The sequence below is a fragment of the Cupriavidus sp. 05N38 genome (assembly GCF_056397345.1).
In genome coordinates, this window is the sequence record NZ_JBFTNF010000041.1 from 1 (window position 1) to 54787 (window position 54787).

57 protein-coding genes and 1 pseudogene are annotated in these 54787 nt (G+C 68.2%); 29 read left to right on the forward strand and 29 right to left on the reverse strand.

Features of this window, described 5'->3' with window-relative positions; translation table 11 throughout:
• From AC1DK4_RS26165 to AC1DK4_RS26195, 7 genes are all read left to right on the forward strand, one after another.
• Positions 1-309 (forward strand): iron-containing redox enzyme family protein (locus AC1DK4_RS26165; RefSeq protein ID WP_477131867.1); only part of this gene is annotated, 309 nt, incomplete at its 5' end.
• Positions 310-392: 83 nt separating this feature from the next.
• On the forward strand, positions 393-758 hold the full coding sequence (locus tag AC1DK4_RS26170) for a 2Fe-2S iron-sulfur cluster-binding protein (RefSeq protein ID WP_441616822.1): 366 nt from the start codon (positions 393-395) through the stop codon (positions 756-758).
• Positions 759-812: 54 nt separating this feature from the next.
• Positions 813-1121, forward strand: coding sequence for a ferredoxin (locus tag AC1DK4_RS26175; protein WP_441616820.1), 309 nt, complete (start codon positions 813-815; stop codon positions 1119-1121).
• A gap of 75 nt (positions 1122-1196) precedes the next feature.
• On the forward strand, positions 1197-1520 hold the full coding sequence (locus AC1DK4_RS26180) for a 2Fe-2S iron-sulfur cluster-binding protein (protein ID WP_441616818.1): 324 nt from the start codon (positions 1197-1199) through the stop codon (positions 1518-1520).
• A 179-nt stretch (positions 1521-1699) separates the two neighbouring features.
• Positions 1700-3238 (forward strand): hypothetical protein, encoded by a 1539-nt coding sequence (locus AC1DK4_RS26185; RefSeq protein ID WP_441616816.1) that lies wholly within the window; start codon positions 1700-1702, stop codon positions 3236-3238.
• Between the two features lie 42 nt (positions 3239-3280).
• Positions 3281-4756, forward strand: coding sequence for a gamma-glutamyltransferase family protein (locus tag AC1DK4_RS26190; RefSeq protein WP_441616814.1), 1476 nt, complete (start codon positions 3281-3283; stop codon positions 4754-4756).
• Positions 4757-4805: 49 nt separating this feature from the next.
• Positions 4806-5435, forward strand: coding sequence for a glutathione S-transferase family protein (locus AC1DK4_RS26195; RefSeq protein WP_477131868.1), 630 nt, complete (start codon positions 4806-4808; stop codon positions 5433-5435).
• A gap of 90 nt (positions 5436-5525) precedes the next feature.
• Here AC1DK4_RS26195 and AC1DK4_RS26200 read toward each other — a convergent pair whose 3' ends face one another.
• The 4 genes from AC1DK4_RS26200 to AC1DK4_RS26215 form a co-directional block, all read right to left on the reverse strand.
• Positions 5526-6764, reverse strand: coding sequence for an MFS transporter (locus tag AC1DK4_RS26200; protein ID WP_441616810.1), 1239 nt, complete (start codon positions 6762-6764; stop codon positions 5526-5528).
• A 31-nt stretch (positions 6765-6795) separates the two neighbouring features.
• Positions 6796-7302: a flavin reductase gene (locus AC1DK4_RS26205; RefSeq protein ID WP_441616809.1), complete on the reverse strand. Its 507-nt coding sequence runs from the start codon at positions 7300-7302 to the stop codon at positions 6796-6798.
• Between the two features lie 33 nt (positions 7303-7335).
• Positions 7336-8718: an LLM class flavin-dependent oxidoreductase gene (locus AC1DK4_RS26210; protein WP_441616807.1), complete on the reverse strand. Its 1383-nt coding sequence runs from the start codon at positions 8716-8718 to the stop codon at positions 7336-7338.
• Positions 8719-9014: 296 nt separating this feature from the next.
• Positions 9015-9908 carry an HpcH/HpaI aldolase/citrate lyase family protein gene (locus tag AC1DK4_RS26215; protein ID WP_441616805.1) on the reverse strand — a complete coding sequence of 298 codons (894 nt, stop codon included), beginning with the start codon at positions 9906-9908 and terminating at the stop codon, positions 9015-9017.
• Between the two features lie 410 nt (positions 9909-10318).
• On the opposite strand from AC1DK4_RS26215, the gene AC1DK4_RS26220 reads away from it, so the two are divergent.
• Positions 10319-10888, forward strand: coding sequence for a helix-turn-helix domain-containing protein (locus AC1DK4_RS26220; RefSeq protein ID WP_441616803.1), 570 nt, complete (start codon positions 10319-10321; stop codon positions 10886-10888).
• 64 nt (positions 10889-10952) lie between these two features.
• Here AC1DK4_RS26220 and AC1DK4_RS26225 read toward each other — a convergent pair whose 3' ends face one another.
• The 3 genes from AC1DK4_RS26225 to AC1DK4_RS26235 form a co-directional block, all read right to left on the reverse strand.
• The gene (locus AC1DK4_RS26225; RefSeq protein ID WP_441616801.1) at positions 10953-12089 is read right to left on the reverse strand and encodes an OpgC domain-containing protein; all 1137 of its coding nucleotides are present in this window, start codon (positions 12087-12089) and stop codon (positions 10953-10955) included.
• A 317-nt stretch (positions 12090-12406) separates the two neighbouring features.
• The gene (locus AC1DK4_RS26230; RefSeq protein ID WP_441616799.1) at positions 12407-13423 is read right to left on the reverse strand and encodes a Bug family tripartite tricarboxylate transporter substrate binding protein; all 1017 of its coding nucleotides are present in this window, start codon (positions 13421-13423) and stop codon (positions 12407-12409) included.
• 190 nt (positions 13424-13613) lie between these two features.
• Positions 13614-14537, reverse strand: a complete 924-nt coding sequence (locus AC1DK4_RS26235) for a LysR substrate-binding domain-containing protein (RefSeq protein WP_441650014.1) — start codon at positions 14535-14537, stop codon at positions 13614-13616.
• A 172-nt stretch (positions 14538-14709) separates the two neighbouring features.
• Between AC1DK4_RS26235 and AC1DK4_RS26240 the strand changes: the two genes are divergently transcribed.
• From AC1DK4_RS26240 to AC1DK4_RS26265, 6 genes are all read left to right on the forward strand, one after another.
• A complete protein-coding gene (locus AC1DK4_RS26240) occupies positions 14710-15003 on the forward strand; it encodes a DUF2917 domain-containing protein (protein ID WP_441616795.1) in 294 nt (97 codons plus the stop codon).
• A 40-nt stretch (positions 15004-15043) separates the two neighbouring features.
• Complete coding sequence (locus AC1DK4_RS26245) at positions 15044-15925, forward strand: crotonase/enoyl-CoA hydratase family protein (RefSeq protein WP_477131869.1); 882 nt, start codon at positions 15044-15046, stop codon at positions 15923-15925.
• A gap of 196 nt (positions 15926-16121) precedes the next feature.
• Positions 16122-17417 (forward strand): MFS transporter, encoded by a 1296-nt coding sequence (gene tcuC, locus AC1DK4_RS26250; RefSeq protein ID WP_441616791.1) that lies wholly within the window; start codon positions 16122-16124, stop codon positions 17415-17417.
• 240 nt (positions 17418-17657) lie between these two features.
• Entirely contained in the window at positions 17658-19205 is a 1548-nt protein-coding gene (locus AC1DK4_RS26255; RefSeq protein WP_441616789.1) for a class I adenylate-forming enzyme family protein, read from the forward strand.
• A gap of 196 nt (positions 19206-19401) precedes the next feature.
• Positions 19402-20568 carry a thiolase domain-containing protein gene (locus AC1DK4_RS26260; protein WP_441616787.1) on the forward strand — a complete coding sequence of 389 codons (1167 nt, stop codon included), beginning with the start codon at positions 19402-19404 and terminating at the stop codon, positions 20566-20568.
• A gap of 4 nt (positions 20569-20572) precedes the next feature.
• Positions 20573-20980: a Zn-ribbon domain-containing OB-fold protein gene (locus AC1DK4_RS26265; RefSeq protein ID WP_441616785.1), complete on the forward strand. Its 408-nt coding sequence runs from the start codon at positions 20573-20575 to the stop codon at positions 20978-20980.
• A gap of 131 nt (positions 20981-21111) precedes the next feature.
• Here AC1DK4_RS26265 and AC1DK4_RS26270 read toward each other — a convergent pair whose 3' ends face one another.
• The 9 genes from AC1DK4_RS26270 to AC1DK4_RS26310 form a co-directional block, all read right to left on the reverse strand.
• Complete coding sequence (locus AC1DK4_RS26270) at positions 21112-22125, reverse strand: D-2-hydroxyacid dehydrogenase (RefSeq protein WP_441616783.1); 1014 nt, start codon at positions 22123-22125, stop codon at positions 21112-21114.
• A gap of 17 nt (positions 22126-22142) precedes the next feature.
• Positions 22143-23156, reverse strand: coding sequence for a Bug family tripartite tricarboxylate transporter substrate binding protein (locus tag AC1DK4_RS26275; protein ID WP_441616781.1), 1014 nt, complete (start codon positions 23154-23156; stop codon positions 22143-22145).
• Between the two features lie 162 nt (positions 23157-23318).
• Positions 23319-24107 carry a class II aldolase/adducin family protein gene (locus AC1DK4_RS26280; RefSeq protein ID WP_441616779.1) on the reverse strand — a complete coding sequence of 263 codons (789 nt, stop codon included), beginning with the start codon at positions 24105-24107 and terminating at the stop codon, positions 23319-23321.
• 57 nt (positions 24108-24164) lie between these two features.
• Positions 24165-25337, reverse strand: coding sequence for a tricarballylate utilization 4Fe-4S protein TcuB (tcuB, locus tag AC1DK4_RS26285; protein ID WP_441616777.1), 1173 nt, complete (start codon positions 25335-25337; stop codon positions 24165-24167).
• The gene (gene tcuA, locus AC1DK4_RS26290) at positions 25324-26751 is read right to left on the reverse strand and encodes an FAD-dependent tricarballylate dehydrogenase TcuA (RefSeq protein ID WP_441616775.1); all 1428 of its coding nucleotides are present in this window, start codon (positions 26749-26751) and stop codon (positions 25324-25326) included. Before tcuA ends, tcuB begins: the two co-directional genes overlap by 14 nt.
• Positions 26752-26936: 185 nt before the next feature.
• Positions 26937-27881 carry a LysR family transcriptional regulator gene (locus AC1DK4_RS26295; RefSeq protein ID WP_441616774.1) on the reverse strand — a complete coding sequence of 315 codons (945 nt, stop codon included), beginning with the start codon at positions 27879-27881 and terminating at the stop codon, positions 26937-26939.
• A 107-nt stretch (positions 27882-27988) separates the two neighbouring features.
• On the reverse strand, positions 27989-28702 hold the full coding sequence (locus AC1DK4_RS26300; protein ID WP_441616772.1) for a 4-carboxy-4-hydroxy-2-oxoadipate aldolase/oxaloacetate decarboxylase: 714 nt from the start codon (positions 28700-28702) through the stop codon (positions 27989-27991).
• Entirely contained in the window at positions 28699-29460 is a 762-nt protein-coding gene (locus tag AC1DK4_RS26305; protein ID WP_441616770.1) for a PIG-L deacetylase family protein, read from the reverse strand. Before AC1DK4_RS26305 ends, AC1DK4_RS26300 begins: the two co-directional genes overlap by 4 nt.
• 75 nt (positions 29461-29535) lie before the next feature.
• On the reverse strand, positions 29536-30513 hold the full coding sequence (locus AC1DK4_RS26310) for a tripartite tricarboxylate transporter substrate binding protein (protein ID WP_441616768.1): 978 nt from the start codon (positions 30511-30513) through the stop codon (positions 29536-29538).
• A 149-nt stretch (positions 30514-30662) separates the two neighbouring features.
• Here AC1DK4_RS26310 and AC1DK4_RS26315 point away from each other — a divergent pair, with 149 nt between their 5' ends.
• Both AC1DK4_RS26315 and AC1DK4_RS26320 read left to right on the forward strand, forming a co-directional pair.
• Complete coding sequence (locus AC1DK4_RS26315; RefSeq protein ID WP_441616766.1) at positions 30663-31598, forward strand: LysR family transcriptional regulator; 936 nt, start codon at positions 30663-30665, stop codon at positions 31596-31598.
• Positions 31599-31743: 145 nt separating this feature from the next.
• Positions 31744-33000, forward strand: coding sequence for a cation:proton antiporter (locus AC1DK4_RS26320; protein ID WP_441616764.1), 1257 nt, complete (start codon positions 31744-31746; stop codon positions 32998-33000).
• 89 nt (positions 33001-33089) lie between these two features.
• On the opposite strand, the gene AC1DK4_RS26325 is transcribed toward AC1DK4_RS26320, so the two are convergent.
• On the reverse strand, positions 33090-33629 hold the full coding sequence (locus AC1DK4_RS26325) for a carboxymuconolactone decarboxylase family protein (protein WP_441616762.1): 540 nt from the start codon (positions 33627-33629) through the stop codon (positions 33090-33092).
• A 113-nt stretch (positions 33630-33742) separates the two neighbouring features.
• Here AC1DK4_RS26325 and AC1DK4_RS26330 point away from each other — a divergent pair, with 113 nt between their 5' ends.
• On the forward strand, positions 33743-34774 hold the full coding sequence (locus AC1DK4_RS26330; RefSeq protein ID WP_441616760.1) for a cupin domain-containing protein: 1032 nt from the start codon (positions 33743-33745) through the stop codon (positions 34772-34774).
• A gap of 7 nt (positions 34775-34781) precedes the next feature.
• Here AC1DK4_RS26330 and AC1DK4_RS26335 read toward each other — a convergent pair whose 3' ends face one another.
• The 6 genes from AC1DK4_RS26335 to AC1DK4_RS26360 form a co-directional block, all read right to left on the reverse strand.
• Positions 34782-35726 (reverse strand): 2-dehydropantoate 2-reductase, encoded by a 945-nt coding sequence (locus AC1DK4_RS26335; protein ID WP_441616758.1) that lies wholly within the window; start codon positions 35724-35726, stop codon positions 34782-34784.
• 84 nt (positions 35727-35810) lie between these two features.
• Positions 35811-36344, reverse strand: coding sequence for a winged helix-turn-helix transcriptional regulator (locus AC1DK4_RS26340; RefSeq protein WP_441616756.1), 534 nt, complete (start codon positions 36342-36344; stop codon positions 35811-35813).
• Positions 36345-36411: 67 nt separating this feature from the next.
• On the reverse strand, positions 36412-36612 hold the full coding sequence (locus AC1DK4_RS26345; RefSeq protein ID WP_441616754.1) for a hypothetical protein: 201 nt from the start codon (positions 36610-36612) through the stop codon (positions 36412-36414).
• 42 nt (positions 36613-36654) lie between these two features.
• On the reverse strand, positions 36655-38199 hold the full coding sequence (locus tag AC1DK4_RS26350; RefSeq protein ID WP_441616834.1) for a DHA2 family efflux MFS transporter permease subunit: 1545 nt from the start codon (positions 38197-38199) through the stop codon (positions 36655-36657).
• A gap of 98 nt (positions 38200-38297) precedes the next feature.
• Complete coding sequence (locus AC1DK4_RS26355; protein WP_441616752.1) at positions 38298-39407, reverse strand: HlyD family secretion protein; 1110 nt, start codon at positions 39405-39407, stop codon at positions 38298-38300.
• A gap of 23 nt (positions 39408-39430) precedes the next feature.
• Positions 39431-39994, reverse strand: coding sequence for a winged helix-turn-helix transcriptional regulator (locus tag AC1DK4_RS26360; protein ID WP_441616750.1), 564 nt, complete (start codon positions 39992-39994; stop codon positions 39431-39433).
• Between the two features lie 141 nt (positions 39995-40135).
• Between AC1DK4_RS26360 and AC1DK4_RS26365 the strand changes: the two genes are divergently transcribed.
• The 9 genes from AC1DK4_RS26365 (at position 40136) to AC1DK4_RS26405 (ending at position 48273) form a co-directional block, all read left to right on the forward strand.
• The gene (locus AC1DK4_RS26365) at positions 40136-41623 is read left to right on the forward strand and encodes an efflux transporter outer membrane subunit (protein WP_441616748.1); all 1488 of its coding nucleotides are present in this window, start codon (positions 40136-40138) and stop codon (positions 41621-41623) included.
• 174 nt (positions 41624-41797) lie between these two features.
• Positions 41798-42556 carry a GntR family transcriptional regulator gene (locus AC1DK4_RS26370; RefSeq protein WP_441616746.1) on the forward strand — a complete coding sequence of 253 codons (759 nt, stop codon included), beginning with the start codon at positions 41798-41800 and terminating at the stop codon, positions 42554-42556.
• A 71-nt stretch (positions 42557-42627) separates the two neighbouring features.
• The gene (locus AC1DK4_RS26375; protein WP_441616744.1) at positions 42628-43410 is read left to right on the forward strand and encodes a transporter substrate-binding domain-containing protein; all 783 of its coding nucleotides are present in this window, start codon (positions 42628-42630) and stop codon (positions 43408-43410) included.
• 115 nt (positions 43411-43525) lie between these two features.
• Entirely contained in the window at positions 43526-44191 is a 666-nt protein-coding gene (locus tag AC1DK4_RS26380; protein WP_441616742.1) for an amino acid ABC transporter permease, read from the forward strand.
• Positions 44188-44844, forward strand: a complete 657-nt coding sequence (locus AC1DK4_RS26385; RefSeq protein ID WP_441616740.1) for an amino acid ABC transporter permease — start codon at positions 44188-44190, stop codon at positions 44842-44844. The genes AC1DK4_RS26380 and AC1DK4_RS26385 overlap by 4 nt, the downstream gene beginning before the upstream one ends.
• On the forward strand, positions 44825-45553 hold the full coding sequence (locus AC1DK4_RS26390; RefSeq protein ID WP_441616738.1) for an amino acid ABC transporter ATP-binding protein: 729 nt from the start codon (positions 44825-44827) through the stop codon (positions 45551-45553). The genes AC1DK4_RS26385 and AC1DK4_RS26390 overlap by 20 nt, the downstream gene beginning before the upstream one ends.
• A 241-nt stretch (positions 45554-45794) precedes the next feature.
• A complete protein-coding gene (locus AC1DK4_RS26395) occupies positions 45795-46313 on the forward strand; it encodes a hypothetical protein (RefSeq protein ID WP_441616736.1) in 519 nt (172 codons plus the stop codon).
• A gap of 382 nt (positions 46314-46695) precedes the next feature.
• Positions 46696-47415, forward strand: a complete 720-nt coding sequence (locus AC1DK4_RS26400; RefSeq protein ID WP_441616734.1) for a Crp/Fnr family transcriptional regulator — start codon at positions 46696-46698, stop codon at positions 47413-47415.
• Positions 47416-47643: 228 nt separating this feature from the next.
• Positions 47644-48273, forward strand: coding sequence for a hypothetical protein (locus tag AC1DK4_RS26405; protein ID WP_441616732.1), 630 nt, complete (start codon positions 47644-47646; stop codon positions 48271-48273).
• A 172-nt stretch (positions 48274-48445) separates the two neighbouring features.
• On the opposite strand, the gene AC1DK4_RS26410 is transcribed toward AC1DK4_RS26405, so the two are convergent.
• Complete coding sequence (locus tag AC1DK4_RS26410; protein ID WP_441616730.1) at positions 48446-48607, reverse strand: hypothetical protein; 162 nt, start codon at positions 48605-48607, stop codon at positions 48446-48448.
• Between the two features lie 160 nt (positions 48608-48767).
• Between AC1DK4_RS26410 and AC1DK4_RS26415 the strand changes: the two genes are divergently transcribed.
• Positions 48768-49019 (forward strand): DUF1488 family protein, encoded by a 252-nt coding sequence (locus tag AC1DK4_RS26415; RefSeq protein WP_441616728.1) that lies wholly within the window; start codon positions 48768-48770, stop codon positions 49017-49019.
• A 20-nt stretch (positions 49020-49039) separates the two neighbouring features.
• Here AC1DK4_RS26415 and AC1DK4_RS26420 read toward each other — a convergent pair whose 3' ends face one another.
• The gene (locus tag AC1DK4_RS26420) at positions 49040-49363 is read right to left on the reverse strand and encodes a putative quinol monooxygenase (RefSeq protein WP_441616726.1); all 324 of its coding nucleotides are present in this window, start codon (positions 49361-49363) and stop codon (positions 49040-49042) included.
• Positions 49364-49434: 71 nt separating this feature from the next.
• The gene (locus tag AC1DK4_RS26425; protein WP_441616724.1) at positions 49435-50178 is read right to left on the reverse strand and encodes an SDR family oxidoreductase; all 744 of its coding nucleotides are present in this window, start codon (positions 50176-50178) and stop codon (positions 49435-49437) included.
• Positions 50179-50291: 113 nt separating this feature from the next.
• On the opposite strand from AC1DK4_RS26425, the pseudogene AC1DK4_RS26430 reads away from it, so the two are divergent.
• Positions 50292-50375 (forward strand): annotated as a pseudogene (locus AC1DK4_RS26430) (helix-turn-helix domain-containing protein); the annotation flags it as partial.
• Positions 50376-50583: 208 nt separating this feature from the next.
• Positions 50584-51492: a c-type cytochrome gene (locus AC1DK4_RS26435; RefSeq protein ID WP_441616722.1), complete on the forward strand. Its 909-nt coding sequence runs from the start codon at positions 50584-50586 to the stop codon at positions 51490-51492.
• Positions 51493-51591: 99 nt separating this feature from the next.
• On the opposite strand, the gene AC1DK4_RS26440 is transcribed toward AC1DK4_RS26435, so the two are convergent.
• From AC1DK4_RS26440 to AC1DK4_RS26450, 3 genes are all read right to left on the reverse strand, one after another.
• Complete coding sequence (locus tag AC1DK4_RS26440) at positions 51592-52296, reverse strand: glycoside hydrolase family 25 protein (RefSeq protein ID WP_441616720.1); 705 nt, start codon at positions 52294-52296, stop codon at positions 51592-51594.
• A gap of 391 nt (positions 52297-52687) precedes the next feature.
• Positions 52688-53437, reverse strand: coding sequence for a glutathione S-transferase family protein (locus tag AC1DK4_RS26445; RefSeq protein ID WP_441616718.1), 750 nt, complete (start codon positions 53435-53437; stop codon positions 52688-52690).
• 153 nt (positions 53438-53590) lie between these two features.
• Positions 53591-54418, reverse strand: coding sequence for a GntR family transcriptional regulator (locus tag AC1DK4_RS26450; RefSeq protein ID WP_441616716.1), 828 nt, complete (start codon positions 54416-54418; stop codon positions 53591-53593).
• Positions 54419-54787: the final 369 nt, after the last annotated feature.

Below are 54787 nucleotides of genomic sequence, written 5' to 3' on the forward strand. Positions count from 1 at the left end.
GTCCCCTCGATCTACCGCAAGCAGACCGTCCCCTCGATCTACCGCAAGCAGACCCCCACCCTGCGCGACAAGTACAACTTCACCGACGAAGAAGTCGAGTTCTTCGACCTGCATATCGTCTCCGACGAAATCCACGGCGAGCGCGGCTACCAGATCGTGCTCGAACACGCCGACACCCCCGAACTCCAGCAGCGCTGCCTGAAGATCTGCGAGATCGGCGCACAGATGCGCCTGCTCTATACCACCGCCCTCTATCACGACTACGTCGCGCAGGAAATCCCGCTGCCCGAACTCGAACTCGCCGCTTGAGAGGGCTGCGTCATCGCACGCGGCCGGCATTGCACGCCGGCCGTCCTTGACAGACCACCACGGACCGCTTGCGGAACAGTTGTATGCCGAAAGTCGTATTTCACAAGAATGGCCAGACCTTCGAAGACGAGGTCAAGCCCAGTACCAACCTGGTGGTCCGGGCGGGAATCAAGCAGTTTCCGTATCCGAACCTGCGCTACGAATGCGGCATGGGCAAGTGCTCGAAATGCGCCTGCCGCGTGATCTCGGGCGCCGAGCACCTGCCGCCGCCCAACTGGAAGGAAAAGAAGCAGCTCGGCGAGCGGCTCGAACAGGGCTACCGGCTGACCTGCCAGATCTGGCTGGAGCATGACATCGAGCTGGCCCAGGACGAACTGCCGCCAGAGAGCGTCGCGCCCAAGGCCATGCCAGCCGCAGCGCGGCCGGTGACGGCAACCAGCAATTCGTGAGCCATCGGCAATTCTCCGCACCTGTACCAGCGGCAACAAGCAAGCGGCAAAGTCATGTACGTGATTCTCAGCAGCAAGCCAGGGCAGTTCCATACCGAACTCGTCGAAGGACTGTCGGCCGTGGAGGCCTACGACTACCTCTTCTACGGCCGCATGACGGCGCAGTACGTGATCGCCGAGCTGGCGTATCCGGTCAAGGTGAAGGTGGTAGAGCAAGCCGATGGCGGCACGCAGCCCATCGTCAACTACGTGCCCTCCAAATTCCTGGAGAAGTTCGACACGCTCGAAGGCGCACGCGAGGAACTCAGGCGGCTGGCCAGCTTCGGCAGCATGGATATCGCGCTGGTGAAGCATCCCGACTGAACAACCCCATCCACGACAAACCGAGTATGACCGGCACGGCGCCGGGCAGCCCCCTCATGCAATCGGACTGTTTCCATGATTGAAATCACCTTTGTCACCAACGACAGCAAGGTCGTCACCGCCCCCGAGAACAGCAACCTGCTGCGCGTTTCCCTGCGCGAGAAAGGCGGCATCCCCTTCAAGTGCGGCGGCGGCCTGTGCGGCACCTGCAAGTGCAAGATCGAAAGCGGCCTCGAGTTCACCGACGCCATCAAGCCCAAGGAGCGCAAGCACCTGACCGAGGAGCAGTTCGGCCAGGGCTACCGCATGGCTTGCCAGACCTTTGTGAACGGCGACATCAGCGTGTCCTGGGAAGCGCAGACCAGCGCCGCGGCCAAGGCCGTATCCGTCGCCGGATAAGCGAGCGCCGCTTGTGATGCGGCGTGCTCCCGGCTTGCCGCAGGATAGCTGCGGCGCACCTGCATGCCGCCCCGCCGCGCCAAAGTTTGCCGCTTTGGCACAAGGCCGGCTACGATGCCGCCTCTGCACAGACCGGCGACACCGCCTTCGTCACGCCGGCACAGGAGACAACCCCCAAAATGGATTCACATATCGCCATCGGCGCGGCCCACTGGGTCTACCTCGCCGGCGTGTTCGCCATCGTGCTCACCATGGTGTTCCGCGCCAACGTGGTGGTGCCCTCGATCATCGCCACCTTCCTGGTGACCCTGGCCTGGACCCATAGCCCGGTCAGCGCGCTGGCCAGCATCTTCAACGCCAGCTTCGTGGCGGCGCGCGAACTGTTCAACATCTTCCTGGTGATCGCGCTGATGACAGCGCTGCTCAACGCGCTCAAGGCCCTGCGTTCCGACGTGCGCATGGTGGAGCCCTTCCGTTCGGTGATGAAGAACGGCCACACGGCTTACTTCATGCTGGCCGCCATCACCTATGCCATCTCGCTGTTCTTCTGGCCCACCCCGGCGATCCCGCTGGTGTCCGCCATCCTGCTGCCGGCCGCCATCGCCGCCGGGCTGCCGCCGCTGGCCGGCGCCATGGCCATTGCCATCGCAGGCCAGGGCACCGCGCTGTCGTCCGACTACGTGATCGGCGTGGCGCCGGGCATCAGCGCCAAGGCGGCCGGCGCCGCGGTCAGCGCCGCCATGGTGGCGGACCGCGCGCTGGTGCTGTCGCTGATCACCGGCGGCATCGCGCTGACGCTGGCCTATCTTTCCATCCGCGGCCATATCCGCCCCGCCAGCACCAGCCTGCTGGAGCGCTGGCAGGGCCGCGCGGAAACCGGGATGGACCCCGCCGGTGGCGCCGGCAGCTTCGACAAGAGCGAACTGGCGCGCGGCACCGCGCATGGCGAGCCGCTGGGCACCGACGCCAATATCGCGCGCAGCCTGTCGATGGTGGAGCAGCGCCGCATCAAGTGGTCCAAGGCATTTGCCGTGCTCACGCCGCTGGCCTTCGCGGCGGTGATCGCGCTGATGGTCTCGCCCAAGCTCGGCCTCGGCGTGGCCGAGCTCAAGGGGGGCGAAGCCGCGGCCATGGTGGGGGGCACCGCGGCGCTGCTGATGATCCTTTGCACGCTGGCTGCCGAAGGGCCGCGCAAGATGCTGGACATGAGCGCAGAGCACATCACCGACGGCTTCGTCTTTGCCTTCAAGGCCATGGGCTCCGTGCTGCCGATCGCGGGATTCTTCTTTATCGGCGCGAGCGACACGGCCGGCGCCATCCTGCACGTTGGCACCGGCCACGCGCCCAGCCTGCTGTTCGAGCTGATCCAGGGCGCCGAGCAATGGATTCCAAACAATCACGTACTGGTGGCCTTCGGCGTACTGCTGGTGGGCATGATCACCGGCATCGACGGCTCCGGCTTTGCCGGCCTGCCGCTGACCGGCACGCTGGCCGGCGCGCTGGGGCCCACGGTCGGGCTGGACGCGGCCACGCTGTGCGCGGTGGGCCAGATGGGCGCGGTATGGACCGGCGGCGGGACGCTGATCGCGTGGTCGTCGCTGGTGGCCATTACCGGCTTTGCGCGCGTGCCGGTGCTCGATGCCGTGCGCGCGCTGCTGGTGCCGGTGCTGGCGGGCCTGACCGTCTCGACGATGTGCGCCGTGGTCCTGTGGCGCTGAAACACCGAACCTCAAACCCCTGACAAGCAAGGAGCGACCCGCATGACAACCGCAACCCCGGCCGAAGGCGTGCGCGCCGCGCACTGCATGGTCGCCACCGGCCACCCGCTCGCCGCGCAGGCAGCGCTGCGGGTATTGCGCGAAGGCGGCAGCGCTGTCGACGCGGCGCTCGCGGCCGACGCTATCCTGGGCGTGGTGGAGCCGATGGCCACCGGCATCGGCGGCGACATGCTGGCCATGATCGTCGAGCCCGACGGGCATGCGGTCAGCTACAACGGCACCGGCCGCGCGCCTGCGGCCTTTCCGATGGCGGCACTGGCGGGCCTCCCCGGGCAGCGCATCCCCGAGCGCCACGCGCTTTCGCTGACCACGCCCGGCGCGGTGCGCGGCTGGGAGGATCTGCACCGCCGCTATGGCCGCATGGAGTGGAAGCAATTGTTCGCCCCGGCGATCGCGCTGGCGCGCGACGGCTTCCCGGTCGCACCGGTAGCCGCGCGCGAATGGGCCGTGTTCGATCGCGTGCTGCACCAGGACCCGGTCTGCGCCGCGCTCTATCGCGCCGGCCGCCCGCCGGTCGCCGGCGAGACCTTCAGCAATCCGGAACTGGCGAAGGTGCTGGGCGCCATCGCGGCGGAAGGCGCCGATGCCTATTACCTGGGCGCCCCCGCGCAGGCGGCCGCGACAGCCAGCCGCAATGCCGGCGGCGCGCTGGCGGCCGCGGATTTCGCCGCCCATCGCGGGAATTTCTGCACGCCGGTTTCCACGACCTTCCGCGGCCTGACCGTGCTCGAGTGCCCGCCCAATACGCATGGCGTGGCGATCCTGCACGCGCTGGACGAACTGGGCCGGCTCGACCCTGCCCTGCTGGCGCAGGACGATCCCGCCGCCGTGCTGCGCACCGTGCAAGCCATGGGCCGCGCCATGCAATACGCCAAGCAAACCGTGGCGGACCCGGCCGGCAACACAGTCTGCACCGTGGTGGTGGATCGCGACGGGCTGGCCGTCACGCTGATGACCAGCATCTTCAAGCGCTTCGGCTCCGGCATAGCGGTGCCGGGTTGCGGCTTCGTGCTGCAGAACCGCGGCTTCGGCTTTGCCGGCCCCGGCCATATCAACAGCCCCGCGCCCGGCAAGCGGCCGTACCACACGGTCGTGCCCGGCGCGGCGCTGCGCGACGGCCGCTTCCATGCGGGCTTCGGCGTGGTCGGCGGCCTTATGCAGCCGCAAGGACAATTGCAGTTGCTGGTGCGGCTGGCGGCCTGGCAGCAGCCGCTGCAAGCCGCGCTCGATGCGCCGCGCTGGCGGCTGGAGTCCGACACCGCGCTCGCCATCGAAGCCGGCATGCCGCCGGCCATCGCGCAAGCCCTGCGCGACGCCGGCTACACCGACCCCGCCGGCCTTGGCGAGCTGGGCGACCGCAGCGATTTCGGCGGCGCGCAGATCGTCATGCGCGATGCCTCAGGCGGCCTGCTGGGCGCATCGGACAAACGCAAGGACGGCATCGCGCTGGGCGATTGAAGCGCGCCCCGATTGCCGACACCCATTTCCAACCGCCGGAACCCCACCCGTGACCCTGAAGATCTACGGCATCGCCGCCTCGCGCGCCATCCGCCCCCTGTGGGCGGCGGAAGAACTTGGCCTGGCCTACGAGAACATCCCGCTGCACTACGCCTCGGCGCAAGCCAAGGCACCCGCCTACCTGGCGATCAACCCCAACGGCACCGTGCCCGCCATCGACGACGATGGCCTGGTCATCTATGAGTCGCTGGCCATCACGCTCTACCTGGCGCGCAAGCATGCGGGCCAGGTGCTGTGCGACGGCACCGCCGGACAGGACGCCGGGATCCTGCAATGGACGCTGTGGGCCGCCACCATGGTCGAGCCGCACCTGACGCAGTGGAGCCAGCACACCCGGCTGTTGCCACAGGCGCAACGCGACCCCGCCCAGGCCGCCGCGGCGCTGGCGGCGCTGGCGGCGCTGCGCAAGCCGCTGGCCGTGCTGGACGCGCATTGCGCGCGCCAGCCCTACTTGCTGGGCGACACCTTCACCGTGGCGGATCTGACCGTGGCATCGGTGCTGCACCGTCTGGCCGACATCGATGCCTGCGCCTTCACCAGCTTGACTGCCTGGCACCAGCGCTGCGTGACGCGGCCGGCGGCGCAGCGGGCCTTCGCCTTGCGCCAGCAGGCGGCCTGAGCCAGCGCCACCAGCAGGCCGATGCACGCATCGGCCGCCGCCTGCCCCTGGCGGCAAGGACGCCGCGACGCACCGCAAGGCGGCATGCGGCTAGCGCTTGCCGCCCGCCAGCTTGACGGCATCCGGGTGCCGCCGCAGCCGCCACATGGCGACGCAGCCCAGCGCCGGCCCGATGGCCAGCATGCCGAAGCCCCCGCGCCAGCCGAGATACGCCACGACATCCGGCACCAGGTGGATGCTGACCAGCGTCAGCAGGAAGCCCGCGCAGGTCTGCGCCGTCAGCAGCGTGCCCACCGAGGACGGATCGGCCAGCTCGGTCACGCTGGCGGAGAACTGCGCGGAGTCCGCGATCACGGACAGACCCCACAGCAAGGCCACGGCCACCAGCAGCGCCATCGGCGCGGTGGACAGCCAGCCCATCAGCGCCGCGCACGAGGCGCTGATGCCCATGGCACCGATGGTCACGGCGGTGCGGCCCACGCGGTCGGCCAGCCAGCCGCCCAGCCACGCGCCGAGCGCGCCCACGGCCACCACCACGAAGGTCATCCATTCGGCCCGCGAGCGCGCTTCGGCCACGCCGCGCGCGACCAGCGTCTGCTGCAGGAACAGCGCCAGCCAGGCCCACATCGCGTACAGCTCCCACATATGGCCGAGATAGCCCAGGTTGGCCAGGCGCACTGCCGGGCTGCGCCAGGCCTGCGCCACCTTGCCGATATCGATGCGCGTGGCGCGCCTGATGTTGGGACCGACGCTGGCGAAGCCGATCAGCACCGCCGCTGCCGCGGCACAGGCCGCGGCCACGCCGTAGATGGTGCGCCAGTCCAGCCCGCCGGTGGCGGCCAGCAGGTGCGGGCTGGCCGAGCCGAGCGTGAGCGCGCCCACCAGCAGGCCGATCAGCAGGCCCAGGTCGCGCTGCGCCCAGGTGGCGGCCATCCGCATGCCCACGGGATAGACTCCCGCCATGCACATGCCGGTGACAAAGCGCAGCAGCACCACCACGCCGCCGGTGGGCGGCAGGAACGCCAGCGCGCCGGTGGCCAGCGCCGCCACCAGCGCGGAACCCATGAACAGGCGCCGCAGATCGTAGCGGTCCGGCAGCGACAGCAAGGCCGAGGTAATGGTGCCGGCGACAAAGCCGAACTGCACCGCGCTGGTCAGCAGGGCTTCGTCGAAGGCCGCGATCGCGTGCGCCTGCTTGATAACGGCGATCACCGTGCTCGACGAGAACCACACGCCCATCGCCGCCACCTGTGACAACAGCAGGATGACTAGCGAGGCGGTCTTGCCGGGCAGGTGGGCGGCGGCGGGCATTGCGGGCGTGGAGGACATGACGGGCGCGGCCTGGGCGCGAGCCATCGCGTCAGGTCCCGGCGTCGGCTGGCGCCGCCGCGCCGACCCGGTGGAAATCGCGGCCGAAATAGATCAGCCCGTCGCGGTCGTCCTGCGCGCGCGCGGCCCGGACCGCGCAGAAGAACACCGTGTGCGTGCCGACCTCGGTCACCGATTCGATCTCGCAATCGAGCGCGCTGACCGCGCCGCGCAGCACCGGCGCGCCGGTCTCCATGCGCTCCCACTCTGCACTGGCAAAGCGCTCGCCGATCGAGACGTCCTTGCTGGAAAAGCGCATCGCCACGTCGCGCTGTTCCGCGCTGAGCACATTGACGCACAGCCGGCCGTTCTCGCGCATGGCGGCATTGTTGCGGCTGGCGCGGTTGATGCACACCAGCAGCATGGGCGGCTCGTCGGTCACGCCGCATACGGCGGAAGCGGTGCAGCCGGCCAGGCCCGCCACGCCGTCGGTGGTGATGACGTTGACGGCGGCGCCCAGCCCTGCCATCGCGTCTCGGAAAGTCGTCTTGTCTACCATGCCCTTGTCCGGTGCCTGCGCAGAATGATGATCTCAGGCCTGCGCGCCTGCAACCGCGGCGGCGCCGCGGTAACGGGCGGCAGCGTGCGTGGCCGGCAGGCGGGCGTGGCCGAACAGCTTGTCGCGGTAGGTGCCGTCGCGGTACGCGGTCTTGTAGACGCCGCGCTCCTGCAGGATCGGCACCAGCAGCCCGATCACATCGTCGAAGCACTCCGGCATCACGGTGCGCGAGAGATTGAAGCCGTCCACGCCGGTGTCCTGGCTCCAGCCCTGCATCAGGTCCGCGATGCGCCCGGCGCTGCCCACCCAAGGCGCCTGTCGGCTGCCCAGCACCATCTGCTCGAGCAGCTTGCGGCGGGTCCATTGCGGGCCGGCGCTGCGCGTCATGGCCTCCACATTGGATACGATGGCCTGGCTCTTGCTGGCCTGGATGGGCTCGTCGATGTCATAGCGCGCGAAGTCGATGCCCATCGACGCGGCCGCGTGCACCAGTGCCGCCTCGGAACTGACATAGCGGCGGTATTCCTCGTACTTTTCCTGCGCCTCGGCATCGGTCCTGCCGGTGACGATGGTGGCGCCCATGAACACCTTGACGTCTTCCGCGCGGCGGCCCTGCCGCACCGCCTGGGCGCGGATGTCGCCGACGATCTCCTGCACCCCCTCCTTCTTCTGCCCGTTCACGAACACGCATTCGGCGTGCGTGGCCGCGAACCGGCGCCCGCGCGCGGACGATCCCGCCTGGTACAGCACCGGGGTGCGCTGCGGCGACGGCGCGCACAGGTGCACGGCGTCGACCTTGTACTGCGGGCCGCGATGGTGGACGGCGCGCACCTTGGACGGATCGGCATAGACGCCGCCGGCGCGGTCGTGGACCACGGCGTCGTCGTCCCAGCTGCCTTCCCAGAGCTTGTAGACCAGCGCCATGTATTCGTCGGCGAGGTCGTAGCGGTCGTCGTGCGCCGCCTGCCCTTCGATGCCGATGGCGCGTGCCGCACTGTCGAGATAGCCGGTCACGATATTCCAGCCGATGCGCCCGCCGGTCAGGTGGTCGAGCGTGGACATGCGGCGCGCGAACAGGAACGGCTGCTCGTAGGTCAGGTTGCAGGTCACGCCGAAGCCGAGATGGCGCGTGACCGCCGCCATGGCCGGGATGATCAGCGTCGGGTCGTTCACCGGCACCTGCACCGCGCCGCGCAGCGCGGCGTCCGGACTGCCGCCGTAGACGTCGTACACGCCCACCACGTCGGCGAGGAAGATGCCGTCGAACAGGCCGGCTTCGAGCGTCTTCGCGTAGTCGGTCCAGTACTGCAATTCGCCGAAGCGACTGGATTGATCGCGCGGGTGGGTCCACAGCCCCTGCTGGATGTGGCCCACGCAGTTCATGTCAAAGGCGTTCAGACGAATTTCACGGGGCATGCCGGCTCCAGGTCAGCCATTGGTCCGCCGGGGCCGCTGCTTCGCCGCAAACCGGCCAATGTCTGCCACCCCGCTCATTGCGTTTAATATAGTGGACGGATGACTACCGATAAAAGCGAAATTCGATAAGGGTTAACGCGAGCATGTGAGGCAGCCCGGCGCAATGCCAGATGCCAGATGCCAGATGCCAGATGCCAGATGCGGGAAGCGGGGAAGCGGGAAACAGCGCCGACGCCGGCGCCCGTCAGATGGCCRCCGCCACCGGGCGGTTCGCCTGGCGGCCACGGCGACGCAAGTCAGTCCTCGCCGTCGACCTGGCAAAGTATCCGGTGGGCCAGGCGCAGATGCGGCCGGTCGATCATCGTGTCCCCGAGGCGCACCACGCCGGACGCGCCCACGGTAGAGAACGCGGCCACCACCTGCCTTGCCCAGACCACTTCTTCCTCATTGGGAAGGAAGGCCTGGTTGATCGCGGCGATATGTGCCGGATGCCCCGCCGCCTTGGCTACGAATCCATCGCGGCGCGCCTGCAAGGCCTCTGCCACGATCTGCGCTTCGTCGCCGAGTTTGGTGCTGACGGCATCGATCGCGTCGACGCCCGCCTGGGCGGCCGCAAGCAGGCACATGGTCCGCGCCACGGAGAAGGGCGATGTGAGCTCCCGGCCGGCATGCGACGAGAAAGCGCCCAGATCCGCGGCCAGATCGTCGACGCCCCACATCAGCGCGCGCAGACGCATGGGGGCGTTGCGGTACGACGAGAGACCGAACACGCCCTCCGACGTCTCCGTCGCCATGGCGATGATGCCGGTCTGCTGCTTGCCGCCGAGCAGGATGTGCTCGAACGCGGAAAGAAAATCGCCTAGCCGGTGCACATCGTCGACACTCCGGCATTTTGGTAACACGATGGCATCGGGACGGTGACGCACGACGGTTGCGAGGTCTTCAAGGACGTGCGCCGTGGACAGGCCATTGATCCGCACGAAGAAGCAGGCGGGCATCGATTCCCGGTGCACATCGAGGAAGGCCGAAAGCCGCTTCCTCGCCTCGCCCTTCCCTTCCTCGGGCACGGCATCCTCGAGGTCGAAAACCAGCGCATCGGCGCCGGACCGCAAGGATGCTTCGAGCTTCCTGTCGCTGTCGGCGGGTACGAAAAGCAGAGAGCGCAGATGGCCCGGCGTTCCAATACTCATGGTCTTCTCCTGCCTTGCGGCCATCCAGGCCTGCGATTCCGGTACGCGAGACTCGCGCCCGGGTTCCCGGCGTCCCTGTTGCGACAGGATTCGTCCTGAACCACCGGGTCATTGTCCTGCACGATGCCTGCACCGGGCAACTTCGTCAAACCGCATTCCCGGAAGACCCCTTTAGCCAATTTCGAATACACTGGCCCGGCCACGCCGGCGATACGCGATACGCAATACGCATCGGCATGGGCGGCCGGGAAAAACATGCAGATATCGTCATAGATGGAATGGCCGGCGATGCTCGGGCCGATGGACCGCAAGGACCCCGGCTACAGGCGGCAGGCGCGGGGCGGCACCAGGACGGCGCCTCGTATAATGCGGCGACCATCGCCACGGCCCCGCGCCCGGATTCCAGTCCCATGCAAAACCAGCCTTCCGCCGATCCTACCGTCGCCATCTCCGCCCGCATCAGGACCGAGCGCGAATCGCGCGGCTGGTCGCTGTCGGACCTGGCCGATCGCTCGGGGGTGTCCAAAGCCATGATCAGCAAGATCGAGCGCGGCGAGGCCAGCCCCACCGCCACCGTGCTCGGTCGCCTGTCCGGCGCGTTCGGCCTGCAGCTGTCGATGCTGCTGGCGCTGGCCGAACAGGCTGGCGAGCGCCTCAGCCGGCATGACGACCAGGCGGTCTGGCAGGATCCGGAAACCGGCTACACGCGCCGCGCGGTCTCGCCGCGCAACGGCGGCATGCTGGAATTGCTCGAAGTCATGCTGCCGGCCGGGACCCGCGTCTCCTATCCGCCCGCCGCGTTCACCTTCCAGCACCAGCAGATCTGGATGCGCGAAGGCACGCTGGTCTTCGAGGAAGGCGATCTGGTGCACACGCTGAACGCCGGAGACTGCCTCCAGCTCGGCCCCCCGGTGGCCTGCACGTTCTTCAATCCCGGCGATACGCCGTGCGTGTACGCGATTGCGCTGGTACGCCGCTGACAGGAGCGGGAGCGCCCGGGCCTTGCAACCCGGCCGCGCCACCCGGCGCAGCTAGGCTGCGCAGCTAGGCGGCAGCGGCCTTGCGTTCTTCCTTGCGCCGCCCCCACCAGCCGCCGATCACCAGCAGCAGTGCCACCGCGACGATATCGCCGCCCAGCGCGATGGGCCGCGACGGCCGCCCACCGGCGATGCCATAGGTAAAGCCCTCGATCACCACCGACACCACCGCGCCGAAGACAAAGCAGAACAGGCTATGGCGGCCGATCTGCACCACCGGCCCCATCACCGAGGCCAGCCGCGCCACCCAGCCCGCGCGCACCGCCAGGTAGGCCAGCCATGCCAGGCCCAGGAAGCTCGCCACGCGCAGCGCCGCCAGGCTCTTCTTGGGCAGCGGGAACACCATGGTCGGCAGCCACGCCGGCAGCCACGGCTCATAGACGTGCGGACGCATCCACAGGTAGGCCAGCAACACGCCGGCCAGCGTCATCGCCACCGCCAGCACCGTCACCACCCAGCGCACCAGTTGCTGGCGCGGCAGGATCACGTCAGGCCGCAGGCGCGCCATCAGCCCCAGGCCGAACATCAGTTGCCAGGCAAAGGGATTGAAACTCCAGCCATTGCCGTCGCTGCTCGGCAGCAGCGGCGTGAGCATCGGCGCCATCAGCCACAGCAGCGCGCTGGCGCCGACGAAGGTCAACGGCCGCGCGCGCGCCATGCGGATGCCCAGCGGCGCGAACAGGATGAACACCGCATACATCGGCAGCACGTCCGAGACGAAGGGCTGGCGCGCCACGCTGAACACCTCGACCAGCGTGCTGAACGGATGCGCCATGAAGATCGGCGCCTCGGTGGATACCACCGCCGGTGCCGGCACGCGTGCCAGCGCCAGCAGCAGACCGAACACCAGCATCAGCACGCCGGTCAGCACGAACGCCTTGTAGATCTCCCAGCTGCGCCGCACCAGGCGGCTCTGCGCGGCAGCCGCGCCGTGGCGCGCCTCCATGGCCAGGAAGGCCGAGCTGGCCGAATAGCCGGCCAGGAAGACAAAGATCTCCGCCGCGTCGAAGAACGCGAAATTGCGGATCGTATAGTCAGCCAGCACGCTGCCATTCACGTGGTCGACCACGATGAAGATCAGCGCGACGCCGCGAATCAGGTCAACCTCAGTTCTGCGCTGGGTTTCGTTTGTTGCCAAAAGCATCTCCTGCATTACCCGGCACCGGACGCCCCGACAAAGCGCCCGCGTGCCCCCGGGATCTCCTCGAGCGGAGAACCCGTACCTGTTCAATGTGTAAAAACCAGCACGTTGGACAGGACAGATGCGCAAATGTGCCGCGCCCGAGACGCAACCATGCCCTGGCGACGAACGCGCAGGGCGAGATGATACGGCATACTGGGGATTACCCTAGGATCCTGGGGCGGAGTCTTGCCAGAGGGCGGAAAACAAGAAGGCCGGCGAGCACGGCAAGGAGGCCGAGCCCGCCGGCCCGTGCCGGTTCAGGGGATGTCTTCGCAGCCTTAAGACTGCAATGGCTGGATCTTCGCGCGATGCACGATCGCGCGCCATTTCAGCGTTTCGGCGGAGATCGTCCGTGCGAATGCCTCCGGCGTGCTCGCCACCGGCTCGAGCCCAAGCCCCAGCATCTTCTCGCGCACCTCCGGCTGGCGCAACACCGCGGCCGCATCCGCCTGCCACTTGCGCACCACCGCGTCCGGCGTCCCCTTCGGCGCCACCAGCCCGTACCACGAGGTCACGTCGAAGCCCGGATAGCCCGACTCCGCTACCGTCGGCACGCCCGGCAACTGCGCCAGGCGCTGCGGCCCGGCCACGGCAATCGCCACCAGCTTGCCTGAACGGATATGCTGCAGCACGGTCGACACGCCTGCGAACACCATCTGTACCTGCCCGCCAAGCACATCATTGAGCGCGCTCGCGGTGCCGTTGTAAGGTACGTGCACGGTCTGGATGCCCGCCTCCAGGTTCAGCAGCTCGCCCGCCAGGTGCGCCCCGCTGCCGCTGCCCGGCGAGGCAAAATTCAGTTCACCCGGATGGGCGCGCGCGTAGGCCACCAGCGCCTTGAGCGAATGCGCGGGAAAGCCCGGGCTGACCACCAGCACGTTGGGCGACCTCGCCAGCATCGTCACGGGGACCAGGTCGCGCGTGTCGAAGCCAAGCTTCGGGAAAAGAATCGGGTTCACCGTGAGGTTGCCTGCCGGCGCCAGCGCCAGCGTATAGCCGTCCGCGGGTGCCCGCGCCGCGGCCTCCATGCCGATATTGCCTGCCGCGCCGGGCTTGTTGTCGATCACCACGGCACGGCCCCACTGCTCTGCCAGCTTCTGCCCCACCAGTCGCGGCAAGGCATCGGACACGCCGCCCGGCGCGAACGGCACGATCACCCTCACCGGCTTTGCCGGGAAACCCTCGCCTGCGGCGGGGCCGGCAGCGAACGACGGCAGGCTTGCGCAGGCCAGCACGGCTGCCCCCGCAAAGCGAACGACAGTGGAACTGGCAAGCTGGCGGACAAGACGATTCACCTCGGACTCCGAAAAACGTGGAAAGACAACAAGCGCGCCGGGCATGCGCGCGCTTGTTGTTCAGATCGATGTTATCGAGCCGCCGGTTACTTGTATAGACAACTTTTCAGCTATGGAAAGGCAGTTTTTGCATATGGAACAGGCGCCATATGGGACAGGCGCCGCCGGCCTGGGGCGAAACGGATCTCGACTACCCAATCACCTCACCCGCCAGTTCGCTCTCCAGCCAGGCGCGGAACTGCCGCACGCCGGGCCGCTCCACGCTTGACGTGACGATCTGGTAGGTCAGCCCGTCGGCGGTGTGCTCCGGCACCACCACCTGCAACTGGCCGCTCTTGAGCATCGGCAGCACCATGGGCGTGCGCCCGATGGCAATGCCCGCCTGCTGGACGGCGGCGTTGAGCACGTGCGCGTATTGCGAGAAATACAGGCAGGCCTGCTTGGGCGAGCGCAGCAAGCCCAGGCGCTGGTACCACTGCGTCCACGACATCCAGGCAAAGCGGGCGCCGGGGTCGTGGAAGACCAGCAGGGGCGCATCGAGTATGTGGCGCGGCTCGGTGATGCGCGCGGCGATGGCGGGGGCGGCCACCAGCATCAGGCGTTCCTGCAGCAGCGGGCGGGGACCGCCGGGACCGGGGGCTTGCGCATTGAGGCGGATGGCCAGGTCGATGCCTTCGCGCTCGAGATTGAGCATGGGTTCGGAGGCATCGATGCGGACGTCGATGCCGGGTTCGGCGGCCTGGAAGCGGGCAAGCTTGGGCACCAGCCAGAGGGCGGCGAAGGATGGCGTGGTGGTGACGGCGATGGAAACGCGGTCCACGGCGAGCAGGCGGTCGATGGCGGCGCCGAGCTGGCCGATGGCTTCGCGCGCGGCTTCATAGAGCTGGCGGCCTTCCGGGGTCAAGCTCAGGCCTTTGCCGCCGCGCCGGAACAGCGCGACGCCGAGCACGTCTTCCAGGCTCTTGACCTGCTTGCTGATGGCGGACTGGGTGAGGCAGAGCTCTTCGGCGGCTGCCGTGAAGCTGAGATGGCGCGCGGCGGATTCGAAGCCGCGCAGGGCCTCGAGCGACATGGTGCGCAGCGCGCTGGTGGAGGCTCGGCTCAGGATCGTCATGACGCCCAGGCATACCGCTGATGAAAATCCTTCCGGCCGCTGCGGCCGGTTCCCGGCAAGAATGCAGTCAAGGTTCCCGGCGCCCATCTGGCGCTATCCGACGCTCACCCGATGCATTCGGACGCAAGCCCATGCGGCGGATACAGGGGAAGCGCTTTGCCCGGAGGCTGACATGCGCGCGACGACCACGACCCAGAGCGTTAATCCATCGGCCACGCCAGCTGCCGCGCAAGGCCTCTGGCTGCTCGGCCCGGCCGCGCTGCGGATCCCGCTTGGCTCTGGATCTTACCTGATCTGCACGCAGGGCATGGCATGGCTCACCCAGCAATCGGCCGCGCTCGACGCCGCGCGCCGCGACACCGTGCTGGCCTGCGGCGAGCGCTTCGTCGCGGCCGAGGAGACCGTGGTGTTTGTCTCCGGCTTTCGGGGGCGGCCGGCGTGCATTGCCGTGCGGGACCCCGCCTGAAGAACGCCAGGAAAAAACGTCACGACAAAGGAGAACGACCATGAACGATGCACTCCACGGGCACGCTGCGCRGGACGACGGACACGGCGCCCCCGCCGGTCAAGCCGGTCACGCCAATCAAGCCGATCAAGCCGATATGCTCGTGCAATATGAAGCGCTGGGCGCGCACGCGCTGCTGGTACTGAACCGTCCGGCCAAGCTCAATGCGCTGAGCTATGCGCTGATCGATGCCTTGATGGCAAGGCTGGATGCCATCGAGGCGGATCCGGCCGTGCGCTGCGTGATCCTGACCGGCAGCGGCACGCGCGCGTTCAGCGCGGGCGCAGACATCGCCGGCTTCGCGCCGGATATCGCGGCGTCGCCGGAGCAGGCGCTGCGCCGCTTCCTGCAGCGCGGGCAGGCCATGACGCGGCGCATCGAGTCGTTTCCCAAGCCGGTCATCGCGGCGGTCAACGGCCTGGCCTACGGCGGCGGATGCGAGACCGTGGAAGCATGCAGCCTGGCCATCGCGGCAAGCCATGCCACCTTTGCCAAGCCGGAGATCAAGCTGGGCTTTCCGCCCACCTTCGGCGGCACGCAGCGGCTGCCGCGCCACGTCGGGCGAAAGCGCGCCAACCAGATGATCCTCACCGGCGAGCCGATCGACGCGGCCGGCGCGCTGCGCTTCGGGCTGGTCAACGAGGTGGTGCAGGCGCAAGACCTGATTCCCGCGTGCGTGCGACTGGCCGACAGCATCGCCCGCCATTCCGCGGTGGCGGTAGCGGCCTCGCTGCGCGCGGTGACGCGTGGCATCAACCTGCCGATCGACGAGGGCCTGGCGGTGGAGGCCATGCAGTTCATGGTGGCGGCGGGCTCGCACGATGCGCGTGAAGGCACGCGCGCTTTCGTGGAGAAACGCCCCGCCGTGTTCCGCCACGCCTGAGCCGGCGGCATGGCCGCGCCGGCGCATGGGCGGCGTGTGCGAGTCCCGCGGGCGCCTTCCACGCAGAACTGGCGCTGGCGACTTGCACGGCATATATTGACCTCCACACGCGTGACCGGCACACGCGCGGCCGCCGGGCCGGTCTCTTGCGGGAGGGCGGCGGATGCGCCGCACGCGGTGCCCAAGGAGACTGGCGATGCAAGCGCAAATGGCGGGGACGGCCCTACCCGGGTCCTCGAAGCTCGGTGCCGTACTTCGTGTCACCAGCGGCAATTTCCTCGAGCAGTTCGATTTCTTCCTGTTCGGCTTCTACGCCACCTATATCGCCCAGACATTCTTCCCGGCCAACAGTGAATTCGCCTCGCTGATGCTGACCTTCGCCGTGTTCGGCGCGGGCTTCCTGATGCGCCCCCTGGGCGCCATCATGCTGGGCGCGTATATCGACAAGGTGGGACGGCGCAAGGGCCTGATCGTGACGCTCGCGCTGATGGCCAGCGGCACCATCCTGATCGCCCTGGTGCCAGGCTATGCCACCATCGGCCTGCTGGCCCCCCTGCTGGTGCTGGTCGGCCGCCTGCTACAGGGCTTCTCGGCCGGCGCCGAGCTCGGCGGGGTATCGGTCTATCTGTCGGAAATGGCCACGCCGGGCCACAAGGGCTTCTATACGGCGTGGCAGTCGGCCAGCCAGCAGATCGCCATCGTGGTGGCGGCGGGCCTGGGCTTCGCGCTGAACCAGTGGCTGACGGCCGACGCGCTGCACAGCTGGGGCTGGCGCATCCCGTTCTTCATCGGCTGCCTGATCGTGCCTTTCCTGTTTGTCCTGCGCCGTTCACTACAGGAAACCGAAGCGTTCCGCACGCGGCGCCACCATCCGAGCACGCGCGAGGTGTTCGACTCCATGCTGCGCAACTGGCGCACCGTGCTGGCCGGCATGCTGCTGGTGGCCATGACCACCACCACCTTCTACCTGATCACCGTCTATACCCCCACCTTCGGCAAGACCGTGCTCAAGCTGAGTACGGCCGACAGCCTGGGGGTGACGCTGTGCGTGGGCATCTCGAACTTTATCTGGCTGCCCATCGGCGGCGCGCTGTCCGACCGCATCGGCCGCCGCCCCATCCTGCTGGCGATCTCGCTGATTGCACTGGTCACCGCCTACCCCGCCCTGTCGTGGCTGGCGGCTGCGCCCAGTTTCGAGCGCATGCTGCTGGTGCTGCTGTGGCTGTCCTACCTGTTCGGCATGTACAACGGCGCCATGGTGGTGGCCCTGACCGAGGTGATGCCGGTCGAGGTGCGGGTGGCGGGCTTCTCGCTGGCATACAGCCTGGCTACCGCGCTCTTCGGCGGCTTTACGCCAGCCATTTCCACGTATCTGATCGAGGCCACCAAGGACAAGGCCGCGCCGGGATACTGGATGGCCTTCGCCGCCGCATGCGGGCTGATCGCCACACTCATCCTCTACCGCAAGAACCGCGTCGAGGCGACCGCGTAGCCTGCGCCCGGCCGGCCTGGCAGTGCCGGTGCGGAGGGCATCACAAGCCTCGCTGGGCGCCCGGGCCTGGCTCCCGGGGTGCCCGTGCGCATTTGTGCAACGCACAAAACCTTCCCGCAAGGCTCACTTTCAAAATTCCAAATTGTCGAACCGGCCGGCACGCGCGACACTTTGTCCACTGCGGCTGGCGCCCCCCGGCGCCCCGGACAAAGCATTCCATACAAGTTCGTTGCGGCCCCAATGACAGCTACCGAATTCATTCCCCTTGCCGCCCTGGTCGATGCGCACGGCACACAGCGGCCGCACCATCCCGCCGTGGTGCTGGATGACCGCAGCATCGATTACGCCGGGCTGAACCGGCTGGCCGACCGCGTCGCGGCGGCGCTGCAGCGCGACGGTGTGCCGGCGCAAGGCACGGTCGCCATCTGCGCAGCCACGTCCATCGAATACGTCGCCGCCTTCCTTGGCAGCCTGCGCGCAGGGGTGGCGGTGGCGCCGCTGTCGCCGGCACTGAATCCGGCAACGCTGCGGGGGATGGTGCAGGATTCAGGCGCGTGCCGCTTGTTCATCGACGCCACCACGCGCGAAGCGCTGTCCGGCCTGGGGACGGATCCGGGCGTGCCATGCATCGCGCTGGACGACAGCCATGCCGGGCAGCCGTTCAGCCAGTGGCTGGCCGCCGGGAACGCGCGGCCGGCACCGCCCGCGATCGGGCCGGACTGGGCCTTCAACCTGATCTATTCGTCCGGCACCACCGGTGTGCCCAAGGGCATCATCCAGCCGTTCGGCATGCGCGCCTCGCACGTGCAGCGCGCCGCGCAGGGCGGCTACGGCCCGGACAGCGTCACGCTGCTGTCTACCCCGCTGTATTCCAACACCACGCTGGTCAGCCTGTTCCCCACCCTGGCACTGGGCGGCACCGTGGTGCTGATGCGCAAGTTCGATGCCGGCCAGTACCTGGCGCTGGCCGCCCGCCACCGCGCCACCCATACCATCCTGGTGCCGGTGCAGTACCAGCGCATCCTGGCCCACGCGGACTTCGACGCCACCGACCTGTCCTCCTTCCGCGTCAAGTTCTGCACCAGCGCACCGTTCTCCGCCGCGCTCAAGGCCGAAGCGCTGCAACGCTGGCCGGGCATGCTGATCGAGTACTACGGCATGACCGAAGGCGGCGGGCGCTGCGAACTGCGCGCGCATGAGCATCCCGACAAGCTGCACACGGTGGGACGCCCGTCGGCGGACACCGACATGCGCCTGCTCGACAACCACGGCCGCGAGCTGCCGCCCGACGCGCCGCCCGGCACCCCGGGCGAGATCGTGGGGCATTCGTCGGGGATGATGTCCGGCTACCACAACCAGCCGGCCAAGACCGCCGAGGTGGAGTGGTTCGACGCCGGCGGCAAGCGTTTTATCCGCACCGGCGATGTCGGCTACTTCGACGCCGATGGTTTCCTGGTCCTGATGGACCGCAAGAAGGACATGGTGATTTCCGGCGGCTTCAATCTCTACCCGAGCGATATCGAAGCCGTGCTGATGACGCACGCCGACGTTGCCGACGCGGCCGTGGTGGGCGTGCCGTCCGAGCGCTGGGGCGAGACGCCGGTGGCCTATGTGGTGCTGCGCGCGGGCGCCGCGGCGGGCACGCAAGCATTGCTGGACTGGGCCAACGGCCGGCTGGAGAAGATGCAGCGCCTGGCCGCGCTCGAGTTCACGGACGAACTGCCGCGCAACGCCATCGGCAAGGTGCTCAAGCGCGACCTGCGCGAGCGCTTCGGCCGCGCGCCGTGAGACCGGGGCTCGATCCGGGCACGATCCGGGCGACGCAAGAGCAAGCAATAGACAGGCACATGCAGCCTGCGCGGCCGCAGACAGTACAACTGGTACTTGCCGTGGCCGCGCAACGACACCAGGGTCTTTTGAAACGCCCTCTTAGAGACAGATCCATTCATTCCACGACAAGTACCCGGGACAAACAGGGAGACCTATGAGCATCAACGGCAAGGCATATATCGTCGGGGCCTACGAGCACCCGACCCGCAAGGCTCCGGACAAGAGCGTCGCGCAACTGCACGCGGAGTGCGCACGTGGCGCGCTGGAAGACGCCGGACTCAGCCTGCAGGACGTCGACGGCTACTTCTGCGCGGGTGACGCGCCCGGCCTCGGCATGATCAACATGGTGGACTACCTTGGCCTCAAGGTGCGTCATGTGGACTCCACCGACACCGGCGGCTCGGCCTATATCGCCCACGTCTCGCACGCCGCGCAGGCCATCGCCGCCGGCAAGTGCAACGTGGCGCTGATCACGCTGGCGGGCCGTCCGCGCTCGGAAGGCTCGAGCGGCACGCAGGCGCGCAACTGGGGCGCCAACCTGCCCGACCAGCCCTTCGAGGCGCCCTACAGCGCCGTCACGGTGAACCTGTACGCCATGGTCGCGATGCGGCATATGTTCCAGTACGGCACCACCAGCGAGCAGCTCGCCTGGATCAAGGTGGCGGCCTCGCACCACGCCCAGCACAACCCCAACGCCATGCTGCGCGAGGTGGTGACCGTGGACGACGTGCTGAATTCCCCCATGATCTCCGACCCGCTGCACAAGCTGGACTGCTGCGTGGTCAGCGACGGCGGCGGCGCGCTGATCGTGGCGCGCCCGGAAATCGCGGCCCGGCTCAAGCGCCCCAAGGTCAAGATCATCGGCGCCGGCGAAGCGGTCAAGGGCCAGCTCGGCGGCGAAGTGGACCTGAGCTGGTCCGGCGCGGCCATCTCGGGCCCGATCGCCTTCGAGGAAGCGCGCATCCGCCCGTCCGACATCAAGTACGCCTCGATCTACGACAGCTTCACCATCACGGTGCTGATGCAGCTCGAAGACCTGGGCTTCTGCAAGAAGGGCGAAGGCGGCCGGTTCGTGGCCGACGGCAACCTGATCTCCGGCGTGGGCAAGCTGCCCTTCAATACCGACGGCGGCGGCCTGTGCAACAACCACCCGGCCAATCGCGGCGGCATCACCAAGGTGATCGAGGCGGTGCGCCAGCTGCGCGGCGAAGCGCATCCCGCCGTGCAGGTCAAGAACTGCGACCTGGCCCTGGCCCAGGGCACGGGCGGCTATCTCGGCTCGCGCCACGGCAGCGCCACTGTGATTCTGGAACGGGAGTAACAAGATGAGCACACCTTACACGGCCACGCCGCTCAAGTCGCCGCAGGTGGCACCGGACAACACCGAGTTCTGGGAAGCCGCGCGCGAAGGCCGCCTGCTGGTCAGGCACTGCAAGTCCTGCGGCAAGCCGCACTGGTATCCGCGCACGTTGTGCCCCTTCTGCATGGGCGACACGGAATGGAAGCAGGCTTCGGGCCGCGGCACCATCTATTCGTTCAGCGTCACGCGCCGCGCCGGCCCCACGCCGTTCTGCATCGCTTACGTGAAGCTGGAAGAAGGCGTGACCATGATGACCCATATCGTGGATTGCGACCTGGATACGGTGCGTATCGGGCAGGAAGTGAAGCTCACCTTCACGCCGACCGAGGACGGCCCGCCGGTGCCGACGTTCGCGCCGGTCGGCGCGGGCTGAGCTGACGAGGCAAGGGGGAAGCGGCGCGCCGGCGGCGCCCGCGGTACCCCGGGGGCTTTGCGCCCTTTCCCCTCATGGGGAGAGGGTCTGGGCAAGCGGGGACGACAGCCGGCAAGGCATGGCTGGCTGCGTCAGCCAACCAGATTGCGCAACGCCTCCCCGGCCACCCAGCGCCGCAGGTTGTCCAGGAAGATGCCCGCCACGCGCGCGGCATTGCCGTCGGAAAAACCCGCGCTGTGCGGCGTGGCGATGACGTTGGGCAGGCTCCACAGCGGCGAATCCGCCGGCAGTGGCTCATGCGCAAACACGTCCAGGTAGGCGCCGGCAAGGCGGCCGGACCTCAGCGCTTCGATCAGCGCGCCCTCTTCCACCACTTCGCCGCGCGCCACGTTGACGAGCCTGGCGCCGGCAGGCAGCAAGGCCAGCGCGGCGCCGTCCACCAGCCCGTGCGTCTGCGCGGTCAGCGGACATGCGAGCACCAGCCAGTCGGTACGCGGCAACACCCCGCTCACTGAGTCGAAGCTCACCGTCTCGTAGCCGGCGCCGGCCGGCAAGGCGCGCTGCCGCACCACGATCACGTTCATGCCCAGCGTCTGCAGCAGCTTGCCGAGCAACTGCCCGATCGGGCCCCAGCCCACGATGGTCGCAGTCTGCCCGGCAATGTCGCGCGGCAGGCCAGAGCCGATCAGCGGCGCCCACCGGCGCTCGCGCTGCGCTGCCACCATCTGCGGGAAATGCCGCGCCAGCGCCAGCAGCCCGGCCAGCGCGGTCTGCGCCACCACGCCTGCGTTGGCGCCCGACGAGGTGGTCACCGCCACGCCGCGCGCGCGCAGTTCGCCGAATACCGCGCGGTCCGCGCCGGCCGAATGCGTATGTGCCCAGCGCAGCGCGGTGCTGGCCAGCATGGCATCGTAGAAACGCCGCGTGGCCGGCAGGATCTCATGCTTGGTGGACAGCCCGGTGACGTCGCGCGAGACAAAGGCGATGTCGGCATCCAGCCCGGCAGGCAGGCCGCCCTCCCCGGCCGCCGGCACGACCGGCACGAAGCTGCCGCCCAGTGCGGCCCCGATCTGCGCACCGTACTGCCGTAGCGCCTGTTCCGACAACAGGATGCGCGGGCCCAGCCCGCCGGACGGATGATTCATTGCAGCCTGCATATCGTTCAATCCACCGAAGCGCCCGAATCGCGCACCACCACTTTCCACTTGTCGTACTCCTTGTGCGTGAACTTGCCGAACTGCTCCGGCGAGCCGCCCACCGGATCGGCGCCTTCGCGCACCATCTGCGCCTGCAGCGACGGCAGCGCCTCGTTGATCGCCTGGTTCAGCTTGTCGATGACCGGCTTGGGCGTGCCCCTGGGCGCAAACACGCCGAACCAGGAGCCGGCCTCGAAACCGGGAAAGCCCTTCTCCGCCACCGTCGGCACCTCGGGCAGCGACTGCGAGCGGTGCGCGCTGCTCACTGCAAGCGCCCGCAGCTTGCCGGCCTTGATATGGGCGATGACCGACGGGATGGTGGCAAACATGAACTGTACCCGGCCCGAGAGCAGATCGTTGAGCGCGTCGGCACCCTTGTACGGAATATGGGTGGCCTCGGTGCCGACGCGCTGCGTCAGCATGAAGCTCGACAGCTGGGAGGACGTGCCCACCCCGGTGGAACTGTAGTTGAGCTTGCCCGGATTGGCCTTGGCGTAGGCCACGAACTCCTCGAAGCTCTTCGCCGGCAGCGAGGGATGCACCACCAGCACATTGGGCACGTCGGCGATCTGCACCACCGGCACCAGGTCGGCCAGCGGATCGTAGTTCAGCCGTTTGTACAGCGTCTGGTTGATGGAAATGGGCCCGACCGAATCGACCAGCAGCGTATAGCCGTCCGCCGGTGCGCGCACCACCGCCTCGGTGCCGATATTGCCCCCGGCCCCGGGCCGGTTGTCCACCACGAAGGACTGCCTGAAGCGCTGGGCCAGTACCTGGCTGACGCTGCGCGCCAGGATATCGGTGGTGCCGCCGGCGGTGAAGGCCACCACCACGCGCACCGGCCGGGCCGGGTAGTCGTCGCCGGCGGCGTGGGCGGGGGCCCCGCCGGCGCAGGCCAGCCCGAAGGCAAGGGCGGCCAGCGCCCGGCGCGGCGCATGCATGGGGTGGAACGAGGATAAAGCGGGGGCGAACTTCGGCATGACGGTCTCCTTGGGACGGCCGGCATCGGAACGCGCCCGCGTCCGCCGTTCCCTGTCTGTTTTATGTTCTGGTGTTCGTCGGTGCGGCTTGCGGTACTGCGGCGGGGCTTTCGGGCGCCCGCGCGAGCGCGCCCGGATGTTCGCGCTCCCGGGGCGCCGCGCTCAGTCGCGGAAACCCGGGTCCAGGCGGTCGAGCTTGCGCAGCAGCGCCGGCCACTCCATCACGCCATAGGGCCTGCGCGTGCCGGGCTGGTAGTTGTTCCAGGTCTCCTGCAGCACCTCGGCGCCCACCTCGCGCAGCGGCGTGTTGCAGGACATCGCGCCGATCTGGGCGCGGCAGGCCAGCTCCAGCCGGTGCATCCAGTTGAAGGCCTCACCCACGGTATTGCCCACCGTAAGCGCGCCATGGTTGCGCAGGATCAGCGCCTCGCCGCGGCCCAGGTCTTCGATCAGCGAGGCCTGCTCGGCAGTGTCCAGCACCACGCCCTGGTAGTCGTGGTAGCCGATCTTGAGAAAGCGCATGGCGGTCTGCGTAAGCGGCAGCAGCCCGCAGTCCAGCGACGATACCGCCATCGAGGCCCAGCTATGCGTATGGATCACGCAGGCCACTTCGGGGCGCGCTTCGTGCACGGCGCTGTGGATCACGTAGCCGGCCTTGTTGATGCCGTAGTTGAGCGCGCCGAAATCCGGCTTGGAGAGGAGATTGCCGGCATGGTCCACCTTGATCAGGCTGGAGGCGGTGATTTCCTCGTACATCATGCCGTAGGCATTGATGAGGAAGGCGCCATCCTCGTCCGGCACGCGCGCCGAGATATGGTTGGCCATCATGTCCGCCATGCCGTACAGCTCCACCAGGCGGTAGCAGGCGGCCAGGTCCACGCGCGCCTGCCACTCGGCTTCGCTGCACTGGTCCCGCATCGAGGAAATGGCGAGCACGCCGGGCTTGGTCATGTGGAGTCTCCTTGGGTACGGTGTTCTTGTTCGGGTGTCTGCGGGACCGGTTGCCGCTCAGTCCGAGCCGAGCGCCAGGCCGGCGGGCCGGCGTTTCTCGATATTCCACTTCAGCAGTGCCGCGCTGCGATAGATGCCGTGCGCGAACTTGCCGTAAGGCAGGGTCAGGAACAGCGCCATCACCACGCCCAGGTGCAGGGCCAGCAGCAATGCCATGGCGGCGGAATCGCGCCAGGCCAGCAGCGCCAGGCCGCTCAGGCTGGTGAGGAACAGCAGCGCGATAAAGCCGCGGTCCATCGGCTTCTGGGCGGCGTCGCCCGTGCGCGGGTCACGCTTGAGGTTAAGCCAGAACAGCCCCGCGGTGCCGATCAGCAGCCCGATGCCGCCCGCCGTGCCCAGCAGGACAGGCAGGCTGCCCAGCGCATAGGGCGCGTGCAGATCCAGCAGGTAGTGATACAGGGTGGCAACCGCCGTGGCGGCGAAGCACAACATGAAGCCATAGAACGTGAAATGGTGGAAGCGGCGGCGCCACAGCGTGAAGGCGTCGTCGGCATTGTTGCAGCCCTGGCCGTGGCCGCCGTCGAGGTAGCGCAGGCGTAGCGCATCGTGCGCCGCGCCACCGATGGCCGGGCCTCGGGCCTCGCCTGCCAGCTCGCCCGGGGTGACCTTGCGCCAGAAGCGCATCACGCCCACGCCCAGCGCCACGATGGCAAGGCCGAATACCAGCCCGAACATCGCCGCCAGCAGGTTGTGCGGGAAGATGGCGTAGAAGTTGCCGGCCAGCGGCGCATGCAGCAGGCTGCCCTGCATGGCCAGCGCCATCACCAGGAACAGCGCCAGGCCGCCCGCCAGCGCCAGCGCGGTGGCCAGGCCGGCGCGGCGGTAGAGGCCGCCGAACGCGGCCGGCCAGGCGTAGTCCGAATAGGTTTGCGCCCGTACCTTGGCCATGGCCTGCGGCACGTTCACCGCGAACTCGTGCGGCGGCGCGTACTGGCAGGCGTGGTAGCAGGCGCCGCAGTTGTGGCACAGGTTGGCCAGGTAGTGGATATCTGCCTTGCCGAATTCCAGCCGGCGCGTCATGGCCGGGAACACGGCGCAGAAGCCTTCGCAATAGCGGCAGGCGTTGCAGATCTGCATGACGCGGCCGACCTCGGCCTCGTCGCCGGTCAGCGGCAGCACGCCCTGGGCCAGCGCCGCCGCTTCGCGCGTCAGCGCTTCAAGATGTTGCATGCTGCTCTTCCTGGAGTTCGTTGTGACGGGTCCGCCCGAACGCGGCGGCGGCGGCCCGCGTGCCGGCGATGCGGCCGAAGGCGGTGCCGATGGCCATGCCCACGCCCGCGGTGTAGCCCTTGCCCAGCACGTTGCCGGCCATCATCTCGCCGGCCACGAACAGGTTGGCGCTGGGCTTGCCGCCGAAGTGCACGGCGGCGTGCTCGTCCACCTTCAGGCCGAGATAGGTGAAGGTGATGCCGGGCCGCAGCGCATAGCCGTAGAACGGCGCGGTATCGAGCGGGCGCGCCCAGTGGGTCTTGGCCGGCGCGATGCCTTCGGTATGGCAGTCGTCCAGCACGGTGTGGTCGAAGGTGCCGACGCGGCAGGCCGCGTTGTAGTCCTCGATGGTGCGCACGAAGGTGGCTTCGTCCAGCCCGAGCTGGCGCGCCAGTTCCGGCAGCGTATCGGCGCGCACGCCGGGGAACACCGGCGGCATGAAGCGCCCGACCGCCTTGGCGTCGATGATCGAGTAACCGATCTGCCCAGGCTGCTGGGCCACCAGGCGGCCCCAGATGGCGTAGCGTTTGGGCCAGAAATCCTCGCCTTCGTCATAGAAGCGCTCGGCATTGCGGTTGAGCATCACGCCCAGCGAGACGCAGTCCACGCGGGTGCAGATGCCACCGTCGTACAGCGGCGCGCGCGCGTCGATGGCCACGCAGTGCGATTGCGACGGGTCGCCGATGGCGTCAGCCCCGGCCTCGATCATGTGCTTGAGCAGCACGCCCATATTAAAGCGCGTGCCGCGGATCAGGAAGTTGTCGGCCGGCCATTCGCCGTCGGCGTTCTGGCCCCAGGCCTCGCGCAGCCACTCGCGGTTGGACTCGAAGCCGCCGGCGGCCAGCACGCAGCTGCGCGCCTCGATGCGCTCGCTGCCGATGCGGGCGGCCACGAAGCGGTCGCCGTCGAGCTCGATGGCGTCCACCGGCGCGTCGTAGCGCACCTGCACGCCGAGCGCCTCGGCGCTGCGGAAGTAGGCATTGACCAGGGCCTTGCCGCCGCCCATGAAGAAGGCATTGGTGCGCGCCACGTGCAGCGCGCCGGACAGCGGCGGCTGGAAGTGCACGCCGTGCTTGCGCATCCAGTCGCGGCAGGTGGACGAAGCGCGGATCACCAGGCGGGCCAGGCGTTCGTCGGTCAGGCCGCCGGTGACCTTGAGCAGGTCCTGCCAGTACTCTTCTTCGGGGTAGGCCTCGACCAGCACGTCCTGCGGGGCGTCGTGCATGCAGCGCAGGTTGCGGGTGTGCTGGGAGTTGCCGCCGCGCCACTCGCGCGGTGCCGCTTCGAGCAGCAGCACGCTGGCGCCGGCTTCACGCGCCATCAGGGCGGCGCACAGGGCGGCGTTGCCGCCGCCGATGACCAGGACGTCGATCATGGGCGGGCGCCTCCGGCGAGGCGGTGGGGAGTCGGCGCGAGGCGCTCCCGGATTGGATTGATGAGGAACACGATGCGGCTTCCGGTGGGGTAGACCGCACTGTAGCGGGCTGGCGCCCTCCTGCTAAGCCCGCGGATCGCATGGGGGCATCACGAATCGTGATGCCCCCCCGGGGCGCCTGTCTTCTAGTCGACCAGCAGGCGCGCGCCGCGCCATGCGCCGGAACGTACCAGCTCGCGCGCGCAATCGGCCAGCACCACGCGCAGGGCCAGCGCCGCCGGGGACAATTCGTCGTCGGACAGGCTGCACAGGACATTCTGGCGCCGCACCTTGGGGTCGGCAATCTCGGCCAGGTGGAAGCGCTCCTGCGCGTCCGCATAGCGCCCCACCGCCGCCCACGGCTGCAACGTGGCGCCGAAACCCAGGTCCACGGCGTCCATCAGCATGGCCAGCGAGTCCACCTCCTGCACCACCTGCGGCACGATCTTGACCCGCGCGAAGGCCGCATCGAGCGTGCTGCGCAGGCCGTGCAGGCCGGTCGGCATGATCAGCGGCACGTCCTGCAACTGCGCCATGCGCAGGCGCGCGGGCGCGCCCGCCTCCGAGCCGGCCGGCAGGCTCTTGCGCGAACGGATCAGGAACAGGGTTTCCTCGAGCAGCGGCGTGACGCTCCAGCGGCGCGCCACGTGGGTGTCGAACAGCACCGCCAGGTCGAGCTGGCGCGCGTTGAGCATGGCGCCCAGATGGCCGGACAGGCTTTCCACCATATGCAGGCGCACGTCGGGATAGCGCTCGCGCATGGCGCGCATCAGCGGCACGCCGATCACCGATGCGGTGGTCGGCGCCAGCCCCACGCTGACCGTGCCGGACAGCCGCGCATGCTGGGCTGCGCGCTTGGCCTGCTCGGCATGGCGCAGCGCCAGCTGGGCTTCGCGGAAGAAGGCCAGGCCGGCCTCGGTCGGGGTGACGCCGCGCGTGGTCCGGCGCAGCAGGCGGGTGGACAGCTCGCTCTCCAGCCGGCTGATCTGCTGGCTCATGGCCGACTGCACCATGTCCAGGTCGAGCGCGGCGCGGCTCATGCTGCCGAGCTCGACCACCCGCACGAAGTATTGAAGCTGGCGCAGTTCCATCTGGCTCCCCCGACGCCCGGAAAATTGTCTGGGTTGCTTATACCAGAATCGCGGGCGCCCCCTCCCCAACTGCTGGCAGGGGGCCGCCCGGCGGTTGAAACGCGCGCTCAGGCTTCGTCGAAGCCGCTGTACCAGTCCACGGCCTGGTCGGAGTAGGCCAGGCCCTTCGCCGCGAGCGCCTCGCGCATGCGGTACATGTCCAGGCCCAGCACGCCCGAGGCCAGCGTGGCCCGCTTGGCCAGCTCCGCGGCTTCGCGCTCGGCGGCGAGCCGCGCGGTCTCGGCGGCCCGCGGCCGCGGCACCACCACCACGCCGTCGCCATCGGCCACGATCACGTCGCCGGGGCGCACCTGGGCGCCGGCGCACACCACCGGCACATTGACCGCGCCCACGGTTTCCTTGACCGCGCCCTGCGCGCTGACCGCCCGCGACCAGACCGGGAAGGCCATGGCGTTCAGCGTGGCAACGTCGCGCACGCCGGCGTCGATGACCAGGCCGCGCGCGCCGCGCGCCTTGAGCGACGTGGCCAGCAGGTCGCCGAACAGGCCGTCGGTGCAGTCGCTGACCAGCGCCACCACCAGCACGTCGCCGGGCTGCACCATCTCCACGGCGACGTGGATCATCCAGTTGTCGCCGGGATGCATCAGCACCGTCACCGCGCTGCCGGCAATGGCGGCGCCGGACTGGATCGGCCGCAGATAAGGCTTCATCAGCCCGGTGCGGCGCTGCGCCTCATGCACCGTGGCCACGCCGGCCGCGCCGAGCGCATCGATGGCGGCGGCGTCGGCACGCAGGATGTTGCGATAGGCGATGGTCTTCATGCCAGGCTCTCCACTACTTGCGGGAACACGCGCGCATAGCCTTCGCCGTGCCTGACCTTGCGCTCCGAGTTGCGCGTGGCCTGGGCGCCGCGCTGCAGCGCCACGCGCGTGTAGTACTCCCACAGGTGCTCCTGCGCCGCCATGGTGGCGAAGGCACGCTGCTTCTTTTCCCACACGGACGAAATATCGAGCAGCACGTCGGGCTTCCAGTTGCATTGCTCGGGCTGGTGCGGCTCGAACAGGAACACCGGCGGCGCGCCGATCACCGGCACCTCGGGCTTGTAGCCGTGCGCCTGGGCGATGACGCGCGCTTCCTGCGCCACGTGGGTGGCAAGCGGGTGGTCGAAGTTGTAGATGTCCTCGCGCGAATGGCTCAGGACCAGTTCGGGGCGCAGTTCGCGGTAGATGTCGGCCAGGCGCAGCAGCGCCTCGTCGCTCACCCGCAGGGGATAGTCGCCCAGGTCGAAGCACTCGAGCGTGGCACCGAGGATATCGGCGGCCTGCTGCGCTTCCTCGCGCCGCGCGGCCTTGACCCGCTCCATCGTCATGCCCGGCTGGCGCCACATCTTGGCAGACTCGCCGCGCTCGCCGAACGACAGGCAGACGATCTTCACGTTGTAGCCGCGCTCGGCGTACAGCGCAATGGCGCCGCCGGCGCGCCAGACGAAGTCGGCTGCGTGCGCGCTGACCACCAGCATGGCAGGACGGTCGGTTGCGGCTTGTGCCCCGCTGGGGGCCTGGGCTTGGATTTCGGTCATGGGTGTTACCGTGTGAGATCGATGGCATGGCCACGCCGTGCCGGGCCCCGGGCCCCGCGCGGCGCGGCACGGAAGTCAGTCGGCGGTGATGCCCGCCTTGCGGATCACGCCGTTCCAGGTCGTGGTTTCATTGCGCACGAACTGGCCGAAGGCCTCGGGCGTGCCCGGCAGGATCGTCACGCCCAGCTGGGCGAGCTGCTTGCGCACATCGGCATCGGCAAGCGCGGCGTTGGCGGCGGCGTTGAGTTCGTGGATCACCGCCGGCGGCGTCCTGGCCGGCGCGATCAGGCCCCACCACACCGAGGCGGTAAAGCCAGGCACGCCCTCTTCGCGCGAGGTCGGTACCGCGGGCAGCAGCGGCGTGCGCTGGTCGCTCGCCACCGCGATGGCGCGCAGGGTACCGGCACGGATATGCGTGATGACTTCGAGCGGATTGATCGGCATGTAGGAAATGCGCTCGCCCAGCAGGTCGGTGATGGCCGGTGCGCCACCCTTGTAGGGCACGTGCAGCACATCGATATGCGCCGCTTCCTTGAACAGCTCGCCGGCGAGGTGGCCGGAGCTGCCGTTGCCGGCAGAGGCGTAGCTGAGCTTGCCGGGCTGGGCCTGGGCCTGGGAGATCAGCCCCTTGAGCGAGGTCACGCTGGATTTCGCCGGTACCACCAGCACCAGCGAGGCCTGCCCGATGCGGGCCACCGGCGCGAAGTCCCGGGCCGGGTCGAAGGGCAGCTTGGCGAACAGCGCGGCATTGGTGGCCAGGCTGTTGGAGGCCATCATGATGGTGTAGCCGTCGGGCGCGGCCTTGGCCACGGTGTCCATGCCGATGTTGGTGCTGGCGCCCGGGCGGTTGTCGACGATGACCGGCTGCTTGAGCTGCACGCTCATGCGCTGGCCGACCGCGCGCGCCACGATATCTACGGCGCCGCCCGCCGCGTAAGGCACGACCAGCCGGATCGGCCTGGCCGGATAGGGCTCGGCCCCGCCCGCCGCGGCAACCACGCCCAGTGACAAGGTGGCCGCCAGCAAGGCGGCAAGGTGGGATCGACGCAGCATTCTTGTCTCCGGACAGGTTATCGGTTGTATCGTTTGCGTGCATTCTGCGCAGCGGCCGTGATACTGTCCAATATGTTTTAGACCAGCTTGTTATCTCTGATTGCTATAACCAAACCAGAGCCAAAGCCCCTCACCCTCACCGCAAGCCCATGGATTTCCGGCAACTCCGCTATTTCGTCGCCGTGGCCGAAGCACTGAGCTTCAGCGAAGCCGCGCGCAAGCTGCATATCAGCCAGCCTCCGCTGAGCACCCAGATCAAGGCCCTGGAAGACGAACTCGGCAGCCCCCTGCTCGACCGCTCGCGCCACCACGTGGCGCTGACCCCGGCCGGCAGCCTGTTCCTGGACAAGGCCCGGGCGGCCCTGGGCAACCTGGAGCAGGCCCGCGAAGTGGTCAGGCAGGTCGCCGCGGGCGAGGCCGGCGAGATCCGGGTGGGCTTCACCGCCTCGGTGCCGATGCAGGACGTCTTTCCGCGCGCAGTGCAGCAGTTCCGTCTTGGCCACCGCCGCGCGATGCTGGAGCTGGTGCACATGTCCACCGGCCAGCAATTGCAGGCGCTGGAAAAAAGCGAGATCGACATCGGTTTCCTGCGGCCCTCGCCGCAGTTCCACCCGCCCGCCAGCATCACGGTGCATGAAGTGCTCGCCGACCGGCTGGTCGCCGTGCTGCCGGCCACGCATGCACTGGCCGGGCCGGAGGACGGGGGCACCGCCACGACAGGCGCGCCGCCGCTCGAGATCGGCGCGCTCTCCGGCCAGCCTTTCCTGCTGTTCCCGCGCGGCCTGGGCTGCGGCCTGTTCGACCACGTGACCACGCTCTGCAACCGGGCTGGCTTTGCCCCGCGCATTGCCCAGGAGGCACGCGAGGCCACCACCATCATCGGACTGGTGGCAAGCGGCGCGGGCGTCTCGGTGCTGCCGGAGATCTATGCGCGCACCGGCATCCCCGGCGTGGCCTACCGGCCGCTGGCGGGCCCGGACGCGGCCAGCCGCGTGCTGGTGGCGCATCGCACGGGCGCGCTCTCGCCCATCATGCGCAGGTTCCTGGGGTTTTTCGATGCCGGCGAGGCGGCGACGCTGGCCTGACGAGCACTCGGCCTGCGCGGCCCGCCATGAACGATGGCCTCGTTGATGCGTCAAAAGACGCACATTGCAGTGCATCGCGCACAATGGAGGCTCGCAACGACTCGCGACGACCCGCAACGGCAGAGACTCAGGAGGATTCCACCGCATGACCGTATTCCAGGGGACCGGCGCCCTTTTCACCCTCATCGCCATCTTCGGCGTCATCAACTACCGCTTCATCAAGCTGCCCGACACGCTGGGCATCACCGCCGTGGGCCTGGTGACCTGCCTGAGCGTATCCGTGCTCGGCTTCAATCACCCTGAAATGGTGGCCCAGGCCCGCAAGCTGGTGGCCCAGATCGATTTCTCCGACCTGGTCTTCCACGGCCTGCTCAGCCTGCTGCTGTTCGCCGGCGCGCTGCACGTGGACCTGTCGCGCATGCGTCGCCAGCGGCGCGCCGTGTTGCTGCTCGCCACGGTCGGCGTGGTGATCTCCACGGCCGCGGTGGGCCTCGGTTTCTTCTACGTGGCGCAATGGCTGGGCCATCCCGTCAGCCTGCTGTGGTGCCTGGTGTTCGGCGCACTGATCTCGCCGACCGATCCCATCGCGGTACTCAGCGTGCTCAAGAACGCCGGTGCGCCAGAAAGCCTGGAAACCAAGATCGCCGGCGAATCGCTGTTCAACGACGGCACCGCCGTGGTGGCCTTCCTCACGCTGGTCGGCCTGGCCACCGGCGCCACCGAGTTCTCGGCTTCGCACGTGGCCATGGCGCTGGTGCGCGAGGTACTGGGCGCGCTGGTGCTGGGCGCGGTGCTGGGCTACGGTGCGTCGCTGCTGTTGCGCGGCATCGAGAGCTATCCGGTGGAGATCCTCATCACGCTGGCGCTGGCCACGGGTGGCTACAGCCTGGCCGAACTGGTGCATGTCTCGGCGCCACTGTCGGTGGTCATCATGGGGCTGGTGATCGGCAACCACGGCGCGGCCACTTCGATGTCAGAGAAGACGCGCGAGCATCTGTTCAATTTCTGGGGCTTGCTCGACGAACTGCTCAACCTGGTGCTGTTCGGCCTGATCGGGCTGGAGATCATCGCGCTGTCGCTGCACCTGCATATCGTGTGGCTGGGGCTGGCGGCGATTCCCGTGGTGCTGCTGGCGCGCTGCATCAGCGTGGCGATCCCGCTGCTGGCGCTGCAGAACTTCCGCCGGCTCAACCCGCACTCGGCCACCATCATGACCTGGGGCGGGCTGCGCGGCGGCATTTCGATCGCGCTGGCGCTGTCGCTGCCGGAGTTCCACGGGCGCGAGATGCTGATCGGCGTGACCTACCTGGTGGTGGTGTTCAGCCTGCTGATCCAGGCCACCACGCTGGGACGGCTGGTCAGGCACCTGAACGGGCGCAACGGGCTGAACGCCACGCGCTGATCCCGATAGCAGAAAGGCCCGGAAGCGCTACGCCACCGGGCCTCGCCGGAAACCGGCAGCGGGAGGGCATGCGCGCCCTCCCGCCCTGCTCACGCCACCTTCGGGAAATCCACCACCGTATCGTTGACGCGGTTGACCATATTGGTGAACAGGATCGCGCTGACGGCCTGGATGCTCTCAATGATCTGGCGGTCGCTGTAGCCGGCTTCGCGCACATCGGCCACGGCGCTGGCGGGCAGCGTGCCGCTGGTCTTGACGAGGGTCAGCGCAAAGCGGACCAGCGCGTCGATCTTGCCGTCCTCGGCGTAGGCGCCGGCGCGCAGCGCGCGGGTCTGCTCGGTGCTGTAGCCGGCCATCTTGCCGGTCATGGTGTGCGCGGCCACGCAATAGTCACAACCCGAGGCTTCGCTGACGGCGAGGTTGATGGCTTCGACTTCGCGCGCGCTCAGCGTGGAATTCTTCTGCAGCAGCGCACCAGTCTGCAGCGCGTTGGCCAGCACGGCCGGGGCATTGCTGCCGATGGTCAGGTAGGCGTTGGGTACCTTGCCGATGGCCTTCTTGATGGCGCCGAACAATTCGGCGGTCTGGCCAGTGGCTTCGTCGAGGGCGATGGTGTGAAGACGGGACATGACGGACTCCTTTGCGTTGGTTGATGGACCGCGCGGTGTTTGTTGCGCGGCTTCCATGGACTGAAGTCTAGGCGCCCAAACTGCGCGTTACCGCATATAATGATCGCAATATCTTGCCCAAACGTCTCAAGCAAGCTCACCTCGCCCGGACCCTCTACCCTCCCGAAGCCATGGACAGCCTGACCGAACTCGTCCGCATGCTGGCGCCCGCCGGAACCGTCGACCTGCATTGCCACTTTGCCGGCGTCTGGCGGGTGGACCATGTGCTGGCGCCGCCGGGACACCTGCCCTATCACATCATCCTCGAAGGGCAGGCGATCGCCGAGGCCGGAAAGAAGGAAATGACGCTGGATGCCGGCGATGTGCTGCTGTTTCCGCACGGCAGCGCGCATACGCTGCGCAGCCTGCGGGCCAATACCGGCAAGGGCGGGGACCAGGCCGCCCCGGGCGAGCGGCAGACACACTTCAACGGCATGCTGACCGAGGTGAGGATCCCGGGCGAAGGGCCTGAGCTGGACCTGCTGTGCGGCACCTTCGTGCTGGGCCTGCCGGGCACCATGCTGCTGCGCCACCTGCCGCCGGTGCTGCGCATATCCACCGCGGGGCGCGCCGACTGCGCGTGGCTGGATGCCATGATCGGCATGATGCGCAACGAGGCGCAGGCACCCGAGCCGGGCGGCACCGCGGTGATCGGGCAGCTCTCCACGGCGCTGCTGACCTTGCTGCTGCGCGCCCTGATCGCGCAGGGCGGCGTGACCCACAGCGTGCTGGCGCTGATGGCGGACGCGCGCATGGCGCGGGCCGTGGACGCGGTGCTGAAGGCGCCAGCCGAGCCGTGGTCGGTGGAATCGCTGGCACAGGTGTGCAATGTGTCGCGCGCCACGTTCGCACGGCGCTTCACGCAGCTCAGCGGCGAGACGCCGCTGCAGTTCGTCACCACCTTGCGCATGGAATTGGCGGCCCGCCTGCTGACCCAGGACCGCGAGTCCGCGGCCAATATCGGCGAACAATGCGGCTACGCTTCCGAGGCGGCCTTCGGGCGCGCCTTCAAGGCGTATTTCGGCGTGGGCCCGGGCGCGTTCAGGCTGGCCGCGCGCGAGCGGCGCAGCGCCGCCGTCGCGCAGGCGGCGGCTGCAGCGGGATAGCGGCGCCTCAGGCGGCGGCGTGGGGGGCCTGCCGGGCCTCGTAGACCTGCAGGTGGGCGTAGGCAGTGCGCACCAGCGGCACGGCGTGCCCGAAGCGCTCGGCGCGGCTGGCCATGTCGCCAACGATGTCGCGCGCTTCCAGGCGCGGCGCACCCTGGGCGATATCGCGCATCATCGAGGCCGCCCACGGCGAGTTGGCGTCCAGCAGCCGCTCGACCATCGCCTTGTGCACCGGCTCGGGCAGCGCATGGCCCGACAGCCGCGCCACTGTGGCGCATTCGTCCATGGCCTGCTGCATCAGTGCGCGGCCGTCGTCGGTCTTCACGATCTCGCCCACCGTGCCGCGCATCAGGCAGGTCATCAGCGCGCCCGACGCGATCATCACCCACTTGTTCCACAGCGCCTGGTCGACGTTGGCCGACAGCTCGCGCGTGCCGGGCGTGGCCGCGGCCAGTTCATGGAAAGCGCGGGCCAGGGGCTGCGCGGCCTCGGCGCGCGCGCCCACCACCAGTCTGTCGCCGGCGCCCTGGTGCACCACCGCGCCCCCAGCTTCGAGCGTGGTGGCGATGTAGGAAACGCCGCCCAGCACGCGTTCGCGGCCATAGCGCGCGTCCAGCGTTTCGTAGGCGCGCAGGCCGTTGACCAGCGGCAGTATGGCCGTGCCGTTGCCGCGCTCGTCCAGCGCCGGACCGAGCGCCTGCATGGCGCTTTCGAGGTCGTAGGTCTTGCAGGCCAGCAGCACCAGGTCGTAGTCCGGGCCCACATCGCCGGCCTGCACCGTCTTCACGGCGGTGCGGATATCGCCTAGCTCGCTGCGCACCACCAGGCCATCGCGGGCCAGCACCTCGGCGCGCCGCGGCCGCACCAGGAATGTGACATCCGCGCCAGCCTGCTGCAGGCGGCCGCCGTAATAACCGCCCATGGCGCCCGCGCCCAGGACCAGAATCTTCATGACGTTCCCCGCTTCGATGAAATGAATGAAACAAACGGATGCGGAGGCCCGCGCGGGCACGGTGCGCGGCAGCCGCGCGGCCTGCTAGACCTCCCCTGCAACTTCGTCCGGCGCCTGCTCGGCGCCGGACAAAAAATCCTGCGCGGCGGCGAGCCGCCTGCGCATCCCCTCTTGCGCGGCCGGCCCCGGCACCAGCGCATGTCGCGCAAAGCTCAGGGGCTCGCCGGTGCCGCGGTCCACCAGCACTGGCTCGACCGCCTTGCCGGTGTCCTTGTCGACCAGCTCCACGCTCGGCCCTTCCGGCGCGAAGTGCTTGTTGCCCCAGGCCAGCATGGCCAGCAGCACCGGCAGGAAATCGTGCCCGACCGGGGTCAGCACGTATTCGTAGCGCGGCGGCTTTTCCGAGTACTGGCGCCGCTCGAGCAGCCCCTCGTCCACCAACGCCGTCAGCCGGCGCGTGAGCATATTGGGGGCGATCTCCAGGTTCCTCTGGAAGTCGTCGAAACGCCGCGAGCCGTAGAACGCCTCGCGCATCAGCAGCATGCTCCACCACTCGCCGACCCGTTCCAGGCCACGGGCGATGGGGCATTGCATATCCCTGAAGGTCTTTCTCTGCATGGTCGACGGCTCCGCTGGCATCACGATACTTTCACCATGATAGCCAAAATGGCGGCCGCCTACGGTTTCAGGAAGCCGGCCGGTCGCGCGCCGCCCCCGGCCTGGGCGGCGGCGCGCCGGGCCGGGGCGGCACGCGGCAGTACATATTGTCGGCACGGCTGCAGGCGATGCTGCCGCTTTGCGGCCGGTCCCCGCCGGCGCGCGCCGGGGCCAGGCCGCCGGCAAGCAGCGCCACGCCGGCGAGTGCAATCAGATGGCGTTTGAGCATGGTTGTTGTCCCTTGCATGGATGACGTTGCGCCTGGCCGCGTTCAGTGCGCATCGGCCGACGGCGCCTTGGGCGGCGCCACCTTGTGCATCAGCGGCACCATGGCTGTGGCGATGACGAAGCACACCAGGATGACGATGAAGATATCGGCGAAGGTCTGCGTCTGCGCCTCGCGGTAGGCCAGCGCCCACAACTGCCTGATGGCGGCGGACTGCGCCCCTTGCGCGTCGAAGCCCCACGCAGCCATATTGCTGCTGGCCGACTGCAGCAGCGCGGCCATGGCCTCGTTGCCGGCGTTGAGGTGCTCGGCCAGCCGCAGGAAATGCAGGTTGGTGCGGTCGTTGAGGATGGTGGCGCAGACCGCGATGCCGATCGCGCCGCCCAGGTTGCGCATCAGGTTGAACAGCCCCGAGGCCAGCTTGAGCCGGTCCGGCGGCAGCGCGCCCAGCGTCAGCGTGACCACCGGCGCCACCGCGAACTGCTGCGCCATGCCGCGGAAGGCCTGCGGCAGCAGCAATTGTTCGGCACCCCAGTCGCTGGTGATCGGCGCGAACTGCCACATCGAGAAGGCAAAGCAGGCCAGCCCGACCATCAGCAGCCAGCGCAGGTCCACGCGGTTGGCGAAGAAGGCATAGACCGGGATCGACATGACCTGGAAGACGCCGGTGGAGAACACCGCCAGCCCGATCTGCAGCGCGCTGAAGCCGCGCACGTGCCCCAGGAACAGCGGCGTCAGGTAGATGGTGGCGAAGATGCCCACGCCGGCGATGAAGGAGAAGAAGCAGCCCAGCGCGAAGTTGCGGTCCTTGAGCGCGCGCAGGTCCACCACCGGGTTCGCGTAGGTCAGGCTGCGCCACACGAAGCCGACGCTGGCCAGCGCGGCGATCCACGCCGTGGCGCGGACGGTGTCGTCGCCGAACCAGTCCCAGCGCGGGCCCTCTTCCAGCGTGTACTCCAGGCAGCCGAGGAACAGCGCCATCAGCGTCATGCCGAGGTAGTCGGCGCCGCGCACCAGCGACCAGTTGGGCCGGTCCACGCGCACGAACATCGGCACCGCGATCATGACGAAGATGCCCGGCACGAGGTTGATGAAGAACAGCCAGTGCCAGGAGAAGTGGTCCGTGATCCAGCCGCCCACGGTGGGCCCGAGCGTGGGCGCCAGCGAGGCCAGGCCGCCGATGGTGGCCGCGGCGATCACGCGCTGCTTGCCGGTGAAGAACATGAAGGCGGTGGTGAACACCAGCGGGATCATCGAGCCGCCCAGGAAGCCCTGCATGGCGCGGAAGGCGATCATGCTCTGGATGTTCCAGGCGATGCCGCACAGCAGGCTTGCCACCGTGAAGCCGGCGGCCGACGCCGCGAACAGCCAGCGCGTGGACATCACGCGCGCCAGCCAGCCCGACAGCGGGATGACGATGATCTCCGCGATCAGGTAGCTGGTCTGCACCCACACGGTTTCATCGGTGCCTGCCGACAGCCCGCCGCCAATGTCGCGCAGCGAGGCCGAGACGATCTGGATGTCCAGCAGCGCGATGAACATGCCCACGCACATGGTGGCGAAGGCGAACACCTTGGCGCCGGTGGTCATCGACGCCGGCGAGAAGTCCGGCAACCCTGCGGGCGGGCGGACCGGCGCGGATTGCCCGGCGGCGGCGCCGGGCTGCGCGTCCGCCAGCGCGGCGCCGCTCATTGCTGCACCTGTGCGTCGGCGCGGGAATCGACCTCCGCCACCACGGACAGGCCGGGACGCAGCATGGCCAGCTTGGTGTCGGTCTCGTCGAGCATGATGCGCACCGGCACGCGCTGCACGATCTTGGTGAAGTTGCCGGTGGCGTTTTCCGGGGGCAGCACGCTGAACTGCGCGCCGGTGGCGGGCGCCAGGCTGGTCACGCGGCCATGGAACACCTGCCCGGGCAGCACGTCCGCCTCCACCGTGGCCCGCATGCCCGGGCGCAGCCGGGCCAGCTGGCCTTCCTTGAAGTTGGCATCGACCCACAGGCCGCGCGCCGGCACCAGCGACAGCAGTTGCGTGCCGCTGGCGGCATAGGCGCCGACGCGCGCGCGCCGGTTGCCCACGGTGCCGTCGATGGGCGCGCGCAGCTCGGTGTATCCGAGGTTCAGGCGTGCGATATCGCGCTCGGCAATGGCCTGCGCCAGCGCCGCCTGGGCCTGCTGCTTCTGCGTGGCGATCACGTCCACCTGGCGCTGCGCGGCCAGCAGGCTGGCCTGCGCCTTCTGCGTATTGGCCAGCGACTGCTTGAAATCCGAATCCGCTTTCTGCGAGCTCTGCAACGACACCGCCGACTTGGCCGCCAGGCTCTGGTAGCGCGCCTGGTCCTCGCGGGCGCGCACGGTATCGGCATCCACCGCCGTCACCGCGGCGCGGGCCTGCCCGATCACGGCCTCCTGCAGGGCGCGCGTGGCATCCAGGTTGGCCAGCAGCGCCTGCTGCGCGGCCACCGCGCCTTCGGCCTTGGCCAGCGCGGCGCGGTAGTCGCGGTCGTCGATGCGGGCCAGCAGGTCGCCGGCATGCACCTGCTGGTTGTCCGTCACGCGCACTTCGGCCAGGTAGCCCGCCACCTTGGGCGCGACCACGGTGACCTCGCCGCCGATATAAGCGTCGTCCGTGCTCTGCAGGAAACGCCCCTCGGTCCACCAGTGCTGGCCGTAGACGGCCAGGCCGACACCGGCCGCGACGAGCACGCCGGTCACGACAGCTCGCTTGCGGCTGATGCGGGGTTTCGAGACGGAAACGGGATCCGAGCCGGCACGGTCGGCGGCGATTTCGCTGGTCATGACACTTCCTCTTGCTTGCACGTTCAGATGACGCCCGCGGTCTGCGGGTCGCCGGGGATGGTTGCGGCGCCGGTGGCGGTGCCGGGGCAGGCGGCGGCGCGCGCGCCATCCGACCTCGCCAGGCGGAAGCGCAGGCGCTCGCTCGCGGCCGGTCCGGCCGTGACGAAATGGTCTGCTTCCGTAATGGGGCGCCCGTTGGCGGCGTCCACCAGGATCGGCGTGACGGTGGCGCCGCTGTGGCGGTCCACCAGCACCACGGTCTCGCCTTCGGGCGCGTAGTGACGGTTGCCCCAGTTCAGCAGCGCCAGCAGCACGGGCCAGAATTCGCGGCCGCGCGGCGTCAGCAGGTATTCGAAGCGCGGCGGCCGCTCGCAATACTGGCGCCGCTCCAGCAGGCCTTCGGCCACCAGCGACTCGAGCCGCCGGGACAGCATGTTGGGCGCGATGCCCAGCTGCACCTGGAAATCGTCGAAGCGGCGGGTGCCGTAGAAGGCCTCGCGCAGGATCAGGATGCTCCACGACTCACCCACCCGCGCCAGGCTGCGGGAAATGGGACAAGGGGCGGTATCGAGCGGTGTTTTCCGCATATTCTCGGCCTCCGAAAATCATGTTGCTATCAATATGAAAGTTAGTATAGAGTGGTAGATATCATCATGCAAGTAACTTGTTGATCAAAGTTTGCGAGGCGCCGAAGACGCCGCGCTGCAGATTCGCAGAAGGAGATGGATATGGATCGAACCTCGCCCCGCCCCGGGCTCAAGTCACCCCGGACACCGGCGTTCGGCTACGCCAGGCTGGCAGCGGCCGCCCTGGCCGCTGCAGGTCTCGCGGCCTGCGCCGCGGTGGGGCCGGACTACCGGCAGCCCGCCGTTCCCACCACGGCGGGCTATGCGCAGGCAGACGCGCTCGCCGCGCGTGAAACCAGGCTGCCGGCACCGGCGCTGGATAGCTGGTGGACCGGCTTCGACGATCCCGTGCTGACCCGCATCGTGCAGCGCGCGCTCGACCAGAACCTGGACCTGGCCGCCTCGCTGGCGCGCGTGCAGCAGGCCCGCGCGGCGGCGGCCGAAGCCGGTGCGCAGTTGCTGCCGCAAGGCAGCCTGTCGGCCCAGGCCGTAAAGGAGCGCCAGTCGCTGGAAAGCCCGCTTGGCAAGATCGCCAGTCAGTTCCCCGGCTACAACCGCAATCCCACGCTCTATGACGTCGGTGCCGGCGCGAGCTGGGAGATCGACCTGTTCGGCGGCCTGCGGCGCGGCGCCGAAGCGGCCGACGCCGAAGCCCAGGCCGCGCAGGCGGAGCAACTCGGCGTGCGCGTCTCGGTTGCCGCCGAAGCCGCCGATGCCTATTTCCGCGTGCGCGGCGCGCAGCAGCGCATCGCCATCGCGCAGGAACAAGTCGATACCAACGGCAAGCTGCTCGAACTGGTGCGCCTGCGCCTGAACGACGGCCTGTCCTCCAGCCGCGAAGTCGCGCAGGCCGAAGCGCTAGTGGCGCAGGCGCGCGTCACCATCCCGCCGCTGCGCATCGAGCTGCAGACCCAGCTCAACCGGCTGGATGTGCTGATGGGCGCGCAGCCCGGCACCTACGCCGCGGAACTGGCCGGCCCCGGAGGAAAAGCCAGCCTGGCCGTGCCCGCCATCTCGGTGGCGCAAGGCCCCGCGGACCTGCTGCGCCGCCGTCCCGACGTGATTGCCGCCGAACGCCGGCTGGCGGCCAGCAGCGCGCGCATCGGCGCGGCCACCGCGGAGTACTACCCCAAGCTGTCGCTGTCCGCCCTGCTCGGTTTCGAGAGCCTCAGCACCGGCAAGCTGTTCTCCGCCGCGGCCTTCCAGCCAGCGGCGGTGGCCGGCCTGCGCTGGCGCCTGTTCGATTTCGGGCGGGTCGATGCCGAAGTGGCGCAGGCCAGGGGCGCCAACGCCGAGGCGCTGGTCAACTATCGCAAGGCCATGCTGCGCGCCACCGAAGACGTGGAAAACGCCGTCGTCACGCTCACCGAGCTGGAATCGCAGGGCAAGGAGCTCACCACCGAGATCGACGCCCACGTGCGCGCGCGCGGCGCCTCCGAGGATGCCTACAAGGGCGGCGCGGTGAGCCTGTTCGAAGTGCTGGACGAGGAGCGCCAGCTGCTGGCTGCGCGCGACCAGCAGGCACGCGTGCATGCCGACAATGCGCGTGCCGCGGTGGCCACCTTCCGGGCGCTGGGCGGCGGCTGGTAGGACCTGGCCGCCGCGGGCGCGGGCGCACCATCGGCGTGCACCGCGCCCGCCGATGCATCCCCCGCTGCGCCCGACTGGTGCGCGGCCACATGCAGCGCATGCCATGTTTGCGTACAAAACATGCGCACGGCGCTTGTATATCAGGCTGGCATACCTATTGCATGACAGCCTGGCATGACCTTCTCCACGCCAGTTCTCGACCACGACTCCGCCCTGCCGTCCGCGCTTCGCGGCGGCGGTGGCGATGCGGCCCGCACCGCGTCTTCGGCCGAGATCGCCGAGCGCATCACCCAATCGATCCTGGCCCAGCGCCTGGCACCCGGCACGCGGCTCGGCGAGCAAGCGCTGGCCGGCCTGTTCGGTGTGAGCCGCACGCTGGTGCGTGAAGCGCTCACGCGGCTGGCCGCGCGCGGCATCGTCACGGTGTCGGCCCGGCGCGGCTGGTTCGTGATCGAGCCCTCGCGGCAGGAAGCCCGGCAGGCCTTTGCCGCGCGGCGCGCCATCGAACTCGGCCTGCTGCGCTACGCCCCGCCGCTGACCGCGCAAGCCATCCGCCGCCTGCAGGAACACGTGGCGCAGGAAGAGCGCGCACTGCGCGCCGACGACGCAGCCCTGCGCAGCTACCTGCTGGGCGACTTCCATGTCTGCCTGGGCGAATGCGCGGGCAATGTGCTGCTGGCCGATACGCTGCGCGACCTGACCGCGCGCACCACCCTGATCGCCATGCGCTACCAGTCCAGCCACCAGGCCCATGCCTCGTGCGCGGACCATGCGCAGATCGTGGCGGCACTGGCCCGCGGCGACACCGAACAAGCCATCGCCCTGATGGACGCGCACCTCGGCCACGTGGAGGCCGGGCTGAGCGCGGCCACGCCGGACGACCGGCCCGATCCGCTGCGCCAGGCGCTGCGCCCGCTCGGGCATGGCGCGTGAGCGCCCGCCCTCCGACCGATTTCCGATTTCCTCTTCACCCAACCCAAACGGCAAGCTAGCAAGGACACGCAATGAAGCTCTCCAGAATCCTCCTCGGCCTTGGCGCCACCGCCCTCGCGTTCACCATGCGCGCCGCCAGCGCCGAAGCGCTCGACGACGTGGTCAAGGCCGGCGTGCTCAAGGTTGCGGTGCCGCAGGACTTCCCGCCCTTCGGTTCGGTCAGCGCCGACATGAAGCCGCAAGGCCTGGACATCGACGTGGCCGCGCTGATCGCCAGGAAGATGGGCGTCAAGCTGGAACTGGTACCGGTGACCAGCACCAACCGCGTGCCTTACCTGCAGACCAGGAAGGTGGACCTGGTGATCTCCAGCATGGGCAAGAACCCCGAGCGCGAGAAGGCCATCGACTTCAGCGAGGCCTACGCCCCCTTCTACAACGGCGTGTTCGGCCCGGCCGACCAGAAGGTCGCCAGCGCAGCCGAACTCGCCGGCAAGACCGTGGGCGTGACGCGCGGCGCGGTGGAAGACCTGGAGCTGAGCAAGGTGGCACCGCCCACCGCCACCATCAAACGCTACGAAGACAACAACGGCACCATCAGCGCCTTCCTCTCGGGCCAGGTGCAGCTGGTGGCCACCGGCAACGTGGTGGCCGCCGCCATCCTTGCCAGGAATCCGCCCAAGAAGCCCGAGCCCAAGTTCCTGATCAAGAACTCGCCGTGTTTCATCGGCCTGAACAAGGGCGAGCCGAAGCTGCAGGCCAGGGTCAACGCCATCCTGGGCGAAGCCAAGAAGGACGGCGAGCTCAACACCCTGACCGTGAAGTGGCTCGGCATGCCGCTGCCGGCCACGCTTTGATGTCCTGAAGTCGTGAAACCCTGAAGCCCTGGCGCTCCGGATCCACCGGGGCGCCAGCCAAGCAAGGCCCGCGCTCACGCGCGCCTCCTGGCGGCGCGCCCAACTACGGCATCGCATGTCCTATCAATTCGACTTTCTCTCGGCCTTCGACTACGCCGGCGTGTTCGCGCACGGCGTCGCCGTCACGGCCGAACTCACCGCCGTGGGCGGCCTGCTCGGGGTAGCCCTGGGCATCGGCTGCGCGTGGGCGCGCACCCAGGGACCGGCCTGGCTGGCGGCGATCGCCGGCGGCTATGTGGAACTGATCCGCAACACGCCGTTCCTGATCCAGCTCTTCTTTATCTTCTTCGGCCTGCCCAGCGCCGGCATCCACCTGGGAGAAATGACCTCGGCCATCCTGGCCATGGTGATCAACCTCGGCGCATACAGCGCGGAGATCGTGCGCGCAGGCATTGCCGCCGTGCCGCGCGGGCAGTTCGAAGCCGGCGCCAGCCTTGCCATGGCCCCCTTCCAGGTGTTCCGCCACGTGGTGCTGCTACCCGCCTTGCGCAAGATCTGGCCCGCGCTGTCGAGCCAGGTGGTGATCGTGATGCTCGGCTCCGCGGTCTGCTCCCAGATCGCCGCCGAGGACCTCACCTTCGCCGCCAACTTCGTCCAGGGCCGCAACTTCCGCGCCTTCGAGGTCTACCTGCTGACCACCGGCATCTACCTGCTGCTGGCCATCGGCCTGCGCCAGGTGCTGCGCGGCATCGGCGGCGCGCTGTTCCGGAGAGCCCGATGACCGATTTTTCAACGTGGGACATCCTGCGCAACCTGCTGCTGGCGGCGCGCTGGACCGTGGTGCTGTCGCTGGCGGCCTTTGCCGGCGGCGCCGTGACCGGCCTGCTGGTGCTGCTCATGCGCATCAGCCGGCGCGCGCCGTTGCGCCGCGCCGCCTGGGGCTTCATCGAGGTCTTCCAGGGCACGCCGCTGCTGATGCAGCTCTTCCTCGCCTTCTTCGGGCTGGCGCTGTTCGGCGTGGAGATTCCCGCCTGGCTCGCTGCCGGCCTGGCGCTCTCGCTGTGGTCCGGCGCCTACCTGGCCGAGATCTGGCGCGGCTGCGTCGAAGCCATCCCCAAGGGCCAGTGGGAAGCCGCCGGCTGCCTCTCGCTGGGACATCTGCAGCAGATGCGCTACGTGATCCTGCCGCAGGCGCTGCGCATCGCCATTGCGCCCACCGTCGGCTTCGTCGTGCAGATCGTCAAGGGCACCGCGCTGGCCTCCATCATCGGCTTTGTCGAGCTGTCCAAGGCCGGCACCGTGATCACCAACGCCACCTTCAGCCCCTTCACCGTCTACGCGCTGGTCGCACTGATCTATTTCGCGCTGTGCTGGCCCCTGTCCCGCTACAGCCGTCACCTGGAAAGGAAGCTCAATGTCGCTCATCGCCATTGAAAACGTGAAAAAGCGCTTCGGCGCCAACGAAGTGCTCAAGGGCATCGATCTCAAGATCGATCCGGGCGAGGTCATCGCCATCATCGGCAAGAGCGGCTCGGGCAAAAGCACGCTGCTACGCTGCATCAACGGCCTGGAAAGCATCGACGAAGGCAATATCTCCGTGGCCGGCGCCAAGCTCGGCACGAGCGAGCTCGAGCTGCGCGTGCTGCGCCGCAAGGTCGGCATGATCTTCCAGCAGTTCAACCTGTTCCCGCATCTGAGCGCCGGGCGCAACGTCATGCTGGCCCCCACCGTGGCCGGCGGCGCCAGCGAGTCAGAAGCCCTCGCCCGCGCGCGCGAATGCCTGGCCAAGGTGGCGCTGGCGGAGAAATTCGACAGCTACCCCGACCAGCTCTCCGGCGGACAGCAACAGCGCGTGGCCATCGCGCGCGCGCTGGCGATGCAGCCGCGCGCGCTGCTGTGCGACGAAATCACCTCGGCGCTGGATCCCGAGCTGGTGGTGGAAGTGCTGAACGTGGTGCGGCAACTGGCGCGCGAAGGCATGACGCTGGTGATGGTGACGCACGAGATGCGCTTCGCGCGCGAAGTCTGCAACCGGGTCGTGTTCATGCACCAGGGCCGCGTGCATGAGGCGGGTCCGCCCGAGGAACTCTTCGCCAGGCCGGCCACGCCGGAGCTGCAGCAGTTCCTCGGGATGGCGGCCTGAAACATGCAGGCCGGCCGGCGCCCGGATGCCGGGTTCCGTGTTCGCCATCGTACCGACTGCGCACCGGATCGGTGTCAGTGTCGTTTTGTGAAGCATCGCCAGGACCGTTCGCGGATCCGCGCGGTTTCCCGGCCGGGCTTCTCAATCGCGCCGGCGGGCCATGAGATGCCGGCATGATCGCGCCCGCTGCCGGCTCGCCTTCGATCCGGTGCAAACCAGCTTGCCTGCGAGGTAAAGAATCATGCGCACCGTACTGTACTTCCGGCTTCGCGACGCCGTGGCCGCAAGGAAGATTCAAGCGGGCCTTTGCGAATTGCCCCTTTCCCCCTCGCTCATCAAAGGCCCATGGTTCATCCAGCGTGACGACCAGGCGCTCGAAGGACTGCAGAAAGCCGACGCCACCCAGACCACATACCGCGGCGAATGGGAGATTGCGGGCATCCTGGCCGGCGCCGCGCTGGCGATCTACGGGACCTTGCGCCTGGGGACTTCCGCCGGCACGCTGGCCACCGTGCTGGCCTGCGTGGCGGCAGGCGCCATGGGCGCCCTGGCCGGCTGGTGGCTGGGACGATGGCTGGGCGGGCTGATCCGCCGTGGCGGGATCGCCCGGCAACGCGCCAGCCTGGCGCCAGGCGAGATGCTGCTGGTCACCAGTTGCGCCAGGGCGACCAAGGACACCGTCAAGCGGATGGTCGGTGAACTGGGCGGCGAGAGCATCGAGGAGCGCAATGAGGTCTTGCCGGGCTTGCGCTGGGCCTAGCGTGGCCGCCCCGCCGGGGCGCCGCGAGCGCAGCGGGCCGCGCAAAGGTGCCTGCACGCAGTACCGCCCTTCCGGGCGCCTGAGCCCCCGGCCACCGCGCCGGGGGCTTGCCATCTGATGCCAGCGATTGCCAGCGATTTTTCCGCCTGGCGGGCGCGCTTTGTCCGGCCCCCGATCGGCAAAGTGTTCGCGGCGGCGCCCCGCGCCGGCGCAGGTCAGCTACCCCACCTTCGGCGCGAACGCGCCATCATTGCCAATGCGCTGACATATGTCCCGTCTATATTCCTAGAGGGGGCATGTGTCCGACGTGCCCGCCAGACGATCCGGAGGCCTGCCGCAAGCACACCGGCAGGCCCCGTCCAGCCGGCTTTGGAGGCCTGACATGAGTGCCCAGCACGACCCGAAGGCCAACCGCCTGCTTGCGGTGCTTCCCGAAGCAGACTGGTTGCGCATCGCACCGCACCTCGTGCTGACCGAACTGCCCCTGGGCTATGTCGTCTACGAGTCGGGCGACCAGCTCGGGAATGTGTACTTTCCCACCACGGCGATCGTATCGTTGCTCTATGTGATGGAAGATGGCGCATCTGCCGAGATCGCCATCGTCGGCAATGAGGGTATCGTCGGGATCGCGCTGTTCATGGGCGGCGAAACCACGCCGAGCCGGGCCATCGTGCAAAGCGCGGGTATCGGGTACAAGTTGAATGCAAAGCTGCTGAAGCAGGAATTCGCGCGTGGCGGCCCCGTACAACGCCTGCTGTTGCGCTACACGCAGGCACTGATCACGCAGATGGCCCAGACCGCGGTCTGCAACCGGCATCACTCGATCGAGCAGCAACTCTGCCGCTGGCTGCTGCTCAGCATTGACCGCCTGCCGACCAACGAGCTGACGATGACGCAGGAACTGATCTCCAACATGCTCGGTGTCAGGCGCTCCGGCGTCACCGAGGCGGCGCTCAAGCTGCAGAACGCCGGCCTGATCCGCTACAGCCATGGACATATCGCGGTAATCGACCGGCCGGCGCTCGAAAGACATGCGTGCGAATGCTACGCCGTGGTGAGGAGGGAATTCGATCGCCTGCTGCCGGACTTGCCAGCCGTCTGAGCAACGGTGGCCGGCGCGCCGGGATGTATTCCCGCGCTGCCGGCGCGCCATGGAAGAGATGAGTGCCAGCGGCGGGCGCGTGCCTGTCCGCCATCGTACCGACAACCCGGCCGGAACCCGGCAGCATTCGCCAACAGGTGGGCGAAATGCCCACCGGGCACCGTGCTCCCGACACTTGCATGCGCAGGGCGCGCTTGCGAACACGCCGAGCCCGCAGGAGGACGAGACATGCTACGCAGCATCGAGGAACTGGAAAGCTACCCCGTTCGCGCGACAGACGCCGATATCGGCGCGGTGAAAGACCTCCTCTTCGACGAACAGGCATGGGTGGTCCGCTATCTGCGCGTGGAAGCCGGCAGCAAGCGCTCCAGCCAGCCGGTCATGGTCGCGTCCAAGGCCATCGCACGCTCGGACTGGATGGATGACGTCATCCACCTGACGCTCGCAAGATCGCAGGTGCTGGAGCACAAGCAGGGGGAAGCCGCCGACGCCTCCCTGCGCAGCGCGCAGGCGATGTCGCACTACGGGGTTCACGCCCGGGACGGCGATATCGGCCACATGGACAGCCTGCTCGTCGACGTACACACCTGGGCAATGCGCTACATCATCGCCAGCATCAGTAACTGGCTGCTGGGCGACCGGGTCATCATTCCCGTGAAGGCCATCCAGGGCGTGAACTGGCCGGACGCGATGGTGTCGCTCGACCTCACCCGCGAGACCCTGAAGGGCGCGCCGCGCTATGACGACGAAGTCCGCCTGGACCGCCGACAGGAAGCGGGCATTCACCAGTACTACGGGCACCCCGGCTATTGGCTCGATCCGCCCGCCCACGACGACGCCTCAGCGCGCCGGCACTAGTCGCCGGCGGGGTGATGCGCGAGTGCAGGCGGCACCGGTGCGCGCCGTTGATGTCGTCGCCTGCACACACCGTCGAGTAACACAGTTTGGGGTGGGCCAGCACAAGAGCCTATGATGCAAGCGTGACATAACCACAAGCTCGATTATCGAAAAGGTATCCATGAAGTATGTCTCAGTACCGCCAGCCCCGGCGCGCCCCCCGCACACAGCGGGAAAACGCCGGCCTGAGCAACCCGATGAAGCCCGCCGGACCGCGCAGCCCGGTCAGTTTGATCCGCAAAGCAGACAGATAGCGGATCTTGGCGACGGCAGCTTCAAGCAATAACTTCATCACGCGCCGGCACCAAGGGTGCTTGCGCGCGTGCAGACGGCCCAGGGACGGAACCGCATTCGCCACACCGTCATGGCCTTGCCCCTGCGGGCATCTCGTTCTCCCTGGCCCCTTGGGCGACAAACCTCCGGGCACGCACGTGCCTGGTCAGCCGAGGTGCAATATGGCACTCAGTTTTCCCAACCCGAGCCGCAGCTACGATGCCGCCAAGCATTGTGTGTGGTTCTGGGGCTACGACAACGCACGCGAGATCACATTCCTGGTGGGCGATGCCATGCTCGCCAGCCTGGATCCCGCGATGGGCCAGGCCGAGCGCGAAGTGCTCGCGGCCTTCGACCGGCACCGCGAGCAGATCCTGGAGCTGGCCAGGACCCAGTACGCTGGCGGGCGCCAGAACAGGTACCTGCTCAGCTGAACAATCTCGGCTGAACAAGCTCACCTGGCATCGCTGACATAGCTGCGCACCGGCGTCAGGAACTCAAGCGTGCGCGCGGCCTTCAGCAAGCGCGGCAGCGCCGCCTCATAGGCCTGGCGATAAGGCCGGCTCAGGTGATGCGACTTGAAATAGTGCTCGCTGCAAGCCCATGTCTCGTACAGGACCAGCGTATCCGGATCCTCCACCGAGCGGTGGAGATAGGTATTGATGAAGTCCGGCTCCTTCGACATCTCTTCGAGCACGTGCAGCAGCTTTTCCTCGATTTCTTCGCGGTGCTCTGGCTTGCCCGGCAGATGGACGATGAATGCGGTGACGTCGCTCATGTTTGTCTCGCGTAGGACCGAACCGCGCGCCATGCGCGGCTCGTGCAAGGGATGCGCTCAGGTGAAGACGCTCAGGCGTTGAAGCCGCCGTCGATGGTCAGGCTCGCGCCGGTCACGAAGCCGGCTTCAGGGCTTGCCACGTAAGCCACCATGCCCGCGATTTCGTCGGCGCTGGCGTGGCGTTGCAGCGCCATCAACCCGTGCAGCGCGGCGGCGAAATCGCCGGACTCGGGATTCATGTCGGTGTTGGTCGGGCCCGGCTGCACATTGTTGACCGTGATGCCTTTCGGGCCCAGGTCGCGCGCCAGGCCCTGCACCAGTCCCCGCAATGCCGACTTGCTCATCGCGTAGGCGCTGCCGCCGGCAAACGGCATGCGCTCGGCGTTGCAGCTGCCGATATTGATGATGCGCCCGCCGTCGCCCATATGCGGCAGCACGGCCTTGGCGGCGACGAAGACGGCGCGGACGTTCACATTCAGCGTCTTGTCGAAGTCGTCCAGCGAGAAGCTGTCGAGCGTGCCCATCAGCAGCACGCCGGCGTTGTTCACTAGGATATCGATCTTGCCCAGGCGATGCGCTGCGTCGTTGATGGCGCCGCTCAGCGATGCCGGGTCGGCAACGTCGGCTCTGATCGCGAGCGCGCGGCCGCCCGCGGCTTCGATGCTCGCAACCAGTTCACTCGCGGCGGCCGCCGAGCTTTGATAGGTGAAGGCCACGGTGGCGCCATCGCGCGCCAGGCGGCGCACGACTGCCGCGCCGATGCCGCGCGCACCGCCGGTGACGAAGGCAACCTTGCCGGAGAGGGAAGACGTCATGATTTCTGTTCCGATTCGAAAGTGGGTGTGCAGCAAGTATGGTCACTTTGGCCACCACCTCGGTAGACGGCAATCGGGATCATCACCTTCAACCGTTGGTATGAGCTGACGGCATGGAAGCGCTCAACCTCCTCGAGTCATTCATCCATAGCGCCGAAACCGGCAGTTTCTCCGCTGCGGCACGCCGGCTCGGTGTCGCTGTACTACCCGAACAAGAAGGCACCAGCCCTGCAAGCTATGTGCGCCAGCACACTGAGCGAAGCGCCGAAGCCGTCGATAAAGTACRGGCTCGGGCTGCATGTGACCCATTGCAGCCAGGTGCGTCCGCGCCGGCACCGCGCAGGAGCCGGCTACGCGCCCGGGCCATGTGACGAATGAGCAACCCCTCCCAGGAGCCAAGACACCGTGAGCCGCACCCGTACCTGGCTTCGACGCGGCGGTATTGCTGTGGTCGCATTGGCGATGCTCGCCGGTGTCATCGTGTTCGCCGGCGACTGGCTCGCCGCCCGCAAGATGCAGCGCAGCATCGATGATATTGTGGTCCAGCCGCTGGCTTACCGCGATGACGCGGCAGCCATCGAGCGCGGCCGCTACCTCTACGCTTCGCGCGGCTGCGCCGACTGCCACGGCGCGCAAGGCAACGGGCGCATGTTCGTAAACGACGGCAGGGGCCTGCGCATAGCCGGCCCGAATATCAGCCCCGGCCCCGGCAACGTGGTGTCGCACTACATAGCCGCCGACTGGGTTCTCGCCATCCGCCACGGCGTGAATCCGCAACTCCGCCCGCTCATGGTCATGCCGAGCGAGGACTTCAATCGCCTGACCGACGAAGATCTCGCCGCAGTGATCGCCTATGTCCGTCACATGCCGCCTGCCCCGGGCGGTGCCGCGGTGCTTGAGCTGCCGCTGCCGGTGCGTGTGCTCTATGGCTTCGGGCTGATGCAGGACGCCGCGGCAAAGATCGACCACACGCTCCCGCCCGGACAGCCCGTGCCCGATGGCGTCACGGTCGAACATGGCGCATACGTGGCCAATATGTGCATAGGCTGCCACCGCGCGACGCTGGCTGGCGGCAAGATTCCCGGTGCCCCGCCGGAGTGGCCGGCCGCCCCCAGGCTCGCGCCCGGCGACGGCTCGGTCATGCCCCGCTATCCCGACGCCGGCACCTTCGAACGCATGCTGAGGAGCGGCCAGCGGCCCGATGGCGCAGCCCTGCAGGTCATGCCCTTCGCGTCGCTGCGCCAGCTGAACGACACCGACGTGCGCGCGCTGTATCTCTATCTGACAAGCCTGAAGGGAGAGCGCAAGGGCTGAGCCGTCACGGAACCGGTCACCCGGGACCCGCCCGTCCGCATCCACGGAACGCGGCTTGTCACTTCAGGGAGAAGACCACAAGCTGCGCTGCGTGGGTGGCTACGCGTTCTGGTCCGTTGCCGCGGGTGCGGTCTTGAAATAGTCCGGGAAAGGCCATTCTTCTTTCAATTCGTCTGCCGTGCCGGCATAGCAGTCCCGATCGATGGCATCCATGCCGGGAAACGCGTGAGGAGGTGGCCCCGCATTGCCGTCGGTATATTGCCAGAGGATGAACCGTGGCCACGTATCGATTGGAATCCCGACCGGCAAGTCCTTGTAGCGCGCATACCAGAGGGGGCAGTTCTTGAGGATAGCGTCGGCGCCATGCGCCTGCACGGCATCCCGCAGCATATTGCCGCCATAGATCATCGGCCAGCGGCCCGTCTTCTCCTTGACCCTGGTCACGAAGGCATGGGCTTGCTCCAGCGTCATGTCAGGACCGCTCGAACTGGGCTCGAAGTCGAGGCAGAAAAGCGTCCTGCTGTTGTCTACCGCCGGATCGCCCCACTGCACGGCACCGAGGAAATTGTCCGCCTGCTTGATTGCGGGGCGGGAGCTGGAGAAGTGATAAGCGCCCCACAGCAGCCCTGCCGCCAAGGCCTGGTCGCGGCGCTTCCTGTACTTTGGATCCTGGAAGGTTTCACCCTCGCTAGCCTTGTGAATGACGGCCCTGACGCCGGCATTGAATGCCGTGAGCGCGTCAAAGGGATTGTCGTGGTTGATGTCGACGATGACGTCGATCGTACCCGCGAAGGTTTCCGGCATGGAAGTCTCCAGATTGGAAGGTTCCCGGGAGCGTCGACGAACCCGACTTCAGTGCACGGCAGGCATGGGCAATGCGATGTTGGTGGCGGCGCGTGTGCTGCCAGATCAGCCTGTGCGGCGGCTCTCTTCGGACATGACAGCATCAGCATAGGCATGCGGCACGTGAAGGGATCTCATCCAGAAGTTGGAAATGGCTTTCGAATTATTTACGACAGCTGTTCACAAATTTCACTGGAGCCAGCCGGAAGGCAGGCTGCGGCGGTTGTCGCCTGTCGGGCTGCGGGTTCCGGCCGTCAGGGCTTGCGTAGCGGCCTGAGTCGCGGCCTGAGTCGCTGCCTGAGTCGCGGCTTGAATGATCCTTGACGGCACCAGCGCCTGGCGCACCGATCTGTCAGTCGGCGCGCCGTGACGCCCACTCGCTGAAGCCAGGTCCGCCATGAATGGTCTTGTGTCTCGCCCACTCCACCTCGGCGGCGGTGGCGTATGTGACACCAGGCTCCCACCAGAGCGCGGCTTCCTGCTCAAAGGATGGCCGCTTCTCCATTCGCGCAACCAGCGAGGCGAGCTTTGGGCGATCTGGCGCGCGCCAGGACAGCCGCAACGGGCGGGTCTCGATGAACTGGCAAATACAGGTGAGGAGGATATCCTGCGCAGAGGTCACGCCAGGGACAAAGCCGTCGGCAGCGCCGGCTATCTGCGCCTCGAACCAGTCGAGAAGATGCTGGTTGCGAATGGCGCACCGGGCGGCGTGGCCATTTTCTTCGTGCCGGATGCCGGACCACTGCAATTGCGACACCGTCGTCGTCGACACGCCGAAGGTTTGCAGCGTGGCGAGAACGAGCTTGTCGTGCCATTCCTGCGCCGGGCGCACGTAGTCGGTCGCCAGGGGAGGCATGCCTGCCGGCGCGGCCGCACCCGGATAGCGAGACATGAGGTAGTCAATGATCACGGCCGAGTCCCACAACGTGAGTCCGCCGTCGACAAAGGTGGGAACCTGGAGGGTTGGCGTGATCTTCGCACGCTCCTCCACGCTGGGCGTCGTGAAGGTCTCCACCCGTTCAAAATCCAGGCCCTTTTCCACCAGCACGATGCGCACGGCACGAGCGAAGGGCGATCCCGTGGTGAAAAACAGCTTGCGCATTCCGGCCTCCAAGAACGACAGCGCGCCGCGCGAACCGGCGTTGCGAAGACAAGTGCATCGCCGGTCCTGACATGAACGCACCCTTGCCTTCGCGCTCGCGCATCTGTCGCCGCCTGCTCACGACGCCACGCCGCCACGTCGGCGCCGGGACGTCTAGCTCAGCCCCAGCGTGAACGGCAGCAGCAGGACATTCACGATCAGCAAGCCATAGAAGATCGCCATGGCCGCGGAGATGGCCGGACGCTGTTCGCGCTCTGGCGAGGCACGTCGATCCCGCCTGCGTTTCCACAGGAAACCCGCGCCCATGCTGAAGGCGGCAAAGCCGGTCAGCAAGGCCGGCGAAACCACGGCGGACAAAGCAGGCTTCGGCGCGGCATTCTCCGTTGCCGCCGCCGCCGAGGTCTCGGAGGAAGCGGCTGCCGGCAGCACGGGCACGGCCGGCTCGGCCGGCTTGGCCGGCTGCAGGCTCTCCTGCATGACAGGCGGCCGGGCGGGCGTCTCCCGATCCACCGCCGGCGGTGTCGGCTCCCGCTTTGGCGGCACGGGCACGGGCGCGGCAGCGCTTATGCTTGGCGGGGCCAACGGTTGCGCCGGCTTGCTGCGGGGGCTATCCCGCCACCGCCACCATTGGTGGTAAAGGCTTTCAAGACAAGACGTGGAGTCGCAGGCATCCCGTTTGATGCGCCATGCGTTGACGTCGGCATCGTTGATGACGCCGGTCCGCAGCAGCTTCTGCTGCTCGGCGTACATGCGCTCATAGCGCGTCGCGAGCTGCGCGTTGTCGCAGAGCAGCTGCTGGCTGCGCCGGCGCTCGCCGCTCGCCAGCGCACACCGCGTCCCTTTGCCGTTTTGATCTTCGCAGCGGACCGATCCGCCGCCCGGCGCTGACTTACAGTCGATGTCGGAAGCCTGCGCCACTTCGAAGGCAGACAGGCCCAAGGCAACGAGCACGGCCAGGCGTCCTATGACCCTGTTCATCATCGGCCCCCACGGAAGCGGGCACATCGGCCCAGGGAGTTAACGTAGCCGATGGTCGCATGGGTCCGCAAGCGCGCAGTAGGAAACGGATGTGGTAGTGCACTTTCTCTGGCATCGCAAAACCGAAATGCGCGCGCTCCTTCTCCTGCGCTTCGATATGCGCGCCGCCGGGTGTGCGCTTGCGGCCACGAGGGATCTCGCCCCTCCAGTTTCCATTGCCGCGCGATAAGGTCGATCGGCCTGCGCCTGGTCTTCGGCCGGCGTTATTGCTATCGGGCGGCATGCCCCGCACATGCGTCCCGGCGGTCAAGGCGGACGATGAATCCGCCGGGTATATTGCACACCCTGCATCTGGCAGCGGCCCTTGCCGGA

What these genes read in the sequence shown, in the direction of transcription:
- AC1DK4_RS26170 (WP_441616822.1), top strand. Translation starts at nt 393, where the DNA reads ATGCCGAAAGTCGTATTTCACAAGAATGGCCAGACCTTCGAAGACGAG.
- AC1DK4_RS26175 (WP_441616820.1), top strand. Translation starts at nt 813, where the DNA reads ATGTACGTGATTCTCAGCAGCAAGCCAGGGCAGTTCCATACCGAACTC.
- AC1DK4_RS26180 (WP_441616818.1), top strand. Translation starts at nt 1,197, where the DNA reads ATGATTGAAATCACCTTTGTCACCAACGACAGCAAGGTCGTCACCGCC.
- AC1DK4_RS26185 (WP_441616816.1), top strand. Translation starts at nt 1,700, where the DNA reads ATGGATTCACATATCGCCATCGGCGCGGCCCACTGGGTCTACCTCGCC.
- AC1DK4_RS26190 (WP_441616814.1), top strand. Translation starts at nt 3,281, where the DNA reads ATGACAACCGCAACCCCGGCCGAAGGCGTGCGCGCCGCGCACTGCATG.
- AC1DK4_RS26200 (WP_441616810.1), bottom strand. Translation starts at nt 6,764, where the DNA reads ATGTCCTCCACGCCCGCAATGCCCGCCGCCGCCCACCTGCCCGGCAAG.
- AC1DK4_RS26205 (WP_441616809.1), bottom strand. Translation starts at nt 7,302, where the DNA reads ATGGTAGACAAGACGACTTTCCGAGACGCGATGGCAGGGCTGGGCGCC.
- AC1DK4_RS26210 (WP_441616807.1), bottom strand. Translation starts at nt 8,718, where the DNA reads ATGCCCCGTGAAATTCGTCTGAACGCCTTTGACATGAACTGCGTGGGC.
- AC1DK4_RS26215 (WP_441616805.1), bottom strand. Translation starts at nt 9,908, where the DNA reads ATGAGTATTGGAACGCCGGGCCATCTGCGCTCTCTGCTTTTCGTACCC.
- AC1DK4_RS26220 (WP_441616803.1), top strand. Translation starts at nt 10,319, where the DNA reads ATGCAAAACCAGCCTTCCGCCGATCCTACCGTCGCCATCTCCGCCCGC.
- AC1DK4_RS26225 (WP_441616801.1), bottom strand. Translation starts at nt 12,089, where the DNA reads ATGCTTTTGGCAACAAACGAAACCCAGCGCAGAACTGAGGTTGACCTG.
- AC1DK4_RS26235 (WP_441650014.1), bottom strand. Translation starts at nt 14,537, where the DNA reads ATGACGATCCTGAGCCGAGCCTCCACCAGCGCGCTGCGCACCATGTCG.
- AC1DK4_RS26240 (WP_441616795.1), top strand. Translation starts at nt 14,710, where the DNA reads ATGCGCGCGACGACCACGACCCAGAGCGTTAATCCATCGGCCACGCCA.
- tcuC (WP_441616791.1), top strand. Translation starts at nt 16,122, where the DNA reads ATGCAAGCGCAAATGGCGGGGACGGCCCTACCCGGGTCCTCGAAGCTC.
- AC1DK4_RS26255 (WP_441616789.1), top strand. Translation starts at nt 17,658, where the DNA reads ATGACAGCTACCGAATTCATTCCCCTTGCCGCCCTGGTCGATGCGCAC.
- AC1DK4_RS26260 (WP_441616787.1), top strand. Translation starts at nt 19,402, where the DNA reads ATGAGCATCAACGGCAAGGCATATATCGTCGGGGCCTACGAGCACCCG.
- AC1DK4_RS26265 (WP_441616785.1), top strand. Translation starts at nt 20,573, where the DNA reads ATGAGCACACCTTACACGGCCACGCCGCTCAAGTCGCCGCAGGTGGCA.
- AC1DK4_RS26270 (WP_441616783.1), bottom strand. Translation starts at nt 22,125, where the DNA reads ATGAATCATCCGTCCGGCGGGCTGGGCCCGCGCATCCTGTTGTCGGAA.
- AC1DK4_RS26275 (WP_441616781.1), bottom strand. Translation starts at nt 23,156, where the DNA reads ATGCCGAAGTTCGCCCCCGCTTTATCCTCGTTCCACCCCATGCATGCG.
- AC1DK4_RS26280 (WP_441616779.1), bottom strand. Translation starts at nt 24,107, where the DNA reads ATGACCAAGCCCGGCGTGCTCGCCATTTCCTCGATGCGGGACCAGTGC.
- tcuB (WP_441616777.1), bottom strand. Translation starts at nt 25,337, where the DNA reads ATGCAACATCTTGAAGCGCTGACGCGCGAAGCGGCGGCGCTGGCCCAG.
- tcuA (WP_441616775.1), bottom strand. Translation starts at nt 26,751, where the DNA reads ATGATCGACGTCCTGGTCATCGGCGGCGGCAACGCCGCCCTGTGCGCC.
- AC1DK4_RS26295 (WP_441616774.1), bottom strand. Translation starts at nt 27,881, where the DNA reads ATGGAACTGCGCCAGCTTCAATACTTCGTGCGGGTGGTCGAGCTCGGC.
- AC1DK4_RS26300 (WP_441616772.1), bottom strand. Translation starts at nt 28,702, where the DNA reads ATGAAGACCATCGCCTATCGCAACATCCTGCGTGCCGACGCCGCCGCC.
- AC1DK4_RS26305 (WP_441616770.1), bottom strand. Translation starts at nt 29,460, where the DNA reads ATGACCGAAATCCAAGCCCAGGCCCCCAGCGGGGCACAAGCCGCAACC.
- AC1DK4_RS26310 (WP_441616768.1), bottom strand. Translation starts at nt 30,513, where the DNA reads ATGCTGCGTCGATCCCACCTTGCCGCCTTGCTGGCGGCCACCTTGTCA.
- AC1DK4_RS26315 (WP_441616766.1), top strand. Translation starts at nt 30,663, where the DNA reads ATGGATTTCCGGCAACTCCGCTATTTCGTCGCCGTGGCCGAAGCACTG.
- AC1DK4_RS26320 (WP_441616764.1), top strand. Translation starts at nt 31,744, where the DNA reads ATGACCGTATTCCAGGGGACCGGCGCCCTTTTCACCCTCATCGCCATC.
- AC1DK4_RS26325 (WP_441616762.1), bottom strand. Translation starts at nt 33,629, where the DNA reads ATGTCCCGTCTTCACACCATCGCCCTCGACGAAGCCACTGGCCAGACC.
- AC1DK4_RS26335 (WP_441616758.1), bottom strand. Translation starts at nt 35,726, where the DNA reads ATGAAGATTCTGGTCCTGGGCGCGGGCGCCATGGGCGGTTATTACGGC.
- AC1DK4_RS26340 (WP_441616756.1), bottom strand. Translation starts at nt 36,344, where the DNA reads ATGCAGAGAAAGACCTTCAGGGATATGCAATGCCCCATCGCCCGTGGC.
- AC1DK4_RS26345 (WP_441616754.1), bottom strand. Translation starts at nt 36,612, where the DNA reads ATGCTCAAACGCCATCTGATTGCACTCGCCGGCGTGGCGCTGCTTGCC.
- AC1DK4_RS26350 (WP_441616834.1), bottom strand. Translation starts at nt 38,199, where the DNA reads ATGACCACCGGCGCCAAGGTGTTCGCCTTCGCCACCATGTGCGTGGGC.
- AC1DK4_RS26355 (WP_441616752.1), bottom strand. Translation starts at nt 39,407, where the DNA reads ATGACCAGCGAAATCGCCGCCGACCGTGCCGGCTCGGATCCCGTTTCC.
- AC1DK4_RS26360 (WP_441616750.1), bottom strand. Translation starts at nt 39,994, where the DNA reads ATGCGGAAAACACCGCTCGATACCGCCCCTTGTCCCATTTCCCGCAGC.
- AC1DK4_RS26365 (WP_441616748.1), top strand. Translation starts at nt 40,136, where the DNA reads ATGGATCGAACCTCGCCCCGCCCCGGGCTCAAGTCACCCCGGACACCG.
- AC1DK4_RS26370 (WP_441616746.1), top strand. Translation starts at nt 41,798, where the DNA reads ATGACCTTCTCCACGCCAGTTCTCGACCACGACTCCGCCCTGCCGTCC.
- AC1DK4_RS26375 (WP_441616744.1), top strand. Translation starts at nt 42,628, where the DNA reads ATGAAGCTCTCCAGAATCCTCCTCGGCCTTGGCGCCACCGCCCTCGCG.
- AC1DK4_RS26380 (WP_441616742.1), top strand. Translation starts at nt 43,526, where the DNA reads ATGTCCTATCAATTCGACTTTCTCTCGGCCTTCGACTACGCCGGCGTG.
- AC1DK4_RS26385 (WP_441616740.1), top strand. Translation starts at nt 44,188, where the DNA reads ATGACCGATTTTTCAACGTGGGACATCCTGCGCAACCTGCTGCTGGCG.
- AC1DK4_RS26390 (WP_441616738.1), top strand. Translation starts at nt 44,825, where the DNA reads ATGTCGCTCATCGCCATTGAAAACGTGAAAAAGCGCTTCGGCGCCAAC.
- AC1DK4_RS26395 (WP_441616736.1), top strand. Translation starts at nt 45,795, where the DNA reads ATGCGCACCGTACTGTACTTCCGGCTTCGCGACGCCGTGGCCGCAAGG.
- AC1DK4_RS26400 (WP_441616734.1), top strand. Translation starts at nt 46,696, where the DNA reads ATGAGTGCCCAGCACGACCCGAAGGCCAACCGCCTGCTTGCGGTGCTT.
- AC1DK4_RS26405 (WP_441616732.1), top strand. Translation starts at nt 47,644, where the DNA reads ATGCTACGCAGCATCGAGGAACTGGAAAGCTACCCCGTTCGCGCGACA.
- AC1DK4_RS26415 (WP_441616728.1), top strand. Translation starts at nt 48,768, where the DNA reads ATGGCACTCAGTTTTCCCAACCCGAGCCGCAGCTACGATGCCGCCAAG.
- AC1DK4_RS26420 (WP_441616726.1), bottom strand. Translation starts at nt 49,363, where the DNA reads ATGAGCGACGTCACCGCATTCATCGTCCATCTGCCGGGCAAGCCAGAG.
- AC1DK4_RS26425 (WP_441616724.1), bottom strand. Translation starts at nt 50,178, where the DNA reads ATGACGTCTTCCCTCTCCGGCAAGGTTGCCTTCGTCACCGGCGGTGCG.
- AC1DK4_RS26440 (WP_441616720.1), bottom strand. Translation starts at nt 52,296, where the DNA reads ATGCCGGAAACCTTCGCGGGTACGATCGACGTCATCGTCGACATCAAC.
- AC1DK4_RS26445 (WP_441616718.1), bottom strand. Translation starts at nt 53,437, where the DNA reads ATGCGCAAGCTGTTTTTCACCACGGGATCGCCCTTCGCTCGTGCCGTG.
- AC1DK4_RS26450 (WP_441616716.1), bottom strand. Translation starts at nt 54,418, where the DNA reads ATGATGAACAGGGTCATAGGACGCCTGGCCGTGCTCGTTGCCTTGGGC.